This window comes from Rhodococcus sp. IEGM 1379, from assembly GCF_030056815.1.
Lineage (GTDB): Bacteria > Actinomycetota > Actinomycetes > Mycobacteriales > Mycobacteriaceae > Rhodococcus_F.
This window is the reverse complement of record NZ_JASHKR010000007.1, coordinates 113,230-166,571: the sequence shown is the minus strand read 5'-3', so window position 1 is coordinate 166,571 and position 53,342 is coordinate 113,230. Positions and strand designations below refer to the sequence as shown.

At 60.4% G+C, this 53,342-nt stretch carries 51 protein-coding genes, 4 tRNA genes and 2 pseudogenes (1 of these 57 running past the window's edge); 35 read left to right on the top strand and 22 right to left on the bottom strand.

Going from position 1 to position 53,342, the window contains the following annotated elements:
* From QM600_RS07100 to QM600_RS07080, 5 genes are all read left to right on the top strand, one after another.
* Positions 1–489 (top strand): amidohydrolase family protein (locus QM600_RS07100; protein ID WP_283260749.1); only part of this gene is annotated, 489 nt, incomplete at its 5' end.
* 5 nt (positions 490–494) lie between these two features.
* Positions 495–1,169 (top strand): urease accessory protein UreF, encoded by a 675-nt coding sequence (locus QM600_RS07095; RefSeq protein ID WP_283260748.1) that lies wholly within the window; start codon positions 495–497, stop codon positions 1,167–1,169.
* Positions 1,162–1,923: an urease accessory protein UreG gene (ureG, locus tag QM600_RS07090; protein WP_283260747.1), complete on the top strand. Its 762-nt coding sequence runs from the start codon at positions 1,162–1,164 to the stop codon at positions 1,921–1,923. Before QM600_RS07095 ends, ureG begins: the two co-directional genes overlap by 8 nt.
* A complete protein-coding gene (locus QM600_RS07085; protein ID WP_283260746.1) occupies positions 1,923–2,678 on the top strand; it encodes an urease accessory protein UreD in 756 nt (251 codons plus the stop codon). Before ureG ends, QM600_RS07085 begins: the two co-directional genes overlap by 1 nt.
* Before the next feature lie 100 nt (positions 2,679–2,778).
* Positions 2,779–3,525: an SDR family oxidoreductase gene (locus QM600_RS07080; RefSeq protein ID WP_283260745.1), complete on the top strand. Its 747-nt coding sequence runs from the start codon at positions 2,779–2,781 to the stop codon at positions 3,523–3,525.
* A 57-nt stretch (positions 3,526–3,582) separates the two neighbouring features.
* On the opposite strand, the gene phoU is transcribed toward QM600_RS07080, so the two are convergent.
* The 5 genes from phoU to QM600_RS07055 form a co-directional block, all read right to left on the bottom strand.
* Positions 3,583–4,278 carry a phosphate signaling complex protein PhoU gene (phoU, locus tag QM600_RS07075; protein ID WP_283260744.1) on the bottom strand — a complete coding sequence of 232 codons (696 nt, stop codon included), beginning with the start codon at positions 4,276–4,278 and terminating at the stop codon, positions 3,583–3,585.
* Between the two features lie 73 nt (positions 4,279–4,351).
* Positions 4,352–6,280 carry an LCP family protein gene (locus QM600_RS07070; protein ID WP_283260743.1) on the bottom strand — a complete coding sequence of 643 codons (1,929 nt, stop codon included), beginning with the start codon at positions 6,278–6,280 and terminating at the stop codon, positions 4,352–4,354.
* 157 nt (positions 6,281–6,437) lie between these two features.
* Complete coding sequence (gene dusB / locus QM600_RS07065) at positions 6,438–7,580, bottom strand: tRNA dihydrouridine synthase DusB (RefSeq protein ID WP_094271266.1); 1,143 nt, start codon at positions 7,578–7,580, stop codon at positions 6,438–6,440.
* Positions 7,581–7,661: 81 nt separating this feature from the next.
* Positions 7,662–8,621 (bottom strand): acyl-ACP desaturase, encoded by a 960-nt coding sequence (locus QM600_RS07060; RefSeq protein ID WP_283260742.1) that lies wholly within the window; start codon positions 8,619–8,621, stop codon positions 7,662–7,664.
* Positions 8,622–8,835: 214 nt separating this feature from the next.
* A complete protein-coding gene (locus QM600_RS07055) occupies positions 8,836–9,714 on the bottom strand; it encodes a LysR family transcriptional regulator (protein ID WP_502942902.1) in 879 nt (292 codons plus the stop codon).
* A gap of 98 nt (positions 9,715–9,812) precedes the next feature.
* Here QM600_RS07055 and QM600_RS07050 point away from each other — a divergent pair, with 98 nt between their 5' ends.
* A complete protein-coding gene (locus tag QM600_RS07050) occupies positions 9,813–11,072 on the top strand; it encodes an MFS transporter (RefSeq protein ID WP_283260741.1) in 1,260 nt (419 codons plus the stop codon).
* Between the two features lie 2 nt (positions 11,073–11,074).
* On the opposite strand, the gene QM600_RS07045 is transcribed toward QM600_RS07050, so the two are convergent.
* Entirely contained in the window at positions 11,075–11,674 is a 600-nt protein-coding gene (locus QM600_RS07045) for a DUF937 domain-containing protein (protein ID WP_283260740.1), read from the bottom strand.
* Positions 11,675–11,774: 100 nt separating this feature from the next.
* Positions 11,775–12,221 (bottom strand): hypothetical protein, encoded by a 447-nt coding sequence (locus QM600_RS07040; RefSeq protein ID WP_283260739.1) that lies wholly within the window; start codon positions 12,219–12,221, stop codon positions 11,775–11,777.
* A gap of 100 nt (positions 12,222–12,321) precedes the next feature.
* On the opposite strand from QM600_RS07040, the gene QM600_RS07035 reads away from it, so the two are divergent.
* Together QM600_RS07035 and QM600_RS07030 are read left to right on the top strand one after the other, a co-directional pair.
* Positions 12,322–12,714, top strand: a complete 393-nt coding sequence (locus QM600_RS07035; protein WP_283260738.1) for an MmcQ/YjbR family DNA-binding protein — start codon at positions 12,322–12,324, stop codon at positions 12,712–12,714.
* 34 nt (positions 12,715–12,748) lie between these two features.
* Entirely contained in the window at positions 12,749–13,348 is a 600-nt protein-coding gene (locus QM600_RS07030) for a hypothetical protein (RefSeq protein ID WP_283260737.1), read from the top strand.
* A 13-nt stretch (positions 13,349–13,361) separates the two neighbouring features.
* Here QM600_RS07030 and QM600_RS07025 read toward each other — a convergent pair whose 3' ends face one another.
* Positions 13,362–14,450, bottom strand: coding sequence for an NAD(P)-dependent alcohol dehydrogenase (locus tag QM600_RS07025; RefSeq protein ID WP_283260736.1), 1,089 nt, complete (start codon positions 14,448–14,450; stop codon positions 13,362–13,364).
* A 23-nt stretch (positions 14,451–14,473) separates the two neighbouring features.
* Positions 14,474–14,947 (bottom strand): DUF4334 domain-containing protein, encoded by a 474-nt coding sequence (locus QM600_RS07020; RefSeq protein ID WP_283260735.1) that lies wholly within the window; start codon positions 14,945–14,947, stop codon positions 14,474–14,476.
* 111 nt (positions 14,948–15,058) lie between these two features.
* Here QM600_RS07020 and QM600_RS07015 point away from each other — a divergent pair, with 111 nt between their 5' ends.
* The 3 genes from QM600_RS07015 to QM600_RS07005 all read left to right on the top strand — a co-directional run bounded on the left by QM600_RS07015 (position 15,059) and on the right by QM600_RS07005 (position 16,545).
* Positions 15,059–15,616: a TetR/AcrR family transcriptional regulator gene (locus QM600_RS07015; RefSeq protein ID WP_283260734.1), complete on the top strand. Its 558-nt coding sequence runs from the start codon at positions 15,059–15,061 to the stop codon at positions 15,614–15,616.
* 105 nt (positions 15,617–15,721) lie between these two features.
* Positions 15,722–16,069, top strand: a complete 348-nt coding sequence (locus QM600_RS07010) for a hypothetical protein (RefSeq protein WP_283260733.1) — start codon at positions 15,722–15,724, stop codon at positions 16,067–16,069.
* Positions 16,069–16,545: a CPBP family intramembrane glutamic endopeptidase gene (locus QM600_RS07005; protein WP_283260762.1), complete on the top strand. Its 477-nt coding sequence runs from the start codon at positions 16,069–16,071 to the stop codon at positions 16,543–16,545. Before QM600_RS07010 ends, QM600_RS07005 begins: the two co-directional genes overlap by 1 nt.
* Before the next feature lie 117 nt (positions 16,546–16,662).
* Here the strand turns inward: QM600_RS07005 and QM600_RS07000 are convergent.
* The 3 genes and pseudogenes from QM600_RS07000 to QM600_RS06990 all read right to left on the bottom strand — a co-directional run bounded on the left by QM600_RS07000 (position 16,663) and on the right by QM600_RS06990 (position 18,272).
* Positions 16,663–16,738 (bottom strand) — tRNA-Lys (locus QM600_RS07000).
* Positions 16,739–16,750: 12 nt separating this feature from the next.
* Positions 16,751–17,821: pseudogene (locus QM600_RS06995) on the bottom strand (MFS transporter).
* Complete coding sequence (locus tag QM600_RS06990; protein ID WP_283260732.1) at positions 17,805–18,272, bottom strand: MarR family winged helix-turn-helix transcriptional regulator; 468 nt, start codon at positions 18,270–18,272, stop codon at positions 17,805–17,807. The pseudogene QM600_RS06995 and the gene QM600_RS06990 overlap by 17 nt, the downstream one beginning before the upstream one ends.
* Before the next feature lie 421 nt (positions 18,273–18,693).
* Between QM600_RS06990 and QM600_RS06985 the strand changes: the two genes are divergently transcribed.
* The 7 genes from QM600_RS06985 (at position 18,694) to QM600_RS06955 (ending at position 24,059) form a co-directional block, all read left to right on the top strand.
* Positions 18,694–19,347 carry a TetR family transcriptional regulator gene (locus QM600_RS06985; RefSeq protein ID WP_283260731.1) on the top strand — a complete coding sequence of 218 codons (654 nt, stop codon included), beginning with the start codon at positions 18,694–18,696 and terminating at the stop codon, positions 19,345–19,347.
* 112 nt (positions 19,348–19,459) lie between these two features.
* Positions 19,460–19,532: transfer RNA gene (locus QM600_RS06980), tRNA-Glu, on the top strand.
* Between the two features lie 145 nt (positions 19,533–19,677).
* Positions 19,678–19,751 (top strand) — tRNA-Asp (locus QM600_RS06975).
* A 69-nt stretch (positions 19,752–19,820) separates the two neighbouring features.
* A tRNA-Phe gene (locus QM600_RS06970) sits at positions 19,821–19,897 on the top strand.
* Between the two features lie 303 nt (positions 19,898–20,200).
* Entirely contained in the window at positions 20,201–21,790 is a 1,590-nt protein-coding gene (locus QM600_RS06965) for an ABC transporter substrate-binding protein (protein ID WP_283260730.1), read from the top strand.
* 122 nt (positions 21,791–21,912) lie between these two features.
* Complete coding sequence (gene ftsW / locus QM600_RS06960; protein ID WP_283260729.1) at positions 21,913–23,349, top strand: putative lipid II flippase FtsW; 1,437 nt, start codon at positions 21,913–21,915, stop codon at positions 23,347–23,349.
* A 77-nt stretch (positions 23,350–23,426) separates the two neighbouring features.
* On the top strand, positions 23,427–24,059 hold the full coding sequence (locus QM600_RS06955; RefSeq protein ID WP_283260728.1) for a TetR family transcriptional regulator: 633 nt from the start codon (positions 23,427–23,429) through the stop codon (positions 24,057–24,059).
* Positions 24,060–24,063: 4 nt separating this feature from the next.
* Here the strand turns inward: QM600_RS06955 and QM600_RS06950 are convergent, their stop codons facing one another.
* A complete protein-coding gene (locus QM600_RS06950; RefSeq protein ID WP_283260727.1) occupies positions 24,064–24,822 on the bottom strand; it encodes an SDR family NAD(P)-dependent oxidoreductase in 759 nt (252 codons plus the stop codon).
* 139 nt (positions 24,823–24,961) lie between these two features.
* On the opposite strand from QM600_RS06950, the gene QM600_RS06945 reads away from it, so the two are divergent.
* Positions 24,962–25,699 (top strand): VIT1/CCC1 transporter family protein, encoded by a 738-nt coding sequence (locus tag QM600_RS06945; protein WP_283260726.1) that lies wholly within the window; start codon positions 24,962–24,964, stop codon positions 25,697–25,699.
* Between the two features lie 10 nt (positions 25,700–25,709).
* On the opposite strand, the gene QM600_RS06940 is transcribed toward QM600_RS06945, so the two are convergent.
* From QM600_RS06940 to QM600_RS06930, 3 genes are all read right to left on the bottom strand, one after another.
* The gene (locus QM600_RS06940) at positions 25,710–26,600 is read right to left on the bottom strand and encodes a universal stress protein (RefSeq protein WP_283260725.1); all 891 of its coding nucleotides are present in this window, start codon (positions 26,598–26,600) and stop codon (positions 25,710–25,712) included.
* Positions 26,601–26,648: 48 nt separating this feature from the next.
* The gene (locus QM600_RS06935; protein WP_283260724.1) at positions 26,649–28,184 is read right to left on the bottom strand and encodes a CYTH and CHAD domain-containing protein; all 1,536 of its coding nucleotides are present in this window, start codon (positions 28,182–28,184) and stop codon (positions 26,649–26,651) included.
* Between the two features lie 88 nt (positions 28,185–28,272).
* Positions 28,273–29,172 carry a pseudouridine synthase gene (locus QM600_RS06930; RefSeq protein WP_283260723.1) on the bottom strand — a complete coding sequence of 300 codons (900 nt, stop codon included), beginning with the start codon at positions 29,170–29,172 and terminating at the stop codon, positions 28,273–28,275.
* Between the two features lie 120 nt (positions 29,173–29,292).
* Here QM600_RS06930 and QM600_RS06925 point away from each other — a divergent pair, with 120 nt between their 5' ends.
* From QM600_RS06925 to puuE, 3 genes are read left to right on the top strand one after another with little or no spacing between them, the layout of a single operon-like run.
* Complete coding sequence (locus QM600_RS06925) at positions 29,293–30,537, top strand: DUF6986 family protein (protein ID WP_283260722.1); 1,245 nt, start codon at positions 29,293–29,295, stop codon at positions 30,535–30,537.
* Positions 30,538–30,541: 4 nt separating this feature from the next.
* On the top strand, positions 30,542–31,528 hold the full coding sequence (gene alc / locus QM600_RS06920) for an allantoicase (protein WP_283260721.1): 987 nt from the start codon (positions 30,542–30,544) through the stop codon (positions 31,526–31,528).
* A gap of 16 nt (positions 31,529–31,544) precedes the next feature.
* Positions 31,545–32,459: an allantoinase PuuE gene (gene puuE / locus QM600_RS06915; RefSeq protein ID WP_283260720.1), complete on the top strand. Its 915-nt coding sequence runs from the start codon at positions 31,545–31,547 to the stop codon at positions 32,457–32,459.
* Here the strand turns inward: puuE and QM600_RS06910 are convergent.
* Positions 32,456–33,219: pseudogene (locus QM600_RS06910) on the bottom strand (methyltransferase domain-containing protein). The gene puuE and the pseudogene QM600_RS06910 sit on opposite strands and share 4 nt — an antisense overlap.
* 64 nt (positions 33,220–33,283) lie before the next feature.
* Between QM600_RS06910 and QM600_RS06905 the strand changes: the two are divergent.
* The 3 genes from QM600_RS06905 to QM600_RS06895 all read left to right on the top strand — a co-directional run bounded on the left by QM600_RS06905 (position 33,284) and on the right by QM600_RS06895 (position 35,558).
* Complete coding sequence (locus QM600_RS06905; RefSeq protein ID WP_206040933.1) at positions 33,284–33,589, top strand: DUF6412 domain-containing protein; 306 nt, start codon at positions 33,284–33,286, stop codon at positions 33,587–33,589.
* Positions 33,590–33,701: 112 nt separating this feature from the next.
* Entirely contained in the window at positions 33,702–34,634 is a 933-nt protein-coding gene (gene yidC / locus QM600_RS06900) for a membrane protein insertase YidC (RefSeq protein ID WP_283260719.1), read from the top strand.
* A gap of 51 nt (positions 34,635–34,685) precedes the next feature.
* Positions 34,686–35,558, top strand: a complete 873-nt coding sequence (locus tag QM600_RS06895) for an oxidoreductase (protein WP_283260718.1) — start codon at positions 34,686–34,688, stop codon at positions 35,556–35,558.
* Between the two features lie 73 nt (positions 35,559–35,631).
* Here the strand turns inward: QM600_RS06895 and QM600_RS06890 are convergent, their stop codons facing one another.
* Genes QM600_RS06890 through QM600_RS06880 form a run of 3 tightly spaced genes read right to left on the bottom strand, consistent with a single transcriptional unit; the run spans position 35,632 to position 37,531 of the window.
* A complete protein-coding gene (locus QM600_RS06890) occupies positions 35,632–36,645 on the bottom strand; it encodes an NADP-dependent oxidoreductase (protein WP_283260717.1) in 1,014 nt (337 codons plus the stop codon).
* Complete coding sequence (locus tag QM600_RS06885) at positions 36,645–37,073, bottom strand: organic hydroperoxide resistance protein (RefSeq protein ID WP_243618871.1); 429 nt, start codon at positions 37,071–37,073, stop codon at positions 36,645–36,647. Before QM600_RS06885 ends, QM600_RS06890 begins: the two co-directional genes overlap by 1 nt.
* Entirely contained in the window at positions 37,070–37,531 is a 462-nt protein-coding gene (locus tag QM600_RS06880) for a MarR family winged helix-turn-helix transcriptional regulator (protein WP_283260716.1), read from the bottom strand. Before QM600_RS06880 ends, QM600_RS06885 begins: the two co-directional genes overlap by 4 nt.
* A 158-nt stretch (positions 37,532–37,689) precedes the next feature.
* Here QM600_RS06880 and QM600_RS06875 point away from each other — a divergent pair, with 158 nt between their 5' ends.
* Complete coding sequence (locus QM600_RS06875) at positions 37,690–38,598, top strand: ABC transporter permease family protein (RefSeq protein WP_283260715.1); 909 nt, start codon at positions 37,690–37,692, stop codon at positions 38,596–38,598.
* A gap of 6 nt (positions 38,599–38,604) precedes the next feature.
* Here the strand turns inward: QM600_RS06875 and QM600_RS06870 are convergent, their stop codons facing one another.
* Positions 38,605–39,624 carry a helix-turn-helix domain-containing protein gene (locus QM600_RS06870; RefSeq protein WP_283260714.1) on the bottom strand — a complete coding sequence of 340 codons (1,020 nt, stop codon included), beginning with the start codon at positions 39,622–39,624 and terminating at the stop codon, positions 38,605–38,607.
* Positions 39,625–39,862: 238 nt separating this feature from the next.
* Between QM600_RS06870 and QM600_RS06865 the strand changes: the two genes are divergently transcribed.
* Positions 39,863–42,514 (top strand): helix-turn-helix transcriptional regulator, encoded by a 2,652-nt coding sequence (locus tag QM600_RS06865; protein WP_283260713.1) that lies wholly within the window; start codon positions 39,863–39,865, stop codon positions 42,512–42,514.
* 43 nt (positions 42,515–42,557) lie between these two features.
* On the opposite strand, the gene QM600_RS06860 is transcribed toward QM600_RS06865, so the two are convergent.
* A complete protein-coding gene (locus tag QM600_RS06860) occupies positions 42,558–43,313 on the bottom strand; it encodes a MerR family transcriptional regulator (RefSeq protein WP_283260712.1) in 756 nt (251 codons plus the stop codon).
* Between the two features lie 281 nt (positions 43,314–43,594).
* Here QM600_RS06860 and QM600_RS06855 point away from each other — a divergent pair, with 281 nt between their 5' ends.
* The 8 genes from QM600_RS06855 to QM600_RS06820 all read left to right on the top strand — a co-directional run.
* Positions 43,595–47,050, top strand: coding sequence for an indolepyruvate ferredoxin oxidoreductase family protein (locus QM600_RS06855; protein ID WP_283260711.1), 3,456 nt, complete (start codon positions 43,595–43,597; stop codon positions 47,048–47,050).
* A gap of 106 nt (positions 47,051–47,156) precedes the next feature.
* Positions 47,157–47,957 (top strand): MerR family transcriptional regulator, encoded by an 801-nt coding sequence (locus tag QM600_RS06850; RefSeq protein WP_283260710.1) that lies wholly within the window; start codon positions 47,157–47,159, stop codon positions 47,955–47,957.
* Positions 47,957–48,568, top strand: coding sequence for a hypothetical protein (locus QM600_RS06845; RefSeq protein ID WP_283260709.1), 612 nt, complete (start codon positions 47,957–47,959; stop codon positions 48,566–48,568). The genes QM600_RS06850 and QM600_RS06845 overlap by 1 nt, the downstream gene beginning before the upstream one ends.
* A gap of 43 nt (positions 48,569–48,611) precedes the next feature.
* Complete coding sequence (locus QM600_RS06840; protein ID WP_283260708.1) at positions 48,612–48,890, top strand: TMEM175 family protein; 279 nt, start codon at positions 48,612–48,614, stop codon at positions 48,888–48,890.
* Between the two features lie 217 nt (positions 48,891–49,107).
* Positions 49,108–49,557, top strand: a complete 450-nt coding sequence (locus tag QM600_RS06835) for a helix-turn-helix transcriptional regulator (RefSeq protein WP_283260707.1) — start codon at positions 49,108–49,110, stop codon at positions 49,555–49,557.
* Positions 49,558–49,642: 85 nt separating this feature from the next.
* Positions 49,643–52,060: an ATP-binding cassette domain-containing protein gene (locus tag QM600_RS06830; protein WP_502942898.1), complete on the top strand. Its 2,418-nt coding sequence runs from the start codon at positions 49,643–49,645 to the stop codon at positions 52,058–52,060.
* Positions 52,061–52,140: 80 nt separating this feature from the next.
* Complete coding sequence (locus tag QM600_RS06825; RefSeq protein WP_283260706.1) at positions 52,141–52,695, top strand: Rv2253 family sensor-like surface protein; 555 nt, start codon at positions 52,141–52,143, stop codon at positions 52,693–52,695.
* A gap of 159 nt (positions 52,696–52,854) precedes the next feature.
* Positions 52,855–53,342: the 5' end (the start) of an ATP-dependent Clp protease ATP-binding subunit gene (locus QM600_RS06820; protein ID WP_283260705.1), read on the top strand. The gene runs 1,936 nt beyond the window's last position; 488 of the gene's 2,424 nt are visible here — the first part of the coding sequence; the start codon lies at positions 52,855–52,857; its stop codon lies beyond the right edge, outside the window.

Below are 53,342 nucleotides of genomic sequence, written 5' to 3'. Positions count from 1 at the left end.
AAGTACACGATCTGCCCGGCGGTGGCGCATGGTATCGACCATGAGGTCGGCTCGATCGAGGCCGGGAAGATGGCAGACCTGGTGCTGTGGGATCCGGCATTCTTCGGAGTTCGTCCGGCCGCAGTGATCAAGGGTGGTGCGATTGTTGCTGCGCCACTGGGTGATCCCAATGCCGCGATCCCGACGCCGCAGCCGGTGTTCATTCGGCCGGCCATCGCGGCGGCGCCGGGTTCGGCTCCGCACCTGTCCACGACCTTCGTCTCGCCGATGGCCATCGAGGATGGATTGGCAGATCGGCTTGGCCTCAAACGAACTCTCACCGGAGTCCGGCCCACCAGGCACCTCACCAAAGCCGACATGCCGAACAACACGGCACTGCCCTCCATCGACGTCGATCCGGAGACGTTTGCCATCAAGGTCGACGGTGATCTGATCCGGCCCAATCCCGTCGACGTAGTGCCGATGGCCCAGCGCTACACGCTGTTCTGACGCCGGTGTCCGCCGAGATCGCGTCGATGCTGCTGGCAGACGGGCGATTACCGACAGGCGGGCATGCACACTCGTCGGGGCTGGAACCGGCATTGGCGGCTGGTCTGCGCCAAAGTCAGGTTCCGGATTTCATCCGGGGCCGCCTTGAAACGGTTGGTGTCGTCGAAGCTGCGGCAACAGTCGTCACGAGGCGCTGGGCGGTCAGCGGCGGAAGCGGAAGCGAACTCGAAGCCATTTCGAACGAACTGCTTGCCCGCACGCCCAGCGCGCCATTGCGCGAGGCCTCGATTCAACTCGGCCGGGGGCTCGCCAGATTGGCTTCGAGGTTGTGGCCGCAGCATCATGCGGTGCAACTGCTGATGGCGCTGCCCGGTCATCCGATGCGGCCGTTGGCGCTGGGAGTCTTCACTGCCGTCGCCGGCATGGACGATACGGCGGCAGCCCGATCATGCCTGTACGACGACGCTCAAACTGTGGCGTCGGCGGCATTGAAGTTGCTGCCGGTGGATCCGGCAGAACCGGTCGAGTGGCTGCTGCAGGTTGCCCCGACCATCGAGAGAATTGCTCGGGCCGCAGTCGAAGTGGACTGCGCCGCAGACATACCTGCAACTACCGGACCGTTGGTCGAACAATGGTCACTCGAACACAACGCCCGATCCAGGAGGATTTTCCGTGCTTGACAATCTGAACACCCCCGCGCCGAACACCGTAACTGCAGCCCGAGGATTGCGACTCGGTGTTGCCGGTCCCGTCGGGACGGGTAAGAGCACGCTGATCGCCACCATCTGCCGTGAATTGGCAGCTGAATTCGAGATCGCGGTCGTCACTAATGACATCTACACGGACGAGGACGCGCGGTTGCTCCGTGCGGCAAACGTGCTACCCATCGAGCGCATTGTCGCCGTCGAGACCGGCGCCTGCCCGCACACTGCAATTCGAGATGACGTCACGCCCAATCTCATTGCGGTGGAAGATCTCGAGCGTGAATTTCACCCTCTCGACATGGTGATCGTGGAGAGCGGTGGCGACAATCTGACGGCTACTTTCAGCCCGGCTCTGGTCGATGCTCAGATCTTTGTCATCGATGTTGCCGGCGGCGGTGACGTCGCACGCAAGGGCGGCCCCGGTATCGAGCGTGCGGATCTTTTGGTGGTCAACAAGATCGACCTCGCTCCGTATGTCGATGTCGACGCAGTCTTGATGGTCGCGGATGCGACCGCCGCACGTGACGGCCTTCCAGTCTTGGCGCTCAGTCAGAAGGATCACGCAACCATCGATCAGCTCAGCGCCTGGATCCGTCAGGTCATCGCCGCTCATCGCGCCGGTAGCCATGTTCCCCAGGATCCGGGACCGATGGCGCCGCACTTCCACGCAGACGAAGAAGATCATGAGCACGGACATGGTCACGGGCACAGTCACTCTCACAGTCACTGATGAATACGTCTGCGCCGGTGTCTGGGGCAACCAGGATAGTCGTCGAACGAACCGGGGATACCGCTACCGCCGCGGAGTTGATCTCCGGAGACTTCCTGGCCCCACGATTTGTGAGCTCCCACGGGCGGCATGTGCGAATTGCCTTGGTAGGGCACAGTGCAACGCTGTTGGCCGGTGACGACCTTCGGATCGAATTCGACGTGGCGCCGGGCACTTTCCTCGAGGTGATCGAACCGTCGGGCACCGTGGCGTACAACGCGCGCGGCGGTCATGCGTCGTGGACGGCAACTGCCCGGGTGGGCGCGGGCGGCGCATTGGTGTGGCGGGCGGCGCCATTCGTGGTGGCGGGCGGCGCGAATGTCAGTAGGCGCATTGATATTTCACTCGAAACTGACGCGATTGCTCTGCTCGACGAAATGGTTGTGCTGGGTCGTACGGGGGAGATCGGTGGCGCCTTACGTTCGGATCAACGGATCACCGTCGACGGGACGCCGTTGTTGGTGGAGACCTTGGATCTACGAAGTGTTTCTGGCCGCAGCCTTCCCGGTGTCCTCGGTGGGCACCGGGTACTCGGCACCACCATGTTACTGGGGATGAAGACCGCAGAGACTGTCGACAGGCACGTCACGCCTTTGTCCGGTCCGGGGATGTTGGCCCGCGCGCTTACAGATCATGCCCATGAGGCGACCGCTGCCTTGGAGGAGATCTGCGCGGACTGGTATGCGACGGTAGCCAGGCGCTACAGCGTGGTCTGAACAGCGTGGTCTGACCGCTTGTCACATTCCGGGTAGTTACCTCGTCTGTCTCATGTCGCGACTGACGCGAACAAGGCAGAATGTGTCAACGGAGGCAATGATGCGGATTGCAGTTCTAGGCGGAACAGGCTTGATGGGCAAACTCGTTGTCACTCAGGCAAGGGAATCAGGCCACGATGTGGTGATTGCTGCCCGCTCGACCGGCGTCGACATCAGTACCGGGATGGGTGTGGACGCGGCGTTCGATGGTGTCGACGCAGTAGTCGACCTCAGCGATCACGTCACCAACAGTGCAAAGAAGGCTGTGGCGTTCTTCGAATCGGCGGCAGAGAATATTGCCGGGGCCGAACGCAAGGCCGGGGTGAAACACCATGTGCTGCTCTCGATCGTCAATTGCGACGATCCTCGACTGAAATCCTTTGGGTACTACCAAGGCAAGGCAGCGCAAGAACGCGCTGTGGAAGCGTCGGGAATCCCGTTCACGATTCTGCGATCGACACAATGGTTCGAGTTCGGTGAAAAGACCGTATCCCTCATGGGTTTCGGTCCACTGGCGTTGGTACCGCGGATGCTCTCGCGACCGGTCGCAGCCAAGACTGTCGCCCGAACGCTGCTGAATTGCGTCGAGCAAGGTCCGTCGGGGCGCGCGGCAGATCTTGCCGGACCCGAGGACCTGGAGATTCCGGCGATGACACGCACGATCTTGCGACGCCGTGGTCAGCGAAAGTTGTTGATTCCGATATCGATACCCGGTGCCGGAAAAGCCATGCGCGGTGGAGCTTTGCTCCCCGGACCGGGGTCGACGTCCGCGGGTCCCACGTTGGAAGAGTGGTTGAGCGCACGCTGATAGGAAAGGCGGCCGTGCACGGTGCACGGCCGCCTTCAACTCACGTTTGTGGAGTGTTTACAGATTCGGGTACGAGGTCAGCTTGTCGACCTTTTCGATCTTCTCGGGTTCTTCCGGCAGCTTCCCGGTTACGAGGAAGATCACTCGTCGGCCGACCTCGACTGCGTGGTCGGCGAAGCGCTCGTAGAAGCGGCCGAGCAACGTGATGTCGATGGCAGCGGCAACGCCGTGCTTCCATTCACGATCCATGAGGACGGTGAACAGGTGGCTGTGGAGATCATCCATCGCCTCGTCGTCTTCGACCAGACGTGCCGCGCGCTCGGGATCGCGAGATTCGAGAACTTCCTTGGCAGCTGCGCCGATGGACACGGCGATACGCCCCATTTCGGCGAAGTAGCCGTTGACTTCTTCCGGAAGCACATGGTTGGGGTGACGACGACGCGCGATTTTCGCGACGTGCAGGGCGAGGGCGCCCATGCGGTCGATGTCGGCGACGATCTGGATTCCGCTGACGACCGATCGAAGATCACCGGCAACGGGAGCCTGCAAGGCGAGCAGCGCGAAGGCACGCTCCTCGCACAGTGTGCTGAGTTCGGTGATCTTGTCGTGCTCTCCGATCACCTGCTCGGCAAGGGTGAGGTCAGCTTGGAGCAGCGACTGGGTGGCGCGCTCCATGGCGGTACCTGCCAGTCCTGCCATCTCGCCGAGCATGTCAGCAAGCTCGGTCATCTGTTCGTTGTAAGCCACGCGCATGAGGTCAGAGCCTACGTGCCCCGAAAGACCAAGTCACCAGCGACAGGTGAACGCAAGATGAATGATCTGCTCGTCAGATGCAGGCGGTGTCGCCGGCATTGACTGCGGCGATGTCGGGAGACAACGATGTCGAGGCACTGGTGTCCACGGATTTCGGTTCGGCCGAGAGCGTTGTGCCAGGATCGGCCGGCGCGACGACTGTTCCGGAGAAATCGCTACCGATCACAAGCTCGACCATCTCGCCCATGCTCGGTGTGACCACGAGGACAGCACCGGGAACTGCGGAGGCCACTGTCGCGGCTTCGGCTTCGTAGCCGGGCGCGTATCGCACCACAGTCTGTGTGGACTTGACGTTGGTCAGGCCGGTGGCCGCAGCGGCGTTACCGACATTGGCGACATGGAAGCCTTGGGTCTCGAGGTCTTGGGCGACGGTTGCAGCTCGGCCGGAAATTCCTGATGCATTCGAGACGTCGATGGAAACGTTGTATGCACTCATTGCTTCGACCGTCGTTGCATCGGGCAGTGGTGCGCTCGACGTCGACGGTGCCGCGCTGCTCGACGTCGGTGCGTCGTCTTCGGGCCGCTCTTCACCGGGCAAGGGTTCGTCGTCGATGATTGCCTGGAACAGGGCTTTGATCTCGTCGGTCCGGGGGATCTCGTTGCCCCAGTCGTTGGTGCCGTCGGTGGGGACGGTCAGGAACGTGACTGATCCGGCGTCGACGTTCTGCAACGATCGACCCAGCGTGACCAGTGACTTCGTATCGATGTTCTCGACAAACGTGTCGCTGGTGAAGGCGTTGATGAAACCGTTGAGCTTGCCGGGATTGAGGAGAACCTGGTTGGACAGCGCCGACCGGAGGAGAGCGGACAGGAATTTCTGCTGTCTCGTGATGCGTCCGTAGTCGCCGTTGCCCTCGGCTTCGACGTGGCGGGCGCGGACGTAGTTGAGTGCGGTCCGGCCGTCGAGCAATTGGTTGCCGCTGGTCGGCAGGACAGTGCCGAGAATGCCGTCTTCGATGGGGACCGGTGAACAGATATTGACGCCGCCGACGGTATCGACCATGCGCTCGAATCCGGCGAAGTCCATGCCGACGAAGTGGCCGATCTTGAGCCCGGACATCTTCTGGATGACCTTGACCAGGCAGTTGGGTCCGCCGAGTGCATACGTTGCATTCAGTTTTTCACCGCTCGCGGCGGGGAAGTATTCGCTGGTGTAAGTGCCGGTGTCATTGTCCCAGGCCTTGCACATCGGGCGGTCGACGTCGAGGTCGCGGGGGAACGAGACGGCGACAACGCGGCTTCGATCGGCTGGGATGTTGACCAGCATCACGGTGTCGGCTCGGGCGCCTTCGGCGTCGTCGACCGTTCCGGCGCCGATCGTGCCACTGGCTCCGGCGCGTGTGTCGGTACCGACGATCAAATAGGTTTCGTCGCCGAGTTGGCCCAGTGCGTCGACGATGTCGTCTGAGTTGGTATCGAGTGCTGCGATCTGTTCGAACTTGCCGTCGGTCGCGTGCTGGTAGCCCCAGACGACGCCCGTCAAGGTCAAAGACATCACGGCCATGAACGCGACGGCTGATCTGTTGATCACTTTGAGGCGCTTACGACGCTTGATCTTGTTCAGCGCGAGCCTGCTACCGCCGGTTGCGTTGACGACTCGAGGAGCGGCAGACGTGGGCGGTTCGCTGGAAATCCATTCAGCTGCAGCCGGTGCTATCGGGGGTGGTGGAACGGGTCCACTGTGGAGATTCGAATCGGTCGGTGCGTCGCCTACTCGGGCGACGAGTTCCGCAACCGAAATGCTGTCTTCGGTGTTGGGGGAGTCGCGTCGACCGAACAGGCCTGCGATTCGGCGTTCTGTTCCCGACCCTTTCGGCTCGGATTCAGGTACCGGTTTCGGGCGCTCCGCACGGCGGTTGCGGTATCGCTGATCTGCGAGTGGCCGTTCCCACGGTGCCCGGCTTTCGGGCGAAGGCGGACCCGAGTCGTGATCATCACCCACCGATGCAACCTGTCCCGTCGTCGACTGCCGATTCGGACAGTTCGTTCTGTTTTTCGCTGTACTGCAACACCTTTTGGCGAAGCTGGAGCCATATTACTGGTGAATCCTGAGTTATCCACTCAGAAAGCCGACGAATCGACCGAATTCACATTGAGAGTTATCCGCCCGAGTGCATCATGTCGGCGCCGACCGGCACCACATCGTCCTCGGGATCGTCGAGCCAACCGTCGGGCAAAGCCACCTGACCAGGGGAGCCCTGGCGCCCGCGGGGGCCTTCGGCGTCCTTGGGGAACGGCACGTCGTGATCGAGCTGACCGAGAAGATCGTCGAGTTCGGTCAATGTGCTGACCAGTGCCATCGACACCCGCAGATCCGATCCGACCGGGAAGCCGCGCATGTACCAGGAAACGTGCTTACGAAGCTCACGCAGTCCCTTCATCTCACCGTGGTGCGCGGCCAGAAGCTGCGCGTGGCGGGCGATGATCTTGGTGACCTCACCGAGCGTCGGAGGTGTGGCGATGGTCTGGCCGTTGAGCGCAGCGCTGAGTTCGGCGAACAACCACGGGCGTCCGAGGCATCCACGGCCCACGACGACGCCGTCGCATCCGGTTTCGTCCATCATCCGGGCCGCGTCGGAAGCGTCGAAAATATCGCCGTTGCCAAGGATCGGAACGTCTGTGACGTGTTCTTTGAGGCGGGCGATCTCGTTCCAGTCCGCAGTTCCGGAGTATCGCTGCGACGCGGTGCGGGCGTGGAGAGCAATCGCGGCAGCACCTTCAGCTGCAGCGATGCGCCCGGCGTCGAGGTGCGTGTGGTGGTCGGCGTCGATACCGACGCGCATCTTCACCGTGACCGGGATCTTGGTGCCTTCGGTGGCGCGGACTGCAGCCGCGACGATCTGCCCGAACAGACGGCGCTTGTACGGCAGCGCTGAGCCGCCGCCCTTACGTGTCACTTTGGGGACCGGGCAGCCGAAGTTCATATCGATGTGATCGGCCATGTTCTCGTCGACGATCATCTTGGCCGCGGCGTACGTCGTGTCCGGATCGACGGTATACAGCTGCAGGGAACGTGGAGTTTCGGTGGGGCCGAAGGTGGTCATGTGCAAGGTGGCCGGCTGGCGCTCGACGAGAGCGCGTGCCGTGACCATCTCGCAGACGTAGAGACCGGAAGTACTGCCGGCCCGTTCCAGCTCGAGTTCACGGCAGAGCGTGCGGAAGGCGACGTTGGTGACGCCTGCCATAGGTGCGAGGACCACGGGGCTGTGTAGCTCGAGTGAACCGATACGAAGGGATGACATGACTACCTCTGAACAAATATTTCTGACAATTGAAAGTGCCCGGTACCGAATCCGGTACCGGGCACAGAATAGCTGGTGAAATTAAGAAGCCTGCTGTTCGCGCTTTGCTGCCTCGCGGGCGAGCATGCGATCGCGCTGCTCCTCGAACTTGGTTGCCTGACCATCGAGTTTCTCGAGGTATGCCGCCAACTCCTCACGCGTGTTCTCGCCTTCGGCGCTGAAATCGTTGCGTTCGAAGATGTTCCACTTGCGCAGGACGGGCCAGATAACTTCGTCGATGTGCTGGCGAAGATCGTAGATTCCGTGCTTGGCCATGAGGACCCCGTTGCGACGGAAGTTCGGCATGCCGCTGCCCGGCATCTGGAAGTTCTGCACGATGTTCGACACGGACTTGAGCGTCTGGTCGGGCGCGAGGTCGAGTGCTGCGGCACAGATGTTGCGGTAGAAGATCATGTGCAGGTTCTCGTCGGCAGCGATGCGCTGAAGCATCTTGTCTGCGACTGGTTCGTTGCAGGCCTTGCCGGTGTTGCGGTGGCTGACGCGCGTCGCGAGTTCCTGGAACGTCACGTAGGCGACGGAGTGCAGCACGCCGGCTCCGTCGTCCGGTACGGCCGGGTTGTAGCCGGTGACCATATGTTCCATGCGGAGGCGTTCGAGTTCGACGGGGTCGACGGCACGGGTCACGACGAGGTAGTCGCGCATCACGATGCCGTGACGGTTTTCCTCGGCGGTCCAACGGCCGACCCAGGTGCCCCAAGCGCCGTCCTGTGAAAAGTTCTCGGCGATCTCACGGTGGTACGACGGCAGGTTGTCCTCGGTGAGGAGATTGGTGATCATCGCGGCGCGAGCCACTTCACCGAGCTGCGACTGTTCGAGGCTCCAGTCTTCGCCGCCCATGGCTGCGAAGTTGCGACCTTCGTCCCACGGGACGTAGTCGTGGGGATGCCATTCCTTTGCCATGGAGATGTGGCGGTTGACGTTCTCTTCCGCAACCGGCTGCAGTTCCTGTAGCAGTTCGAGCTGCGTCAGATTCCTCGTCATTGATTGCCTCCGTGTTGAGTGAATGCTCGACTTCGCCCCAGCCTACGGCACCGTAGGTTTGAAGAGAATGGCATGAATTTCCCCCCGGATCGAATGTTACCGACCCGTAGCTAGATGCTGATTGATCAGTTTCGTTGATCGACCGTATTGCCTGATCCGTTCCGGCCACATGTGATTTAAATCATACCTACTGGTGAGGTTGTGTGTGTGAATTTCAGGACCAAATATTTTCGCGCACGAAGTCACGGAATTCGAGTGCAGGCCGGGGCAATGCCCGGTCGTCAGCCCAGATGAGGCCGATTTTGCGCTGGGCGCCTGCGATAGGGACATAGACAATTCCCTCCGCCCAGATGGGCGGATCCTGGATCGGCATGACCGCGACTCCCAATGATGCCGAGACCAGACCGCCGACGGTGGCGAGTTCGCTGCTCTCGAATACGAATTCGGGAGTGAAACCAGCAGCGGCGCACATTTCGTCGAGAATTCTTCGCATACCGAAGTCGGATTGCATGGCGATGAACTGTTCGCCCGAAGCCTGCGAGAGTTCGACGCGCGGCAGTTCGGCAAACCGATGCCCGGCGGGTACGGCAAGAGCGAGTTGCTGCTGCGCAATCTGTGTCCAGGCGAGCTGCGGGTTGTCCGGTTGTGGGGAGACGATGGCGAGGTCGGTCTCGCCGGCACAGACGCGATCGGTCAGGAACTGTGCGCGGTCCTGGTGAAGTTCGAACCGCACACCGGGATGTGCGCCCCGATAGCTCCGCAGCATCCGCGGAATCAGCCAGGTTCCGAAGGAATGGAGAAAGTCGAGCCGAACGGTGCCGATGTCGGGACTGCGGAGCGTGTCGATCCGACGCTGCGCATCGTGGAGATTCTTCAGTGCGCTACCGGCATGTTCGTAGAGAATTCGGCCGTAGTGGTTGAGTGTGAGTCGGCGCCCGTGGCGGTCGAACAGCGGCACTCCGATCTGTTGTTCGAGTCGTGCGAGTTTGCGGGACAGTGTGGGCTGCGACAGATGGGTGAGGTCCGACGTGGCGGTGACCTGCTGGGTTTCGGCGAGTACGACAAACCATTCGAGATCTTCGGTCAGCATCACACCCTGAATCTATATGCGTCTGAGGCATATAGAAGCAGACATTCATGCATTTTCTTTTGTTGTCGCGAGGCGGGAGGATTTGCGACGGAGGTAATTCGATGAGTGTTTCGGCAGAAGTCGCCGCGAATGTCGTGCCGCACCGGCGTGGCTCGGTCGGATGCCGGGCCGTCACTCTTGCACTGTTCGCTGCCGGGTTGACGACGTTTGTGTCGATGTACTCGGCGCAGGCGCTACTGCCGGCATTTGCGGAAGTATTTACGGTCTCGCCGGCGGTGTCGGCGCTCTCCGTTTCGGTGACCACGGGAATGGTGGCGTTGGCGATCATTCCGGCCAGTGCTCTGTCCGCGCGGTACGGTCGAACCCGAGTCATCATCTTCTCGGCCGTCGCCTCATGCGTGATCGGCCTACTCTTGCCTCTCAGTCCGACGATCGAGATTCTCCTGGCAGGTCGGGCGCTCCAAGGTGCTGCACTGGCCGGCATTCCCGCAGTTGCGATGGCCTACCTGGCAGAAGAGATCGATCCGAAGGATTTGGGCGCTGCGATGGGTCGATACGTCGCGGGCACCACGATCGGCGGATTGATCGGCAGGCTGATCCCGTCGGCGGTGATCGATGTGAGTTCGTGGCACTGGGCTTTGTTCGCGGTCGTAGTGCTTTCCACGGTGTTTGCGCTCATCATGATTCGCACCTTGCCGGCATCGCAGTTCTTCCGGCCTCAGTCGGTCTCTCGGAGAAGGTTGGTCGCGAATCTTCGTGTTCACCTTGAAGATTCATCGTTACGGACGCTCTTCATGTTGGGTTTCATCATGATGGGCGCATTTGTGTCGGTCTACAATTTTCTCGGATTTCGTTTTTCCAGTGCACCTTTCGGTCTTTCCGAGGCTGTTGTGGGCTTGGTGTTCCTGTTCTACCTCGCCGGAACATTTACCTCGTCGGTAGCCGGCATCGCCGCGGACAGGTTGGGGCGGAAATGGGTGCTGCTGGGCTCCGTGTCGGTGACGGCATTGGGCCTGGGACTTACGATTCCCGACACTCTTGCTTTGGCTCTGGTGGGAATGCTGCTCTTCACCGGCGGATTCTTTGCTGCACACTCCGTGGCCAGTGGATGGGTGGGAAGGCTTGCCCAGGTTCATCGGGCGGAGGCGTCGGCGCTCTATCTGTTTGCCTACTACGGGGGCTCGTCGGTGGCCGGTGTCGTGGCCGGAGTCGCCTACGCTGCGGGCGGGTGGAATGGGGTCAGCATCTTTGTCGGTTGCTTGATGCTCGTGGCAATGGCGTTGTCGCTGAAGATGTTCAGATCCGCGCCGGTCGGCTCAAGTCAGTGCGGCGACTCCGGTTCGGGAGCCGCCGCACTGTGAGATTACTTCTTGCCGCCGCCGAGAAGCCCACCCAGCAGATCGCCGATACCGCCTCCGCCGGAGCCTCCCAGGAGGCCTCCCAGTGCGCCGCCGATGCCGCCGCCGGAATTGCCGCCGCCGGAATTGCCGCCGCCGAGCAATCCGCCCAGCAGATCGCCGATGCCGCCGCCACCGCCGGTTGAAGCCTGCGTCTGCGTTGCGTTGCCGCCGGTGAACTGCTTGGCGAGGTAAGCCAGGACGATCGGTGCCAGGATCGGGAGTAGTTGCTTCACCAGATCGTTGCCACCGCCAACTCCGCCGAGAGTGCTGGCGACCTGATCAGTGTTGTTGCCGAAAATATTCGCCACAATTTTCTGCCCGTCTTCGGTGTCGACTTTGCTGATGTCGATGCCGTCGTCGAGAATTGTGGTGTTCGCATGCGACTGCAATGCGCTCTCGAGTGAAGCTGCTCCGGCCTCGTCTTGTGCGTTGGCGCCGAGACCGCCGACAAGCGTCGGAAGTGCTGATTTCACTGCAGTTTCCGCAGTTGCACGATCTACGCCCAGTTGCTGCGCAATCTGGTCGATCGGGATCTGTGACAGAAGGTCGTCAAGCGAAGCCATTGATGCCTACCTCTTCTGGGGTGTTTCCTTGGTCAGCACCCGGTTGATGCAGACACTAGTCAATGTTCGGCTCTCGAGTAACCCTGAGGTTGCTCTGTGGTCAGGATCCGGCTTTCTCGCGAGGAACCAGGCAGGCGAGAAGCGCGAGAATCAGACCGCCGGCGGTCAAAATGAATCCTGTCTGATTGGTCAGGACTGTGGAGTAGTTTTCCCTGATGACGTTGCCGAATTGGTCGTTCACGCGGTAATAGAACGTGCCCAGCGTCCCCAAACCGACAACGATTCCCAGCCAGGCCGCGATGCGTGAGCCGAACAGCGCGGCAACGAGAATCAGCACTGCGGCAGCAAGGAGCAGGATCATCATCGATCGATAGAACGTCACGGATTGTTCGCCGATCTGCTCGATCACCCAGCCCACCGGAAACCCGTCTCTCAAATCCTCCAGGCGGACGTTGATGGGTTTGACGCCGGCCAATATCGACATGAACGAGCCGACTGCAATGGCAATGCCGCAGATCAGCAGCACCACATGAACAAACGTACGCATGCCACTCTCCCGAAGGATTGAGGTCGTCTAACGCGGTCAACGGGAGCCTAACGCGATTACGGGTGGGATGCGCCGAGAACTACGTGCACAATCGTCTGTCATGACGGACAACATGGTTCGGCTCGAGGAGATCTCGTTGAGTCTTCCCGAGGCTCAGCGCGTCGACATCGAGGCGTGGGACGGACATCCCACATTTCGGGTGCGGGGCAAGAACTTCGTGTTCTGCAATGTCGAAGCGACGTCTCTGACGGTGAAGCTGAGCAAAGAAGAGGCCGAAGCTGTTGTGGCTACGGAGTCCTTTGTCAGCCCGGCGAGCTACGGGTTGGGGAGGCACGGCTGGGTCGTTCTGGACATCGGTGCCGACGTCCCCGAAGAACTGTGGGATCAACTCGAAGAATGGATCTACACCTCCTACACACTGGTGGCACCCAAGCGGCTTGCCCGAATTGTGCTCGATGCGGATACCCGCGGCAGACAACAGTTAGATTCGTGACAACAACAGCGCCGAACCAAAACGAGGATTTGTCATGACGACACCGGAAACATCACCGGCTACAACTGCACCCGGAATGCCGCCGTGGGCGAAGAAGGCCATCGGAATCGCTGTCGCGGCGGTAGTGCTGGTCATCACCTATTTGATTCTCGCCGCGCTCCTTCCACGCTGGTGGTCTCAGCGGATTGCGTCGCTCGCCGACGGCAGTTTCAGTGGCGGCATTGCGTGGGGCGTGATGTTCGGGCTCGTGTGCACGTTGGTTCCGCTGCTCTTCTTCCGTGCGATTTGGCAGGTACGCAAGCGCAAGCACGCTCGTGTAATGCAGATCAGCGCTTTGGTGCTCGGCGTGATTTTCGCTTTGCCCAACCTGCTGACACTGAGCATCGTGCTCGGCAACAGTAGTGCCGCGCATGCCGGCGAACGTGTCCTCGACGTCGACGGCCCCGGCTTCCGCGGTGCCTCGGTGCTGGGCGCTGTAATCGGTGTGGCTCTGTTCCTCGGGATCATTTTTCTCGGGTACATGTACAACAAGCGCGGCAAGGAACTCGAGAAGATGCGCGGCGCCGGCAAGAAGGGCGACGGCAAGAAAGCTGAGCCCGAGGTCAATGTCGAGAGTCCGAATCTCGAAAAGTGAACCGGCGCTTGGTTCACCACAAGAGGACGGGTTTGATCACCTTTCCCGAGGCTTGATCGGCGAGGGCTTGGTTGATGTCGGCGAATGCATAGGGCGTTACCAGGCGATCGATCGGGAAGCTGCCCGCGTTGAAGAGTTCGACGAGTCGGGGAATGAAAGTCGTGACGTCCGAGTCGCCTTCGACGCACCCGCGAACGGTCTTCCCGTTCAGCATGATGTCGGCCATATTCAGAGTGACTTCGCGTGCGCCGAGCCCGACCACGGCCAGCGTTCCACGTGCACGCAGTGATGCGACACCCTGATTGATGACTGTGCCGATCCCGGTGGTGTCCAGTGAATGTGTGGAACCGCCGTCGGTGGCAGCACGCACGGCATCGACGACGTTGTCGATTGCCGGATCGACCGTGGCCGCGCCGAACTCTTCCGCGAGTTTTCGACGTTCCGCCACCGGGTCGACTGCGACGACGGTGCTGACCCCCGCTGTTCGTGCGGCCAGGAGGGCAGCGAACCCGACGCTGCCGACTCCGAAGACGACAAACGTCGAATCAGGTTCGGGCCGAAGCATATTGAGTACAGCGCCGGCACCTGTCTGGAATCCGCAACCCAGTGGCGCTACGACGGTCAGGTCGATCGACGGATCGACCACGACCGTGTTGTCAGCCGTCGCGATCGCGTATTGCGCGAAGCTGGACTGCCCGAAGTAGGCGGCTCTGATTGGCGCGCCGTTCTGATGGACCGGGGAGGAACCGTCAGTGCGAACGCCCGAGCTGTTGAGTTGTTGGGAGCGTTCGCAATACGCTCGGTGTCCGTCGACGCATTGGCGGCATGCACCGCAACTGCGAACGCTCAGGAGTACGTGATCGCCCTCGGTGATGTGTGTGATCTCGGATCCCACAGCCTCGACGATTCCCGCACCTTCATGCCCGAACAGGCAGGCGCCAACCTTTTCCGGCAGCAGGGATTTGGTGAAGAGATCTGTGTGGCACAGTCCTGTTGCGACAATGCGTACCAATATCTCGTCAGCGCGGGGATCGTCGATCTGGACGGTTTCGAGTGCGAACGGTGATTCCGGACCGCGAGACAGTGCAGCTGTCATCTGCATAACGAATTCTTCTTCGGCGCGAATCAAGCTCGCTCGAGCAGGAAGTAGTAGTGCTGACCGTTGTCGAACACCAACTTCGACTTGCCGTTCATGATCCCCATCAGAGTCTGCTCGTCGACCTTCTTGAAATGGTCGAAGATCGATACTCCGTCGTAGACCATCGTTGCTGTCACTTCGCCGCGGAATTCGATGTTCCACAGGCTCGCTTCTCCGTTGCCACCCTTGATGTCGGAGTAGAGGTTGCCGTCTTCGTCGCGGCAGATCAAAGGCTTGGCGTCGTTGAGCGAGTTGAAGGTCTTTCCGTACCAGCGGGTCGCGGCCAGTGCGTCGTGTAGCCGGTGGCCGGTAGCGAAGTCGTCGCCCTTCCATTCTCCGAGGATGTCGGCCGCGGCGACGGTGTCGAGCGCTGCCCAGATTTCGTCGAGTTCCGCAGGTGAAACACCACTTTCGGCTGCTCGGAGCTGAGTGAATGCGGTGCGGGCCTCGTCGAGATTCATGGGGATCCTTGCGGTCGGAGTTTAAGTTTGCGAACCAAACTGTTCGCCAACTCCGGACGCTACGCCGAACCAGATGGTTCGGCAACGGTCAATTCGTTCTAGGCTGTTCACATGCGTTCAGCCGGGGAAGCGACCAGGGTCCGCATTCTTGCGGCCGCGAAGGAAGAATTTGCCAAGTACGGCCTGGCGGGCGCTCGGATAAATCGGATTGCCGCCGACGCTCACGCCAGCAAAGATCGCCTGTACGCGTATTTCGCGAGCAAGGAAGAGTTGTTTGCCGCTGTCACTGCGCAGTGGACGGTCGAGACCTCTACCGAGACAGCCCTTCGCGGCGACGACCTGCCCGGATATGTCGGTCGGCTTTTCGACAACTATCTGGCGCACCCCGAGAATGCGCGTTTGCAAGAGTGGGCGGATCTCGAAGCGCCGGACGTCATGAGCGAGAACGACTTACGAAGCAAGACACTGCGACCGAAGATTGCAGAGATTCGCAAAGGCCAGGCGGAGGGGCACATAGATCCCGCTTGGAATGCGCCGGAACTATTATTCGTGATCACAGAGATAGCCCGAACTCTGGCGCTTCCGTACGGAGGGAAGACATCTCGATCGCCCGCTCAGCGTAGGCAGACGGCTGTCGAATCAGTCCGGCGATTGATCACGAGTTCCTGACTGCGCTGACGCACCTGTTTCGGGAGATTCCTGAGCGCGCCGACGATGCCATTTTGGTGGAAACTGCGATTATTGAGGTCCAGAAACTACACAAAAGGGCAAGCTGTGAGCGGTCGGTCCGGTACACATGAGATTCCGACAGGTGAAACAGAGACCCCGAATGATCGTTTCGGCCGCCTGATCGAGCGTCGCGACGATGCAGACTTCCCGTTCTACAACGATGTGCCCGCCGCACTCACGGTGAAGCAGTGGATCCTCGCAGTGTCGTCCGTTGTTGTCGGCTTCTTGGCGTTCGTTCTCACTCCGCAGCCCAACAACTTCGTGGCGCTGATCCCGCGGATTCTGTTCGTGACCATCCCGCTCGTCGTATTGGCCGTGGTGACCAAGGATCACTGGCGCGCACTGTTCCGGAAGGTGCGCGGTCACGATGTGCTGGTGATGATGTGCTGGTGATGATCGGTTTCGCGGTTCTCAATATCGCGGCGACGTTCGTGCTGGCTCTGATCGTCCAGTCGATCTTCGGTACGGCTGCAAATGATGTTCTCGAAGGTGCCGGAGAAGCGGGTGGCTTGGGCACGCTGGCGTTCTACGTCGGAACCTTCTTCCAGTTGATCGGTGAGGACGTTTTCACGATCATCCCGTTCCTCGCAGTGATGTACTTCCTGTTCGCGAAGGCGAAGTTCTCACGCCAGAATGCGATCCTGCCGGCCTGGCTGATCAGTTCGCTGTGGTTCGCTGCCGCGCACCTGCCGACCTACGACTGGAACTTCGCTCAGGCCTTCGTCGTCATCGGTGGCGCTCGAATTATCCTGACATTGGCCTACATTCGCACGAAGAACCTGTGGGTCTCCTCCGGTGCGCACATCATCAACGACTGGACTCTGTTCACCGTAGCTAGAGCAGGAAACGCGGCGTTCCTCGCGTTCTGACGTCTGCAGTTTCGCTCGCGACACGTAATAAAAAGGCGGGAGTGACCACTCTGTGGCCACTCCCGCCGATCCGAACATGTGCATCCCACAATGTGAACAGGCAGAGCCTGTTCAATATGGTGCCCCCAGTAGGACTCGAACCTACGACCTGCGGATTAAAAGTCCGTAGCTCTACCAACTGAGCTATAGGGGCGCGGCGCAGAGTCTAACCAGACCGCAGAGAGCGTGAAAACACCACCCCCATTAGAAGGGTGATTCCGATGATCATGATGACTTCTCCGGTGCGGTGTAAACCGGAGTCGTTGATGGTCCCACGCATGGTCAGTTCGATGACGACGGCCGCGAGGTTGGCTCCGATGCACTGGATAGTCCGGTAAAGGCCGATAGCCGTCCCGACGTCGCGGAGGTGGTCACGGAGTTGACGAGATTCTGGTTGCCCATGTTGTTGGAGCCGTTCGGGATGCCGAGGATCGCGGCGACGACAAGAAGGACAACGAGGGGAGTGCTGCTCGATTCCACGAACGTGACGAGAAGTCCGCCGACGGCCAGTGCTGCGGTTCCGATCAGCAGGGTGGTTCGCGCGCCGTAGCGGCCGTAGGTCCGGGATGCGGTCATCGTGGAGACGATTCCTACGGCGGCGATGGGAAGCATGAAGAGGCCGGCGTTTGTGGGCGAGAGGCCGCAGGCGACCTGTAGCCCTGGGGGAGTCCGAAGAAGATGCAGTAGAACGGCGTGTAGGTCAGGAGAGTGCGGCTGAGGGTCATGCTCAATGCATGGTTGGCCGCGACTGCGCGGACGTCGATGAACGGTGTGGCCGTTCGACGCTCCCACAGTGTGAACAGAATTGCGGATACTGCGACGACGGATTGTGCACAGATAGTGAGTGTTGCTATTGCGGAACGTGTTTGAGCGTTGTGCTGATCGGCATACCGGCGGACGACGGTCATGGCGTTGGGATACTGCGTCGCCGTTCCGATTCCGAGGAGTATTCGTGCGGCGATGAGCCAGCCCAACGACTGGGCGAGTGATCCGTGGATCGCGCCGGCGGCGATCAGACCGAGGCCGGCGAGGTAGGTGCGCTTGGCTCCGAGGATTGAGGACGCCCGGCAGTCGGAGCGGTAACAGCCGTGGCGATATAGAGCGCGGAGATCACCCACGCTGTGCCATTCAGTGGCTGCAGGAATCGTGCGCCGGATCCCAGCGCGAGATTCAGTCGAAGGGGGACGGACGCTCGTGGTGGCGATGCCCGTCTGTGTCCGTCACGGTTTCGAGGCAGTTCGAGGATGGGCTGATGGGGATTGTGGGGAAGTGGAGTGGCCGAGTCTGCGCAGGATTCTTCCGGCGATAAGGAGAAGATCGCGCTCGGCGTCGGTGCACTCGGCATCCATCGCGTCAGTAAGCCACTGTGTCAGTTGCAGCCGGTCGTCGCGGAGTGTCGATGTCCCCAATTCGGTGAGGTCGATGAGGTTGGCGCGGCCGTCCGACGGGTCTGATCGACGGGTCACCATCCTCTGTTGCTCGAGGGTCATGATCGTTTTGGCGATCGATTGGGGCGTGACACGCTCGAGTTGCGCAAGATCTTTTGCGGTCATCGGTCCGCTCCGGTTGAGATGTCCGAGGGCCTGGATATGGGTGGGGCTGAGGCCGCGTTCGCTGCGTTCGGTGCGTAGGCGTCGTGTGAACACTCCGAGGTCTTCCCACAGGACGTGGATCTCGTCTTGGGTCATCTTTAGCTCCTCAGCCGCCTCTAAATTAGGCAGCCTAACTGTGTAATTGATCCAAAAATCCCTGATTTTGGGACCTTTGTCCGGAATAAATAGTACCTTTGGTTGTTCAAGTAGGTAGGCCTGCGTTGAGATCCATGCAATGTGAGTGATCCATTGTCGGCTTTGGGGAACAAAAAAGCTCGGATGCGCACCCCCTGCGCCGCACCCGAGCGAGCCAAACAATACCACTCGGTGTGTTATGTGAACCGGCAGTCTTTTCGGTGTCATCTGACTGACTGACACGCACTAGTACTTTTGGTGGGTGTCGCGTGATGCCTTACGGGACGTATGTCGAGAAGATATTGTGAACTTTCGGGGGGATTGTGGGTGCCGCAGGCGGCACCTTTCGGAGACCGACTCGTCGAGAGGTATGACACCGCCAATGGCACGTCAACAAGAGCGTGCGCGGCGTACCCGCGCCTCCCTGGTCGAAGCGGCTGCAAGTGAGTTCGCCAAGCGCGGCTACGCGGCCGCCTCGGTCAATGCGATTCTTGACGGCTCTCAAGCCACCAAGGGCGCCATGTACTTCCATTTCCAGTCGAAGGAAGAGCTGGCGAGGGCGATCCTTACCGGCGCAATCGAGCTATTCACCGATGTCACTGATCAATGGGCGAAGCGCACTGACCTTGACCCATTCCAGCTTCTGCACGGTCTGGTGCGTGACATCGCGACGCTGTTCCGCACCAATGTGGTCGTGCGGGCGGAGTTCAGGCTGATCATCGAGCCTGAGTTCTATGCCGATGTTCAGTCCGGTGCCGGTCAGGTGTGGGGGCGCTCGGCGCATCAGTTCGCGGCACTGGCGCAGGAGTCCGGACTCTTCCGTGAAGGCGTGGATACCGAGAAGTTCACGCGCGTCCTTGCTGCAAGTCTTGCCGGCCAGCGCTACATGGCGGACCTGACTTCGCAGAACGGTGATCTCGGGGACTGGTTCGAAGAGTCTCTCGAAGTAGTGCTCGAAGCGATGGCCAGTGCGGAATGGCTCGAGCAGTTTCATCGCGAGGGATGGGCTCCGGTTGAGTCCTACGTGCAGCAATAGTGCGATTTCTATTATCTGACCTGGCGATTTGGGTTTTTCCAGCTACGTGTCCTAAGCTATCCAAGCTCCCAACGGAATGCCGTTGGGGAACTAGTTCGGAGTGATCCGACGGGCCCCCTTCGTCTAGCGGCCTAGGACGCCGCCCTTTCAAGGCGGTAGCGCGGGTTCGAATCCCGTAGGGGGTACGTTTTGCGAAAGCGAAACGATGCAGTATGGTTTGACCGGCAAGACCCGCACGACAAGCTTTGAGTTGCAGAAATGCCCAGCTAGGACAGTGGTTTGGGAGCAGCGAGAAGATGTAGTACGGTTTCACAGCAAGGAAAAAAGCAAGGCCCTGTAGCGCAGTTGGTTAGCGCGCCGCCCTGTCACGGCGGAGGTCGCGGGTTCGAGTCCCGTCAGGGTCGCAAAGCGTTGTTCTCAGTCATCTGACTGAGAACAACGCAATGCGTAGGCATTCGGTTCGGGTGCTGTCCGGCCAGGTAGCTCAGTTGGTACGAGCGTCCGCCTGAAAAGCGGAAGGTCGCCGGTTCGATCCCGGCCCTGGCCACCAAAACTCGATATATCAAGCTTCAGTTTCGACGTTCTCAGAACGCGGATCTGGAGCTTTTTTTATTGCGTTGAATTGATTCTTCTTCAGGTCGGTCGGTCTGATTCATTCTCGGAAGATTCCGGTCAGCGGGAACGTGCCGTGCGTCACTTATCTTCGGTCAGCAGTATTGGCCACTGCGTCCCATTCCATGGCGGCGCGTGGTCCGGCTGTCTCTCGATGGCCGGCCCTTCTTTACTGCACAAGAGGGAAGTGAAGGTCGACGTGTCGAACTCGAGATCCAGACGCATCGGGAAAATCAGCCGTGTGGCGGTTGCGTTGTCAGCTGCGGGCGTATTGCTCGTGGGCTGCGCCAGCACCGACAACGACACCAGTTCTGCAGGCGGTGACTCCACGGCCTCAGCTGCATTGACCGGGATGGTCAACCCGCAGGCTGACCCCGGCCCCGCCGTGGCCGGCGGAACACTGACTTATGGTGTGCAGGTCCTGGCGGCAACTCTGGATCCGACGAAGACAGCAGCACGTGGCGGTTCGGGCGGCGAGGCACTGGCTGCCGTGTACGACGTTTTGGTGAGCTACGACACGACGAGCGGCGATTTTCAGCCGAAGCTCGCCAAGTCGCTCGAAACCAATGACGGTGGCACGACGTGGACCTTGAAGCTCCGCGACGGAGTGAAGTTCAGTGACGGGACCCCGGTCGATGCAAATGCAGTAGTTGCGAGCATCAATCGGTACAACGCGGGTAAGGGCAACGGAGCGGAACTGTGGGTCGCTTCCGTCACATCGATGGACGCGGTCGACGCCTCCACCGCTGTTTTCCACCTCAATGCACCGTGGATGCGTTTCCCCTCGATGCTGGCTCTCGGCCACGGAATGATCGTCGCTCCCTCATCGCAGCAGGGTGACAAGTTCACCGCTATCGGTGCCGGACCGTTCACCGAAGATCTGTTCACCCCGAGCGTCGAGCGAGTGTTCAAGGCCAACCCCGCGTTCTACGGTGGCGCTCCGAAGCTCGAGAAGTTGCGCATGGTGGCGCTCAACGGGCCGCAGGCCAACCTCGAATCCCTGAACAGCGGTCAGTTGGACGTTGCATACATTCGTGGTCTCACATCAGCTATCAATTCTGCGAAGTCTGCCGGATACCCCGGATACATGGACGTACTCAACGCCGGTAGCGCCGAAATCATCAACAACCGCGAGGGTCGCCCGGGTTCGGATGTTCGGGTCCGCCAGGCCATCGGCTACGCACTGGATCCAGAACTGATCGATCAGCGCGCCGAGAACGGTGAAGGACTGCCCGGATCCGAGCTCTTCGGTCCGACGTCGCAGTGGCACATGGACACCCCGGGCATCGCATACGATCCGGCTAAGGCCAAGGAACTTCTGACGCAGGCCAAGGCTGACGGATACAACGGAAAGCTCAACTACATCGTTCTCAGTGAGCCCAAGGACCACGCGATCGGTCTGGCCGTGCAGTCACTTCTGCAGGCAGTCGGCTTCGAGGTCAACTTGATTCTCGCCAACAACGCCGGTGACATCGTTCAGAACGTCTACGTCAAGAACGATTTCGACCTCGCGCACGCCGGCATCGGCCTCTATGAGTCGATTCCGGACCTCGGACTGTTCTCGACCACCAACAGCACCTCGAAGTCCAACACCGCGGGTTACGCCAATCCCGCGATGGACCAGTTGATCGCAGAACTGCAGCAGGCCAAGGACAACGCTTCCGCGTTGGCAGTGATCAGCAAGATCCAGACCTTGTGGAACGAGACGGTGCCGTCGGCGCCGGTCGGTGGTCTGTCCTCGTTCTGGGCATGGCAGAAGAACGTGCACGGTGTGGTTCCGACCGCGACCGGCATCATGCTGTTCGACCAGGCATGGATGGGCGCGAAGTAACTTGTCCGCCAACTCGACGAGCCCCGTCCGACGCGAGTCGGGCGGGGTTCGTGCTGTGCTGGGTGTGGCCCGTGAGACCAGTGTTACCCACGAGTTGGAAGTCGTGGGACGATACTAAAGTGGTGACGGATCGGAGCGACGACAAAGGCAAAGCGCGCGGGGGCGAGCCGATGACCTTCCGTGCCCGCGCAGCGATGTGGACCAATCGTCCGCTGTTCGACTTCAACATGATGGTCGGCTTGGTCGTCCTGATCGTGGCCTTCGGTTTGTTGATGGTGCTCTCGTCGTCGAGCGTCGAATCGTATGTGCTCTCCGGTACGTCGTATGCCCGGTTCTGGCCGCAGTGCATGTTCGCGGCGATCGGCCTGGTGTTGTTCGTAGCTGTTGTGCGAGTACCCACGGAACTGATGCGTAAATACTCGCCGTGGCTGTTGATCGCGTGTCTCGTCCTACTCGTGCTGGTTTTGATTCCGGGTATCGGATCGGAACAGATGGGTGCCCGAAGCTGGTTCGTCGTCGCCGGAATCTCATTTCAGCCGTCGGAACTTGCCAAACTTGCGTTGGCCATTTGGTCGGCGGCGACGGTGGCGTCGTTCATGAATGCCCGACTCGATGTCAATCGAGCCTTGCCGGTCATCGGTGGCACCACACTTCTTGTTCTCGTTCTTGTCGTGTTGGAGAAGGACCTCGGTACCACCATCACGATCGGCATCATCTTCATGTCGGTTCTGTGGTTCGGATTGTTCCGGATCAAGACGTTCGTCATTCTCACATTGGGTTCCGGCGTCGCCTTCCTCGTTCTCGGGCTTACCGCCGGTTACCGCTCGGATCGAATCAAGGCTTATCTGAATCCTGATCTGGATCCGCAGGGCCTGAATTTCCAAAGCACTCAAGCCAAGTACGCATTGGCGAACGGCGGAATTTTCGGACGGGGCCTCGGGCAGTCCGACGCCAAATGGAGCTATCTTCCTCAGGCACACAACGACTTCATCTTCGCGGTTATCGGTGAAGAGCTCGGGCTGATCGGTGCGCTGATCGTGGTGGCACTTTTTGTCGCAGTCCTTTTGGTCGGTCTGAGAATCGCGAAGCGTTCGACCGATCCGTTCCTCAAAGTCATGACGGCGACCGCAACGACGTTGATCGTGATGCAGGCCTTCATCAACATTGCGTACGTTGTGGGACTGATCCCGGTGACGGGTTTGCAGCTGCCTCTCATCTCGGCCGGTGGAACGTCGATGATCACGACGCTGTTGATGTTCGGCTTGATCGCACACGCAGCGTTCCGTGAACCGGAGGCCGTAGCGTCGCTCGAAAGTAGTGGCCGCGGATGGATTCCGTTTGTCTTCGGTAAGCCGCGCTTCGGCGAGGCGAAGAAGCTGACGCCGAAGCCGCGGGAACGGCAGCAGGCTCGGCGGGCACCTGCCCGGGATCGGCAGCGGGATCGGCAGCGGGCACCGCAGCGAGCGCAACAGCCGGATCGACGGCGTTCCGTACGACGTGACGGCGACGACGATCCGCGATATCGCAGCGGTGGAACCCGTCCTCGACGTGCTTCCTGATCTGTCCAGTACGCGTCGGGATCTCTGGTGGGCGGCTACATTGGACACTGAAATTGGCGTCAGAGAAGGTTGTGGGCATGTCAGATGGCGATAAGCCAGATCAGTCTGTAGTGGAAAGAAGCTCGGTTACGGGGCGTCGTACGACGCCTTCGCAGCGTGCGCGTTTCAGCAGAATCATCGACGCGGCAATGGAATCCGCATCCGAAGGCGGCTATGACGCAGTTCAGATGAGATCTGTTGCCGAGCGTGCGGGAGTCGCGATCGGGACGGTATACCGTTATTTCCCCTCCAAGAACCACATGCTCATCGTGGCGTTGTTGTGGATGTTGGAGGGGTTGCGCGACAGATTTCAGGATTTCACGGTTCCGGGTGAGACGCCGTCAGATCGAATTCTATTCGTGTTGAGGAAGAACACCGAGGTTTTCGAGACCAATCATCAACTCTATGAAGCTTTGGTCCGCGCGTACATGTTTGCGGACGCGTCGGCTACGCCGGAACTGAATGCACTGGGCAACGTGGTGACGGAGATGTTCGCCAAGGCAATCGGCGTCGACGAAGTGTCGCAACAGCAGATGGACGCGGTCAAGGTGATCGACGACGTCTGGATGTCCTCTCTGGTCTCGTGGGTGGCGGGTCGGATGAACACCGAAGAAGTGATGGCGCACTTGGAACTGGCAGTGCGCTTGGTATTTCGTAAGTTGGGCGGCTAGCGCCTCACACCGTGTATCCGCCGTCGACGTTCAGTTTCTGGCCACTGATGAAACCCGCTGCGTCGCTGGCGAGGAAGCAGACGGCTTCGGCGATGTCGACGGCTGATCCGAATCGTTTGAGCGGGATCCGGCTCATGGTGACGTCGAGTGCGTGTGGGTCGAGATCGGCTGATGCAATGAGTCTTTCGGCCATGCCATCGGTGAGCATCCCGGGGCCGACAGCGTTGAAGCGCACGCCGTACCGTCCTTCTTCAGCAGCAAATCCCCGGATGAGTTGTTCGACAGCACCTTTGGTGCCGGCGGAGAGTCCGTCGCGGACCGGGAAGCGGTCGGTAGCCGCTGTGGTGACGGCAACGGCAGAGCCGGAGGTTGCGCGCAGTGCTGGTAGCGCGGTGTGTACGAGGGTGAAAAATGCTGCGGCTTCTTGGTTTAACTGTTCACTGAAGACCGCCGGTGTCACGCGCGAGAGGTGCGTCATCGGGACGTGAGGACCGGCCGCGTGGACGAGTGTTGTCAGAGATCCGAGGTCGTTGATCGCGGCGCTCGCGGCGTCGGTGATGGAGGATTCGCGATCGAGATTCATTTGGTACGAGTGTGCCGAGACCCCGAATGAGCGGATCTTCTCGCTCAACTGTGTTGCTGCGGCGGCGTTGTTTCGGTAGGTGAAGGCCACGTCGTGTCCGCGTGCGGCGAGCATGAGGGCGATTGCCGAACCGATGCCGCCGGTTCCGCCGCTGATCAGTGCGGTGCGCGTTGTAGTCATGTCTACTCCTGGCTGTGCGGGGCTGAACTACTCGATGCAATTAACCTAGCAAGTGCTTGGTTGGTTTGGTGGCGTGGGTCTCCTGAGGGCAGCCTCAGATTGCTACCGCAGACTGCGGCGGAACCCTAGTCTGAGTGGTATGTCCGATAGCGTGCAGGTCACCGGTGAAGTTCCCAGCGAGGGATCCGAACCGCATACTCCCAGCTTGAACAATCGTTTGAACTGGCTCCGGGCGGGTGTTCTGGGAGCAAATGACGGCATCGTGTCCACCGCCGGCCTGGTGGTCGGTGTTGCGGCGGCAACAACGGAACGTTCGGCGATCTTCACCGCCGGGTTTGCGGGATTGGTTGCGGGTGCGGTGTCCATGGCGCTCGGCGAGTACGTCTCGGTCAGCGCGCAACGCGATACCGAGCGTGCACTGCTCAAGAAGGAAAAGCGAGAACTTCTAGAGACGCCTGAGGAGGAATTTGCCGAACTCGTCGGGATTTACGAGGACAAGGGATTGAGTCCGGAGACGGCTCGGAAAGTTGCCGAGGAACTTACCGAACACGACGCCTTCGCAGCACACGTCGAAGTCGAATTGGGCATCGATCCGAATGATCTGACCAACCCCTGGAATGCTGCAATCTCGTCGGCGATCTCGTTCACCATCGGTGCGGCAATTCCGTTGATCGCAATTCTCTTGCCGGCAACCGGAGTTCGCGTGCCGATAGCCTTCTTCGCTGTGCTGATCGCCCTGGCCTTGACCGGCACGATCAGCGCGACGCTCGGCGGTGCACGTAAGTCCCGAGCAGTTATGCGAGTGGTTCTCGGTGGAGCCTTGGCGATGGCGGTGACGTACGGGGTCGGTCAGCTGGTCGGTACGGGCCTGGGCTGATGCTGCAGGGTTAGCCGCGAGCGATCATCACCGGACAAGGTGCGTGGTGCAAGAGGTTCTGACTCGTGGAACCCATCACGGCACCGGCCACGGCGCTCCGGCCGTGACTGCCGACAACCAGAAGTTGGGCGTCGTCGGCATATTTCAGCATGACGGGCGCGGCAGCGCCGGGTTCGCTGATGCGAGTGACCGCAACATCCGGGTACTGATCCGACATGCCGGCAAGGTTTTCGGCCAACAATGCGGACTCTTCCTGTTCGACGGCTTCCCAATCGATAAGGATGCCGGCGCCTCCGTCACGGAAGGTCGACGCACCTTGCCACGTGTGAACGGCAAAGAGAGGTGCCTCGAACTGATCCGCATACTGGAATGCGTATTCGACGGCCTTCTTGCTCAATGTACTTCCGTCGACGCCGACGACCACCGGGCGTTGGTCGGGCCCGGGATGCTGGGTAGTCCCACGCCAGACCGTCACGGGGCAGGGGGCTTGGTTGGCAACCTTCAGTGCGGTGGAACCGAGCAGACGTGAACGCAGGGCGCCGGAACCTGTCGAACCCATCACGATCAGCCGTGCGGTCGCGGCGCACTCGAGGATGTGCGTCATCGGTGGCCCCGGTGCGATCTCGGATTCGATGACAAGGGAAGGGAACTCGTCTGCGAGTAGATCCGTGACGACGCCGGTGATGGCTTCGCCGTCTTCTCTGACCTGATTGAGGAATTGTGACTGCAGCATGACGGCGGCCGGGCTGTAGATCGGGCCCTCCTGCGGCAAAGCGTGCGCCAGAATCAGTCGTGCATTGACTGCCTGTGCAATTGACGCAGCCCATCTGGCAGCCGCGGTCGAGGCTTCGGATCCGTCGATACCGACAACGATGTCCTGGTGTCCGGCAAGTGTGGTCATGTCTACTCCCTCAATAAGTTCGAGATTTGTCGACTGCCGTGGTGGAGGCTACCGCCACAGCGCTTCGGATGACTTCGCAGCTTCCTTCCATGTCTTCTTCAACAATGTCGCCTGCTTGTCGGCGATGTCGAGTTCGTGTCGGTACACAATTCCGAGACTGAAACTGGTGAGCGAGGTGTGCTCGTGCTCCGACGCCATCTCCAGCAAATGGTGCTGCGCCACAACGGAATCCTGGTGTTCGCCGAGAACGTCCTGAAAGTGGGTGAAGTGCTCGAGTGCACGTTTGGCGTGACGCTTACTCGACGGCTCCATCACTTCGATCGCATATTTCATTCGCTTGGCACCCTTGCGTGCTCGGTGCATTCTTTCGTCGCGTTCCGCGCGCGAGTGTGCCTTGGCCACGTCGTCGACGCGTCCACCGACCTTGTGTGACAGGTGGCGCAAGGTACGAGCCAACTCTTTCCCCGAAACCTTCTTGTCCGCGCGGCGGCCGACGGTATCGAATTCCAGATCGCCGATGTAGGCGTCCAATTGCTCGAGTAGCGACAGATAACGCTCGGAGTCCAGTGCGCCGAGTGCATTATCCAGTGCGGTTTCTCCTCGGGCCGAGAAGTATTCATCGATTCGGGCGCGCACGGCTTCTTGTTCCGGAATGTCGATTTCATCGAGGCGGTCGACGAGACGCTGCCACTGCACCTCGACGTCGCGGGCGTCGCCGAATTTGCCGCCCAGCCACCGAAGATCGGCGATGAGACTGTCGATGCGCGGTGAATCTCCTGCGTACGATTGCAGTGCGCTGCGGATTCTGCGCGCCGCGACACGGAAGTCGTGAACAGCTTCTTCATTGCGTCGGCGGGTTCCGAGATCGGCGCCGGTGAGAGCGCGAATCTGTTCGATAATGTAATTGCGCAGCAAGATTCGTGAGCTCGGCGACTTGGTTGCGGTTCCTGCCGCTGCGGAGTACGGGGTAACGGAGGTGCCTAGTGCTCGCTTGAGTTTGGACGGACTTGCCGACCGTTCGAGTCCGGCCTCGAACAGGACTGCTTCGATGGCGTCGGCCAGGGGTTGACCGCCGGCGCCCTGCTCGACCTCTACCTCTTGCCAGCTTGATTCTCCGGAACCGTCTGCCTTGCAGGCAATTACGGTATCGGATACCACTTCGGCCAGCAGCGTGCCGTCGGCATCGGCCAGGCGGGTGCGCTCGCGGTCGGTGATAATCAAGGCTATGGGGATCAGTTCGTGTCCGCGGATGATTGCTCGCACCAGACTCGACAGTGCTGCCGGCACTTCGGTTCCGTCGCCCGGAGGAAGTTGAATCTCGGTTCGAGCGTCCCCTTCTCCGGGGAGCTTCATGTGCCAGCCCGCGTCATCGCCACCTTCACGCTTGCGCAGCGTTATCTTCTCGGCGAGCAATCGATAGTCGACCGTGTCGTAGTACGTGGCGGAGAGCTGAATCGAGTCGTGGACCGGAGAGCCCACGACTCCCGGCAGGTTGTCGAGTGCCGGAACTTCCTGCTCTGCAGGTGCTTCGTACTTACGCTCGACTTCCGACACGGCTCCGGGTACGGCAGCGGTCTTGCTCATCTGTTCTCCTTCTGCGGTGCAATGCGGTGCGGCGTGTCTGCGCCTCCATCCTTCCGGTAACGGAGGCGAAGGGGAAGAGTTGCAGGTCTCAGGTCGGCCACGAGAGTGTCAGTTTGCTTTCGAATCGGCGATTCTCGCCACTGATGGGGTCCTTGAACTCGAGCACTTTCGACAGTAGCCGTAGCGGATTCGAATAGTCTTCTGCGGCAACATCGTAGAAAGTGGGATAGAAGTTGTCGCCGTGGATAGGCAAGCCGACAGACGTCATGTGTAGGCGCAACTGGTGCGTCTTGCCGGTATGCGGAATGAGCCGGTAACGCGCGTACTCGCCGTGCGTCTCGACGAGTTCGATCCGGGATTCACTGTTGGGATCGCCCTCGATCTCTTGGGCTTTCAGGATTCCACGTTCTTTCACGATCCGGCTCCGAACAACGGCGGGTGTCACGGCATCGGCGTCGTAGCGCGCGATGGCTTCGTATTCCTTGGATACGAGACGATCGGCGAACATCGTCTGGTATCCGCGTCTGGCTTGCTGATGGACGGTGAAAAGCAGTAGCCCTGCCGTCACACGGTCGAGTCGGTGCGCCGGACTGAGTTCGGGCAGGTCGAGGTCTCGGCGCAGGCGAACCAGAGCGGATTCGGCGATGTAGCGTCCGCGAGGCGTGCTCGCCAGAAAGTGAGGCTTGTCGACGACGAGGATGTTGTCGTCGCGGTGCAGAATGTCGATTTCGAAGGGCACCCGGGTTTCGACGGGCGGATCGCGATACAGATAGACGAAGCGGCGGGGTGTAAACGCCGTCTGCTCGTCGATGCCGACGCCCTTTTCGTCCACGACCTCGCGGGCGGCGACCTTCTCACGTAGCCGCTCCGCGTCCTGTGGGAACCGCTCGAGCAGATATTCCAGCGTGGTTTCCCACAGCCCGAAGTCGGGCTGACGGATGCGACTGGGGTTGAGGCCGTCGCGGACAGGTAGGGGAGATCGAGACACATCTTCGACGGTAGCCGCACGGGACGGGCAATCGGGCCATCCGCGACACGGCGGGCACAAATTATTGGAATATATGCTTGTGAGGTCCACCACCGGTGTGTTTTCTGCGAAGATTGTCTGATGGCTGAGCATCGTCTTTCCGCTACCGTCCACGACAGACTGGCACAGTTGCTTGACCCGATCGATGCGAGACTCGACAGGCAGTACCCGGGCAATCGTGACGAGATTCAACCCGTACATACGGTGTATGTCAGTGCTGCCGAGGTGGGCGCAGGTACGCCTCGGTTGTGGGGTGAGCAGGCAATTCGGTTGCTCGACGCTCATGCCCATGTCTTTGCCGGTCTTGATACGGAAAACGCGCTCGGTGATGTTCGGCTTTTGTTGGGCCGCAACCCCGTCCAAGACTTACGTATCGATTTCGAGGACGGTTACGGGCGGCGGGAGGATCAAGAGGAGGACGCGGCAGCGCGTAACGCCGGTCGGACATTGGCAGCGGTCGGCCGAGGCGCGGCCGGTCCGAGTTGGTGCGGCATCAGGTTCAAGGGGTTGCCCGCGAGTGAGCGTCGACGCTCCATTCGCACTCTCGAACTGGTTCTCGATGCGGCTGGCGGAGTGCCGCCGGGATTTGTATTCACAGTCCCCAAACTGCGTGCTGTCGAGCAGGTTACAGCAACAGTATTGTTGTGCGAGGAGTTGGAGAAGGCGCACGGTTTGGAATCCGGATCGCTTCGGTTCGAGTTGCAGATCGAGAGTCCGCAGGCGGTGATCGCTGCAGACGGAACCATCGTGGTCGCGTCGGCAATCCATCGCGCGGCGGGGCGTCTGACCGGATTACATTATGGCACTTACGATTACAGTGCATCTTGCGGAATTGCGCCACAGTTTCAGTCCCTCGAACATCCCGTCGCAGACCACGCGAAGGCGGTCATGCTCGCGGCAGCTGCCCAGACCGGGGTGTGGGTATGCGACGGTTCCACTCAGGTCGCCCCGGTGGGAACCTCCGACGCAATTCACGACGCTGTGAAACGTCACCACCGTTTGGTCATGCGCTCGCTCGAACGTGGGTACTACCAGGGCTGGGACATGCATCCGGGGCACCTGGTGACGCGGTGGCTTGCGACTTTCGCCTTTTATCGCTCGGCTTTGACCGCTGCAGCGCCCCGAATCCAGGCGTACCTCGACAGCCAAGGTGGGAGTGTGATGGACGAACCGGCAACGGCGCAGGCGCTGTCCGCTGTGGTTCTGCGAGGTTTGGAGGCGGGAGCATTCACCGAGGCCGACGTGCTAGCCCTCGCACCCGCTGTCGACGCAGCGGTGCTACGAAATTTGGTGAGACGTACCACCGTCAACACAGGAGCGAACTGAACTGATGAGTGCCACTGATTTCACCCTGTTCCCCGACCTGGCTCTGCGGACTCTCGGCGGCGCCGTGGTCTGGGCAAACGACGAAGCATTTGCCGAACGTGAGGCCTTGATCCGACCGGGAAAGGCGGGGTACCAACCTGCGACGTTCGGACACAAAGGCCAGGTCTACGACGGGTGGGAAACCCGCCGACGTCGCGTGGCCGGGCACGACGAGGCGATCGTGCGACTCGGTGTTCCCGGCGTGGTTCGCGGCGTTGTAGTCGATACGGCATGGTTCAAGGGCAATTTCCCGCCTGAGATATCGGTGGAGGCGATCACAGTCGACGGCTACCCGGACCCTGAAGAGTTGGCGGCCTCCGGGGATTGGCAGACGATTGTCGAGCGTTCGGCGGTGACCGGTGATTCGGAGAATCCGTTTGCGGTGAGCTCGGATCAGCGGTGGACACATGTCAAGCTCGCCATCTACCCGGACGGCGGCGTTGCGCGATTCCGTGTTCACGGTGAAGCGCGGCCGGACGTGCGTTTTCTCGACGTCGGCCCTTTGGATCTTGCTGCGCTGGAAAATGGTGGACGAGTTACCGACTGCTCCAATATGTTCTACAGTTCGCCGCAGAACATCTTGTTCCCGGGTCGCGCCGCATCTATGGGTGACGGCTGGGAAACCGCGCGTCGTCGCGATGACGGAAACGACTGGGTGCAGGTGCAACTCGCAGGCGAAGGCACATTGAGTTTTGTCGAAATCGACACGTCGTATTTCCTCGGAAACAGTCCCGGTGCCGGTGCGCTGACCGGGCGTACGTCGAGCGGAGAATGGGTTGAACTGCTACCGCGCAACATATTTCGACCCGATACTCGGCATCGTTTCCTGATCGAGAGTGACGTTCCGGTCACGGATGTGCGGTTGGATATCTTCCCGGACGGCGGGCTGGCGAGACTGCGTGTTTTCGGTATTTTGACGGCGGCGGCTCGCGCTGCGATTTCCGGCCAGTGACGGTAAAGGTGTTGCCATGACGAGCTATCCGCGTGACATGGTGGGGTACGGCAAGAATCCTCCCCACCCGCAGTGGCCGGGCGGCGCACGCATAGCCGTTCAGTTTGTCCTCAACTACGAAGAGGGTGGGGAACGGAATGTTCTCGACGGGGATGACGCGTCGGAGACATTCCTGTCGGAAATGACTCCGGCAGAGTCGTTTCCGAATCGACATATGAGTATGGAATCGATCTACGAGTACGGATCGCGGGCCGGATTATGGAGAGTCCTCGGCATTTTCGAAAGGCGCCGGCTCCCGCTCACGATTTTTGCTGTCGCGCGCGCTCTGGAGCGTAATCCCGAAGCAGTCAGCGCTTTTCGTGACCTGGGCCATGAGATCGCATGTCACGGACTGCGATGGACGTCGTATCAATTGGTCAGCGTCGAACGTGAGCGCGCGGACATGGCCGAGGCCGTCTCGATACTGCGCGACCTCACCGGATCCGCGCCGCTCGGTTGGTACACCGGACGCGATTCACCGAACACCCGTGAGTTGGTGGTCGAGCACGGCGGGTTTGTCTACGACTCGGATTCCTACGCCGATGATCTCCCGTACTGGGTCGACGTGCCGCGGGGTGGCGAGACAGTCAAGCATCTGGTTGTTCCGTACACCCTCGATACCAATGACATGCGGTTCGCTTCTCCGGCAGGATTTCCCAGTGGCGATCAATTCTTCGCCCATCTACGGGATGCGTTTGACGTCCTGTATTCCGAAGGGGTTGCGGGGGCGCCGAAGATGCTCTCGGTCGGATTGCATTGCCGCATAGTCGGACGGCCCGCCCGCGCGGCGGCCCTCGAACGCTTCCTCGATCACGTGCAATCACAGGAGAACGTGTGGATCACGCGTCGGATCGACATTGCGCAGCACTGGAAGTCGGTGCATCCTGCTTAGCAGGCCTTTCGAGCCTCGATCAGGAACCGACTCGAGTAGGCGACAAAGGGTCCGTCGCGTCGTATCTGTCGGTCGAGTTCGCGAAGCTGGTCGAGGTACTGCTCAACAGTGAAGCCTGGAACCATCCAGATCACCTTTCGCAAGAAGTAGATGACAGCACCGAGGTCGAAGAATTCCAGGCGAAGTCGCTCGAATCGGAGATCGATCACCTCGAGACCGGCGTCGCGGACATCTGCACTTTCGTCCTCGTAGTGCCGACCGCGTCGGGCCTTCGGTTGGGGTCCGAGAAAGTGCTCGACCAGTTCGAAAACGCTTGCGTGACCGACGTGCTGGGCGAGGTACGTCCCGCCGGGTTCGAGGACCCGAGATATTTCGTTCCACCACACCGTGGCGGGATGACGGCACGTCACCAGATCAAAGGCTGCATCGGCAAAAGGGAGTGGCGGTTCATCCGGGCTCGCGACAACGACGACTCCGCGCGGGCGAAGTAGGGCAGTTGCTTTGGCAACATTGGGTGGCCAGGATTCGGTGGCAGCCATCACCGGCGGAAGCGTCGTTGCAGCGGAGAGCACTTCGCCGCCACCTGTGTGAATATCCAGCGCCGTAGTGGCTGCGCTCAGCCTTTCACCCATGAGTTGCTGATATCCCCATGACGGACGCTGCTCGGTGGAGCGTCCTTCGAGCCAAGAGGAATCCCAACCCCGTCTACGGAGACGAACTGCGCTTCTTCTACCAACTCTTCGAAAGTTCGAGGCGTCATCGCTGGATTGTCTCAGGCACGGTTTGGGCTCGTGAGCTGTGAACAACCGTGTATGTTCGGTTTCATGAATCAGCAGGGAGCGAGCACAGTGACGCGGTCACTGCTGCTTCTTCTGCTTCCGTTCATCGCGTTGCTTGCCGCTCCACCGCTCAGTTCCTCGGGCAGTGCTGCCGTACTGGGAACCGCGATCGCGGTGTTTGTCGTCGCGGCGTTGTCGGCGTCGCCGATGTACGAAGCACTCCAACTGCGCGCGGTGTCGTCCCAGGGTCCGTCCGGCGACGAACGCTGTTTGCGTGGTGCATTCCGTCGGCAGAGCAGCCCGGACGCACCGGGACGTCCCCAACCTCGAGCACCGGGAATTGGTCGCTAGATCGACCGTAGCGCGGGTGTGAACTCGTCGTAGGTCGGTCTGTATGGCTCTGTCCACGACCATTCCCGCGTTCGGATTCTCCGAGCGTCCCTCTTGGTGAGGTTCATTCATCATGCTCGATTTTATCTATTACCCCGTGTCCGCAATTCTGTGGTTCTGGCACAAGGTCTTTTCTTTCGTTTCCGGATCGCCGGACAACGGCATCGTGTGGGCGCTGTCGGTGGTATTTCTGGTGTTCACGCTCAGGGCGATTTTGTTCAAACCTTTTGTCAAGCAGGTTCGCACTCAACTGGTGATGCAGAAGCTGCAACCTCAGATCAAGGTGTTGCAGAAGAAGTACGCCGGTGACCGGCAGAAACTTGCCGTGGAGATGAGCAAGTTGCAGAAGGAGCACAACTACAGCCCATTGCTCGGGTGTCTGCCGATGCTTGTTCAGGCACCTGTTTTCATCGGGCTTTATCACGTACTCCGCTCGTTCAATCGGACCGGAGCGGCCTCCCACATCCCATTTCTGAGCCCGACCGAACCAATGTCGATCGCGGACAATGCGAATACGGCCAACTACTTCTTCAGTGCTTCCGACGTGCAGTCATTTCTCGACGCGAAGTTGTTCGGGGCGCCACTGTCGGCCATGATTTCGAGCCCGGCCGCCCAGTTGGAGGCATTCGGCGACGTCACCAGAATGTCCATCATTCTGGTCGCTGTTCCGCTGATGATCTTTGCGGCCGTAGCGACACATTTCACGTCGAGAGCATCGGTCGCGCGGCAGGTCGACTCCGGAACTGCCAACCCGCAAACGGCAATCATGAACAAACTCGCACTGTGGGTTTTCCCGGTCGGCGTGATCGCGTTCGGTTCCTTCGCGCCGGTCGCAATTCTGATCTACTTCGTCAGCAACAACTGCTGGACGTTGGCTCAACAGCATTTTGTGTACGGCAAAATTGCGGCGGAGAAGCGAGAAGCAGAGGTGGAACCCGCGCCGAAGCCGGCACCCACGGCGCCGGCGCCGGGTGCCAAGCCGATCAAAGCCAAACGGAAACAGTGATCAGAAGTTCAGCCATTCCTACCGCTGGGTAACGCACGTACGCTGGATTTCATGACCAAGTGGACTGCAGATGACGTTGTCGATCAGACCGGACGAAAATTTGTCGTGACGGGCGCGAACAGTGGGTTGGGGGAGGTGGTCGCGCGAGCGTTGGGTAAGGCCGGCGCAGAGGTCGTGCTGGCGTGTCGGAACACATCGAAAGCGGATGTAGTTGCTGCTGAAATCGGTTCGAACGCTGTGGTACGCAAACTTGATCTCGCGGATCTGTCGTCGGTACGCGCGTTTGCCGATGCAACCGATGCCGTTGACGTTCTGGTGAACAACGCCGGGGTGATGGCGGTGCCGTTCAACCGGACGGTCGACGGGTTCGAAATGCAGATCGGTACAAACCATCTCGGCCACTTCGCGCTGACGGGACTGTTGAAGGACAAGTTGACCGACCGTGTCGTCACGATGTCCAGCATGATGCATCAGTTGGGCACTATCGATCTCGACGATCTCAATTTCGAGCACCGCAAGTACAACCGGTGGCGCGCCTACGGGCAGTCCAAGCTCGCGAATCTTCTATTCACGTATGAACTTCAGCGTCGACTGGCGGCTTCGGGTTCGACGCTCAAAGCATTGGCGTCGCACCCCGGTTACGCGTCGACGAACCTGCAGGGGCACACCGAGACGATCCAGGACAAGCTGACGGGTATCGGCAACCTGATCGCGCAGTCAGCGCAGATGGGTGCTTTACCGGAGTTGTGGGCGGCTACGGCGCCCGACGCGTTCGGTGGCAGTTACATCGGTCCTGATGGTCCGTTCGAGCAGCGGGGCTATCCGAAAGTTGTTGGCTCGAACAAGAAGTCACACGACAAGAAGACCGCAGCCGGGTTGTGGACTTTGTCCGAGAAGTTGACCGGAGTGTCGTTCGGAATCTGATCCACGACGACGATGGCCGAGAATCCCAGTGATTCGCGGCCATCGTCGGTCATGAAAGATGTATCTGTGAAAGCTACAGCGTGACAACCATCTTGCCGGTGTTCGCGCCGCGCATCAGGTCGATGAAGGCCTGCGGAGCGTTCTCCAGGCCTTCGACGATCGTCTCGTCCCACTCGATCTTGTTGTCGGCAAGCCAGCCTGCCATGTGGGTGCGGAATTCGGGTCCGAGGTGGCGGTAGCCGCCGACCAGGAAACCGCGCAGTGTGAGACCCTTGCCGATTACTGCGGCCAAGTTGTGCGGAGCCGTGGGCTTCTCGGTGGTGTTGTACTGAGCAATGGCTCCGCACAGGGCAATTCGGCCACCCGGGTTCATGGAGTCGATCGCTGCCTCGAGGTGGTCGCCGCCGACGTTGTCGAAGTAGACGTCGATGCCCTCAGGTGCGGCCGCTGCGAGGAGTTCGGTGACCGAGCCGTCGTGGTAGTTGAACGCCGCATCGAAGCCGAGCTCGAGCAGACGTGCAACCTTGGCCGGTGAACCCGCGCTACCGATAACGCGCTTGGCGCCCAACAGCTTTGCGATCTGGCCGACCAGTGAACCCACGGCTCCGGCTGCGCCGGAAACGAAAACGGTATCGCCTTCCTTGAACTCGGCGACAGCGGTGAGGCCGGCGTAGGCGGTCAGGCCGGTCATGCCGAGCGCACCCAGGTACGCCGTAGCGGGGGCGATGGACGTATCAGCAGGCCCAGCCGTCGCAGCGTCGACGATGGCATATTCGCGCCATCCGAGACCGTGGACGACGACGTCGCCGACGGCCCGGTCAGCGGACTTGGATGCAATAACTTCGCCGACGGCGCCGCCGTCGAGCGGAGCTCCGATCTGGAACGGCGGCAGGTACGACTTCACGTCGTTCATGCGTCCACGCATGTACGGGTCAACCGAAATTGCGATGTTACGCACCAGGATCTGGCCGTCTTCGAGTTCGGGGAGCTGAGCCTCTTCCATCGAGAAGTTCTCGGCGGTGGGCCAACCGTTGGGGCGGGACGCGAGTCGGATTTCGCGGCTGACAGTGGGGTTGGTAGTGCTCATTAGTCGTCTTCCTTGGTTACTTCGAGGGTGACCTCGATATTGCCGCGAGTTGCGTTGGAGTACGGGCACACCTGGTGTGCCTTCTCCGTCAGCTCAACGGCCTGGTCATGGGACAAGTGTGGGAGTGAAACTTCAAGCGTCACAGCGAGACCGAAGCCTCCGGCTCCGTTGGGGCCGATGCCGACGCGGGCGCCTACAGCAGAGTCTGCGACGTTTGCCTTCTCGGCGCGGGCGACCATCTGCAGTGCGGAGTGGAAGCAGGCTGCGTACCCGGCTGCAAAAAGCTGCTCGGGGTTGGTGCCGTCGCCGCTGCCGCCCATTTCCTTGGGGATCGCCAAATCGAGATCTAGGCGTCCGTCGGAGGTGCGAGCATGACCGTTGCGGCCTTCGCCGGTGGCGAGCGCTTCTGCGGTGTACACGATGTTCATGGCTTCTTCTTTCCGTCGGAGTGTGCGTTCGATGATTGAAGTGTTTTGCCGAGCCGGACCAGAACCTCGCGGAGTTCGCCGAGTTCGCCGAGGCTCAAGCCGGTAGCGACTGCGAGCCTGGCCGGGATGTCTTCGGCCTTGGAACGCAGCGTTGCGCCGGCCTCGGTCAGGTGGATTTCGACGCGACGCTCGTCGGTGGAGAGGCGTCGACGCTCGATCAGTCCTGAACCTTCGAGTCGCTTGAGAAGCGGCGAGAGGGTGCCGGTGTCGAGGTCGAGTGCTTCGCAAATGTCGCGGACTCCCCGGCCGTCGCGTTCCCAGAGTGTCAGCAGGACGAGGTACTGGGGGTAGGTGATTCCCAGGTCGTCGAGCATGGCTCGGTAAGCGGCGGTGGTGGCCCGCGACGCCGAGTAGAGGGCGAAGCACACCTGGTGGTCGAGGGCGAGCGGGTTGGTCACAAGGGAAACTATAGCGCAATGCTTAGTTGTGCACAACCTAGTTGCGTAAAATTGACTTGCCGGTCCTTGGGGGCGTGCAGTAATCAGACAAATTTCAGGGCAAGGTGGGGCAGAGTAGACATGATGACGGACGATGTCGGACCTCACCTTGGTTTATCGTGCTGATCGGCCTGATTGCAGCGTTGGTTGCCTGCGTGGGCTACGGCGTCGCGTCGGTGATGCAGGCCTACGGTGCGCGGAAGTCTGCCGCTGCCGCGGAACTTCGCGGGGACGATCGCCATGTGACGGCGTCGGGTGGTCCGACGATGCGATCGACGTTTGCCGCCGTACTGACGGTGTCCTTCATCGTCGGAACGCTTCTCGGCGTAGTGGGTTTTGCCGGCAGCGCCGTGTCTGCGCGACTTATTCCACTTTTCCTGTCGCAGACCGTCATCAGTGCCAACTTGGTCATCACTGCGGTGTTGGGCACCGTGGTGCTCGGAATTCAACTTCACCGACGCGACTGGTTCGCTATCAGTGCCGTGATCCTGTCGCTGCTATTTCTCGGGGTCTCGGCCGGTGATGCCGGCGGAGGCAGTTCGAATGCCGCAGTGCACTGGGGAGTACTCGCCGGATCGACTGCGGTACTGCTGATCGGCGTGGGCCTGATCCGATGGCTCGGGTCCCGTGCTGCCGTCGTTTCCGGGTTGATCTCCGGAGTCCTGTTCGGTGGTCTGGCTATCGCAGTCCGCGTTGTCGAAGGGATCGACCCTTTCGATGTTGCTGTGCTGCTGCGAGATCCGGCGGCCTGGGCGATCGCGGTTACCGGTCTCGGTGGCTTCTATCTTCACACCGTTGCGTTGCAACTCGGTTCGGTGAACGGTGCGACGGCGGCTCTTGTCGTCGGCGAAACCGTGGTGCCGGGGATCGTGGGTGTGATGATTCTCGGTGACGCGTCACGGCCCGGCCTGGAATGGTTGGCGGTCGTGGGATTTGTGGGTGCCATCGCCGGCGCCGTCGCGGTCGCAGTATTCGGTGCGGCCAGCCGTGATCCGGACGAGAAAGACTCCGTGGAGATCACGGTCTAGCGAAAGTTACGGACCGAGCGTCGTCAGGTGGCGGTGCAGGCGGTCGATCGAAGGATCCCCGATCGTGCGTCGGCCTTCTGCTCGTGCGCGACTCGGGGTGATGCCGTAGAAAGAGTCGAATGCCCGCACGAATTGCGTCTTGGACGTGAATCCCCAACGGTGCGAGACATCTTCGATCGAGAGATTCTCAGGTTCCGGTGCTGTTAGCTCTCGGTACGCGCGTTCGAGGCGCTTACGGCGGATTACCTGCGCGATTCCTCCGTCATGCTGGAATGCACGGTAGAGCTGAGCGCGTGATACCGAGAGCGTGGCGCAGATCGTCACGGGACTGAGCCAACTTTCGCCGAGGTGTTCGACGATGTGGGTTAGAGCGCGAGCTCGAAGATTCGGATCGGTTCGGGGTGAGAATTCGGGTTGGAGCGCACCGGGATCGGTACTCAAACTCGCCTTCAACAGTGCGGCGATAACGTCTTCGTACTGCGCCGCAGCAGTCTTATCCAGGTGGGGTAGTGCGAGAGAGACCGACTGAAGGCATTGTGTGAGAACCATTGCCGACGCACCACGCAGAACGGTGCCGTGCAGTGAACGACCGTGTGACGCGGCTTCGACCAGGGTGCGGGGTGCAAGCAGAGTGATCGTGCGACCAGCACGGTCGGGGTCCGTCAGTGCGCGTGCGCGAAGCGGTTTCCCCAAGTCGAGAAATGAGACGTCGCTGGGCTGAACGCTGAAGTCCGTACCGTCGGCGTTCCCGATCATCTCCCCGCCTATCCACGCCTGAACGATGTACTGATCCTCGAGTTCGCTTTCCGCGATCAGTCGACGGTTTCTGAAGTAGTCCTGGCTGTTGAATGTGGTTTCCCCGATCAACGACGTGCCGACGGTCGATCCGGTCATCGCGCCTTGGAGTGGGACGTCCCGACTCGTCCGCTCGGTGACGTAGAAGGGTCGGGTAGCAGCGCGCCAGTAGTCGTCACTATCTGTGGCGTCCACAAATTTGGTTGATACACGAATGCTGAGATCATTCATCGGCACTCGGGCATCCTAAGCAAATTTCTCCAGGTCAGAGCGGATTTCCACAAAATAGTCGCGAGACGTGACCGAGGACACAGGTTGAGACAAAACGGGCATCTTTTGGAGACGGCATGTTCTCGCGCTGCCGTCGGACTGTGTCTATTGTGCTATTCATGCGCGGATCTGTAGGGACTTCTTACCTTGACCAGGGATCTTTTTCCGGCCGGCCCGTGATGTCGTTGCGACGTACATCGTGATTGACGGATCGAAGTCGATACACGTCGGACGGAATTCCCGCTTTCCCGGCCTGGGCGGGAACAACACCACCACCACCCACCGCTCTCTTCGCCGCAGGCTGGTAGGAACATCGACGACGCCGCGCGCGCGACTCATCGAACGGATGCAGGCGCCCGCCGGATTGACGGTGCTCGATGCGCCACAGGGTTTCGGAAAAACCGAACTTGCAGGATTGTGGTTGTCCGCGATGGGGACCATGCCGACCCGTCCGGTGGTGTGGGTGCCGGCGCCGACGGAGCGGATGGATCGGATCGACTACTGGAATAACGCGCTCGCCGTAATTCAGGATTCCTGCGTGGCGTTGGGTGGGCCGGCAGAGCATGAAGATCCCGAACGCGCAGTCCGCGAATACCTTGTCTCGTCGAGCATCCCGTTTGTTGTTGTGTTCAACCGAATCGATTTGGTGGACGGAGGCGGCCTCGGAAGCCAGCTCGCTTCCTTGCTGGCGGAAGTATCGGGTTTGAAAGTGGTTGTGACGCTACAGGATCGATCGATCAGTGATATTTTTAACTGCGTCGCTATCGGCGAATATCTGTCCGTAGACGATTTGCGGTACACACTCGAAGAGTCGGTTGCGTTGTTCTCGAGCGCCGGAATCGCACTGTCCTCCAGTATTGTTCATTCGATCTGTGAGCAACTCGCAGGCGTACCTGCGTTGATGAAGCTGGCATCGAATGTCGTGAACGCGCTGCCGGTGCGATTGCGTAGTCACGAGAGAATTCAGCAACGTATTGATCAGGCGCTGTACGTGTACATGAAGCGGCGGATCCTCCGAGGATCGAAACCGACTGAGCTATGGGACTTTGCGCTGACACTGTCCGCTGCACGGACCGTGACCCCCGAGATAGCTCGGTTGGTCACAGGGAACGACGACGCGGCGACTCTGGTCGGCGGACTCGAATCCGTCGGCCTTCTCTTCCGGACGGCAGATGAGAGTCCGGCGCGGTGGTATTTTGCGCCGGCAGTTCGAGAAGCGCTGATGAGGATCGGCGACGATATCGGAGGTGATTCTCCCACTCGATTGGTTCAGCTCTCCGAGCACTGCCGTGAATCGGCCGACATTGCCGGTGCGGTGCGCTATGCACTCGATGCACAAGCATGGTCGACGGTGGCCGAGATCCTCGCTAAACATTGGGCAGATCTCCTGGTAGATCATGGCGGATTGGCCCGAAAAGCCTTGTGGTCCATGCCTGATCACATCGTGTCGTCACATCCAGCCATGCAGATCGGGCGGGACCTGCTGGAGCGCCGATTGCGTACACAGTCGACAGGCAACAGTACATTTCCCTCGGACGCGCCGAAATTGCGGGCTCTGGGCGGCGGTTCGGACGCACTAGCACTCCTGAACAGCGGAACCGTTCAGATCGTGATCCTGCGGGCCTCCGGTGAGTACCTACGCTCTGCCGGGATCGCTCGTAAGCTTTCTCACGTGGCCGCTGGATTGAGCGGCGAGCAGAAGAAGGATTTCGGGGTTCAGTTACCGGCACTGCAACTGATCTGGGGTGTTTCACACCAACTGATCGGCAATTTCGACGAGGCGCAAGAAGCGTTAGCGATTGCGTACCGCGGTGCGCTCGAATACGGCCCGTCCTTTGTAGCACGACATGCGGCCGGCAATTTAGCACTCAATGCAGCTATGCGCGGCGACCTTTCGGAGACATCCCGCTGGCTCGACGAAGAATGCACCCATCCAGATGTTCAAGGATGGTTAGGGCCTGCGTCCCATATCGGCGCTGCGATCGCCCGGGTATGGGTTGCCCTGGACGCGTTGGATTTTCGAGGCGCCGCTTCGGCGATCGAGATTCTCGACAGCATCTCGCCGGCGGGGGATCTCTGGGCATTCGCAGCGTATGCCCGGGCACGCTGGGCGCTGGCAACCCGAGATGATTTCGGGGGAATCGTCACTCTTCAGCGGGCTGTCGCTACCAACGGACCGTCCGGCATCTGCCCCGGTTCGATCGGTACTGCGATGCTCGCCGCAGCACGAGTAGACCTGTTGCTTGCAGCGGGTGAAGGGGAGAAGGCGCTTGACGAGGTCAGTGCCTTCGACAGCCCCCCGCCGATAGTTGCCGTATCGGCGGCACGCGCACAGTTGTTGACCGGAAATCCCGAACAGACACTACGCCTGTGCCGTGAAATCGACTGGAGTGAAAACCATTTCGGCAGGGTTCGTGTCGAAGCTTATTTGATCGAAGCAATGGCACATCAGAGCTTGGGGAGGCAACCGGAGGCGTCCGCGTCGTGGGCGTCCGCTCGCGCCTCGATCGCTGCTTTTGGCGCAATGTCGGCGTTTGCCACGGTTCCACGGGACCTGATCGTGCGACTCCAAGTTCAGGATCCTGAAGGAAGTGCGCTGGTTGCAGAATTTCTGGATTCCGAAGTATCCGAGATATACCCGTCCGCTATCGAACGTGTCACGCTCACAATTCGCGAAGCAGATGTATTGCGGGAACTGGCCGACAATCTCTCCCGCGCGGACATCGCGCAAAAGTTGTTCGTCTCTCGCAATACTCTGAAGAGCCACATCCGAAGTCTCTATCAAAAGCTCGGGGTTCATTCTCGCGACGAAGCGATTGCCGCTGCGCACCGACTTTCCCTTCTGAGTTGACCGTTGTCGTGGCGTTGCTGGCCTGATGGTTGGTAGGGGAGTTTCAGCGTAAATGGTTCTCGGCGTAGACCTCCATCGCATCGCGGATCAACTTCGCTGTCCCGCCGCCGTGAGCGTCGTAGTTCGCTCTGAACCGTGGATCCTCGACATACATCCGGCCTAGCCCGATGAACGCGTCGGCGCTGGGTGTTCTTCCCTGCCAACCGATTTTGATCCAGTCGAACTGGCGTTGCATGATCTCTTGCACGGCGGGACTGGTGGGTTCGAGACCCCGGATTGCAGCGTCACCGAAGGCTTTGGCAATGACTTGTTGGGTGCTGTGGTGCGACTTCTTGTCCTGCTCGGTCATCGAGCGCCACCACGTGTCGCCGCTGCTGTACGCGTCCTTTCCCCAACGTTCGATCACCTCGTCCTTATATTGGTTGTTGTCGAAACCGTCGAAAATTTCCTCGGGCATGAGTGCCTGACCTCCTTGTGTCTTTTTCAATGTTGTTGTCACGGATTCGATCTGGCGTTCGATGCGAGATCTCTCTTGCTCGAGTAGTTCGAGGTGAGTACGCAGCGCGCTTGTCGTATCTCTTTCACCGGCAAGGATTTCCGCGATTGCCGGTAGTCCCAGTCCGAGTTCTCGTAGAAGCAGGATCCGTTGCAGGCGGATCAGTGAATGCTCGTTGTAGAAGCGGTACCCGTTGGCGCCGGTTCGGCTGGGTTCGAGAAGTCTGAGTTCGCCGTAGTGGCGAAGGGTTCTGCTGGTGGTTGTCGCGGCCTTCGCGAGTTCTTGGATGGACCATTCGTTCACTTCGCTGCCTTCCTTTCTCGTCCTGTTTCCTGGGTTCAGTATGTAAGTTGACGTTGCGTCAAGGTCAAGCCGAATTCAGGATCGATTTTTGTTGTGGCCACGAATGCGTCTCCAACTGACAGATTCGATGAACTAAGCGACGTGATCCAGCTCACAAATGAGCGAAATGAATAGTTCTAGCCCTCACTGTTGACGCTTTTTCATACCTAGATAACGATCATCTGAACAGATCGAAATATGTGGTGTGTTCAGGTGCACTTCAGATGGGAACGGTGGTCACGATGACTGAACTGGTGTCGGGCGTAGCCCAAGCCAAGCCCTACGACCTCGATGATCGGTACCGGTCGGGATCGGGCCCGGTGTTGCTCACCGGTGTTCAGGCAATTGCACGCGGGTTTGTCGAGCAGCACGTCCGCGACATCCGTGCGGGTAAGCGCATCGCTACCTTCGTCTCCGGATATCAGGGCAGCCCGTTGGGTGGCGTCGACAAGATGCTCCACGGGATGCCCAAGGTGCTGGCCGAACACGACATCACGTTTGTTCCCGGATTCAACGAGGAACTCGCTGCGACCGCGGTGTGGGGAAGTCAGACCGACCTACCGGTGGGCACAGCAACACACGACGGTGTCACTGGAATTTGGTACGGCAAGGGGCCCGGTGTCGACCGCGCGACCGACGCCATCCGCCACGCAAACATGTACGGCGTCAACCCCAAAGGCGGAGTGGTGCTGCTGGTCGGTGACGACCCGGCATCCAAGTCGTCGACGGTTCCCGCAGTGAGTGAACGCTCTCTTGCCGCGATGGGAGTGCCGGTTCTGTTTCCCCGCAATGCCGAAGAGATCATCACGATGGGCATGCATGCAGTTGCGCTCTCCCGTGTTTCGGGTTGTGTTGTGGCACTGAAGATTGTCGCGGACGTCGCAGACGGAGCCTGGACTGTGGACGGCAGCATCGCGGACTTCGACATCGTGGTCCCGGAGGTTCAGTTCGAGGGCAAGCCGTTTGTGTACAAGCAGCGTCAGATGGCCGCTCCGCCGGACAGTGTGATCGCCGAAGCCGATTTGTACGGCCCGCGTTGGGATCTGGTTCATGCGTACGGCGCCGCCAACAACCTCGATGTCATCGAGGTTGATCCCTCCGGTGCAAAGATCGGTATCGCGGCCACTGGAACAACTTTCGACTCCGTGCGTCAGGCTCTCGCCGACCTGGGCGTCGACGATGAAGCTTTGCACCGCGCCGGAATTCGTTTGTTCCGTATCGGCATGCCGTACCCGGTCGTCGGAGACACAGTGCGCGAGTTCGCCGCCGGACTCGAACAGATCATCGTGGTCGAAGACAAAACTGCGTTCATCGAGGCGCAGATCCGCGAAATCCTGTACGGCGTCGACGACGCTCCCCGGATTATCGGCAAGCGCGATGGTCAAGGTCGCCTTCTCATGCCTGCGAGCGGCGAACTTACCGCCGGCCGGCTGCTGGCCCCGCTGCGCCGAGTGCTGAAGCCGCACGTCGAACTCAAGCGCACCCTTCCCGCTCCGTTGTCATTGAATGTTCTCTCCGCCAAGCGGACCCCGTACTTCTGCAGTGGGTGCCCCCACAACCGATCCACTGCGATCCCCGAGGGCTCCATCGGCGGCGGCGGAATCGGTTGCCATACCCTGGTCACCATGTCCGGACGTGAGGACAGTGCAGTCACCGGACTGACCCAGATGGGCGGCGAGGGTAGTCAGTGGATCGGTCAGGCCCCGTTCACCGATGTGCCGCACCTGTTTCAGAACGTCGGCGACGGAACCTTCTTCCACTCGGGCCAATTGGCGGTGCAGGCGTGCATCGCTGCCGGTGTGAACATCACGTACAAGTTGCTCTACAACGAGGTAGTGGCAATGACCGGCGCGCAGGACGCGGAAGGTGCGCTCTCCGTTGCCCAGCTCAGTCACAAGCTGACCACCGAAGGTGTCAAAGCGATCATCATCTGCGCCGACGATCCTGCGCGGCACAGCAAACGGGCTTTGGCCAAGGGGACTAAGCTCTGGCATCGTGATCGTCTCGACGAGGCGCAGAAGGAACTCCGCGAGATCAAAGGCGTCACGGTCCTGATCTACGACCAGCACTGTGCAGCCGACGCGCGTCGTCAGCGTAAGCGCGGCACTCTGCCTACGCGCAACACTCGAGTTGTCATCAACGAAGCGGTGTGTGAAGGCTGTGGCGACTGCGGCGTCAAGTCCAACTGCCTGTCGGTTCAGCCGGTGGACACGGAATTCGGCCGCAAGACGAAGATCGATCAGACGTCCTGCAACACCGACTACACGTGCCTCGACGGCGATTGCCCGTCCTTCGTGACCGTGGAGTTGGTCCCCGGCAAGAAGGAGCCCAAGGCAGTTCGCCCGCAGCCGCCCGTTGTTCTCGACCCGGAGTTCGGTCCGCTCACAGCCACGCAGAACGTATTTCTCGCGGGTATCGGCGGCACGGGCATCGTGACCGTCAACCAGGTATTGGCAACGGCGGCACTGCGCGCCGGGCTCGAGGTCGAAAGTTTGGACCAGATCGGACTGAGTCAGAAGGCCGGACCCGTTGTCTCCCATCTACGTTTCAGCGAGGGAGCACTCGAGCCGTCCAACCGCCTCACGCCGGGCAGTGCCAACTGCATCGTTGCGTTCGATCTACTGACCGCGACGGACAACAAGAACCTCGAATACGGAAACCACGAATCGACCATCTCCATCGCGTCGACGTCGCAGACTCCCACGGGCGACATGGTGTACGACAAGGGTGTTCGCTACCCCGACGAGACATCCCTTCTGGCTCGTCTGGACAAGGTATCGCGGACCCTGCGGTCCTTCGACGCATTGGCCGCGGCGCAAGAGTTGTTCGGTAACACCGCTGCTGCCAACTTCCTGTTGATCGGCGCGGCCTACCAGAGCGGTGGACTACGTCTGCCGGCCGAGTCGATCGAAGAAGCAATCGGAATCAATGGTGTTGCGGTCGAGTCGAATATCGCAGCGTTCCGCTGGGGCCGCGTCGCAATCGCCGACCCCGCTGCATTCGAAGCCGTCATCACGCCGGCCAAGTCCGTTCGGGCACCGGTTGTCGTACCGGCACATGTATTCGCCGGAACGAACCTCACCGGCGAAACACTTCGATTGGCGGAACTGCGTGCAGCGCAGTTGGTCGAGTTCCAGTCCGTCAAGGTTGCGAAGCGTTACATCGACCAAGTTCAAGCCGTCTGGACCTCTGAGCGCTCTGCAACCGAGCGAACCGACTTCAGCGAAGCCGTCGCCCGCAGTCTGTTCAAGTTCACGGCATACAAGGACGAGTACGAAGTTGCTCGCATGCTTGTCGACCCTGCCTTTATCGAGGACGTCAAGTCGCAGGTGCCGGCGGGGGAGAACCTGACCTACAAGCTCCACCCGCCGATTCTCAAGGTGCTGGGACGCAAAAAGAAGATCGGTCTTGGGCCCAAGTCGCATGTGGCACTGAAGGTTCTGGCGAAGGGTAAGAAGCTTCGCGGTACCAAGCTCGATCCCTTCGGCTACATGCATGTTCGTAAGATCGAGCGCGAACTGCTGGCTCAGTACGAGGGCCTGATCGGTGAACTCTCGCGGACACTCGCTGTCGACGGGTACGACCGTGCAGTGGAAATCGCTGGGCTGCCCGACATGGTTCGCGGCTACGAGGACGTCAAGCTCGGAAACATCGAGCTGTACAAGGAACGTCTGCGTGAACTCGGTATCACCGCCTAGTTCGATGTAAGGAACGACTGTGCCCCAGCGACTGTCTTCGCTGGGGCACAGCTCTGTTCGAAGTCATTCTTGACCTTGACGCAGCGTCATGGTTCAGACTGTCGGCATGCGTATAGGTCAGCTTGCCGATGCTGCACAGACCACACCGAGAACCGTGCGGCACTACCATCGCCTTGGGCTACTGCGAGAAGCGGATCGACGTGCGAACGGGTACCGCGAGTACACAATGGACGACGTCGTACGCCTGGTCCGAATCCGGTGGCTGGCTGAGCGCGGAGTGCCGCTGGGCTCGATAGCGGCACTGTTTTCCGCCGATGAGTTGGACGAAGGTATGAGCGACACCGTTGCCGACCTTCGTGCATTGATCGGGTCGGTGGAAGCTGAACAGGCGAAGTTGGCGCGCCGTCACGGCGGACTCACTGCGATGCTCGCCGATGCGGAGAACGGCCGACCCATTTCCAGGTTGCCCGCAGAGGTCGCGCGTGCTCTCACGCATGCAATCGACACTGCCCAGTCAACCGCAGTTCGCGTTGCGCTCGAACGTGAACGAGACCTCCTCGAAGTGCTGGCAATGACCGGCACCCTTCCCGAACAGTTTCTGTTGTCCTACGCGTCGGTAATTGCGGACGACAAGGCGCGACTATTGTATCTCGCGTTCCTTTCCGATTGGTCGAATCTGGAAGGGCGCGAATTGGATTCGGCCGAGAAAGAAATCGAAGGACTTTCGCGAAGGCTTCTCGACCAATTCGATGAACAGGCGATTTCAGACCTGGAGGCTGATACTGCCGACTTCGGATCACAGATGCCGGTCTTGCTGGAAGATGTCATTCCGGACCCGGCGCAACGTGAAGTTGTGATGCGGGTCCAGCGGCGTCTCATTGCACGAATGTCAGGGCAGGGAGAATAATGAAGAAGTTCCCGTTGTGGCGTCCGGTCCGGTCGGAACTCCTTGCCTACCAGTCGTTGTGGTTCTGGGTGTGTGGGCGAGACAAAGGTGTCGAGTCCGGTGGTATCCCCATTCGGGCCAGCGGTGGATCGCTGGTTCTCCCAGTAGCTTTCGGTATTGCCACTGTTGTCGAAATTGCAGTTCTGCATCTCCTGATTCCGTGGATGTGGCTCAGCGCGATTCTCGCAGTGCTATCGGTGTGGTCGCTACTGGCATTGTTGGGTTACCTCGCTGTTCATCGTGTGCACCCGCATTTTGTGACCGATTCTCGTTTTGTGGTGCGGCAATCGGGCAAGGTTGTCGTCTCGATCGATCGCACACTCATTTCGTCGGCCCGCTGTAGTCGCCGATACGGCGATACGGCGCCAGCTTTGGAAGGTGGTCGACTGGTGCTGCCGAATCTGGACGGTACCAACATCGATGTTGTTCTGAAGCAACCGATTCCCGCTCGATTGCCGTCGATGATTCCGCGCTATCGCCGCAGTGGATCCGTCGACAGGCTCAGCTTGTACGTCGACGAACCCGCGGATCTGGTGACAGCGTTGTCGAACGTCGTGAATACCGAGAAGTAGTCACACACCTGCGGGTTTCGTTTGTGGCGCTTATGCTTCCGCGATGGCAGGGACTGCAGAACGGACACGCTACTTCGATCGGTATGTCACCTTCATCGACGCAATTGCAGCAATCGCGATCACCCTGCTGGTGCTCCCGCTGGTCGAATTAACCAACGATCACGACGGTACGACGGCCGAACTACTTCGGGACCATACGGCTCAGTTCTATGCCTTCGGGCTCAGCTTTGTGGTCATCTTTCGGTTCTGGTGGTCGCAGCATCGGTTACTTCGCTTCGTGATCGACGGCGACGCGGTCGGGGCTTGGCGCTGTGGGCGTTGACAATCGTTTTCCTGCCGTTCCCCACAGCCTTGGTGGCCACCGCGTCCGTAGACGACAACGAGGGCGCTGTATATCGGGACGATGGCGGTCAGTGCGGGATGTCTCGCAGTTATGGCTACCCGCTGCTGTTGCTCCTGGTTTCGACGCCACTCGAGAGGCTCTGGAAACGATTGGCTTCGGGTGCACAACGCGATTGAGACGTGGCACGATCGATCAGGTGACCAGCACAACCGCCGAAGCGCAACGACTGCTCGATCTCGCGCTCCTGCGCCGCGTTCGCGACCGGATCGACCGGGAGTACTCGAAGCCGCTGGATGTCGAGGCGCTCGCTCGCGGGGTGAATATGTCGGCCGGTCACCTCAGTCGCCAATTCCGGCTCGCCTACGGGGAGCCGCCATACGCCTATCTGATGACGCGGCGCATCGAGCGTGCGATGGCGCTGCTGCGTCGCGGCGACCTCAGCGTTACCGAGGTCTGTTTCGAGGTCGGATGCAGCTCGCTCGGTACCTTCAGCAGTCGCTTCACCGAGTTGGTCGGAGTTCCTCCCAGCGTCTATCGACGGGATGCTGCGCAAGCGACTGTGGGATTGCCGTCGTGCGTCTCGAAACAGGTGACAAGACCGATCAGGAATCGAGAAGCGCCGACGCCCGAATCGCAACTATCGTGACTGCATCCGAGAATTACGCTGAGCTATCCAGCCGTCACGGCTAAAAATCTGCATAGACCGACACGACTGACAGATGGAGACAAGAGTGAGCACTGCCGCGAGGACGGCCACGAACACGGCCAAGCGAGGAAAGGTGGACGCGTCGACCACGCAGCATCTTGCCGACAGCCACGACCTCATCCGCGTGCAGGGCGCGCGAGTGAACAACCTCCAGGAAATCAGTGTCGAAATCCCGAAGCGTCGGTTGACAGTGTTCACCGGCGTTTCGGGTTCGGGAAAGAGTTCACTGGTCTTCAGTACGATCGCCGCGGAGTCGCAGCGGATGATCAACGAGACGTACAGCGCGTTTGTCCAGGGCTTCATGCCGACTTTGGCTCGGCCCGACGTCGATGTCCTCGACGGGCTGACGACGGCGATCATCGTCGACCAGCAGCGGATGGGCGTCGACCCCCGTTCGACGGTTGGAACCGCTACCGACGCCAACGCGATGCTCCGCATCCTCTTCAGTCGGTTCGGAAAGCCGCACATCGGCTCGTCCCAGGCGTTCTCGTTCAATGTCGCGTCGGCCTCCGGCGCCGGTGCGATCACCATCGAGCGTGCCGGCCGTGAGACCAAGGAGCGTCGGAGCTTCAGCATCACCGGCGGCATGTGTCCGCGATGTGAGGGCCGCGGCTCGGTCAGCGATTTCGACCTGACGGCGTTGTACGACGACAGCAAGTCGCTCAACGAGGGCGCCCTCACTATCCCCGGCTACAGCATGGACGGATGGTACGGCCGTATCTACCGCGGCTGCGGTTACTTCGATCCCGACAAGCCGATCCGCAAGTACACCAAGAAAGAACTGAACGATCTCCTCTACAAGGAGCCGACCAAGATCAAGGTCGAAGGCATCAACCTGACGTACGCCGGCTTGATCCCGCAGATCCAGAAGTCGTTCCTGTCCAAGGACGTTGACGCTATGCAGCCGCATATCCGCGCGTTTGTGGAGCGGGCGATCACCTTCGCCACCTGTCCGGAGTGCGACGGTACACGTCTCAGCGAGGCCGCCAGGTCGTCGAAAATCAAGGGCATCAGCATTGCCGACGCCTGTGCGATGCAGATCAGCGACCTCGCCGTGTGGGTCGGCGGGGTGAAGGAACCGTCGGTGGCACCGCTGCTGGATACACTCTCGGATACTCTCAATTCCTTCGTGGAAATCGGGTTGGGATACCTGAGCCTGGACCGGCCTTCCGGGACGCTGTCGGGCGGTGAAGCGCAGCGCACCAAGATGATTCGACATCTTGGATCCTCGCTCACGGACATCACCTATGTCTTCGACGAGCCCACTACCGGCCTTCATCCCCACGACATCCAACGGATGAATGACCTCCTGCTGCGTCTACGTGACAAGGGCAACACGGTGCTCGTTGTCGAGCACAAGCCGGAGACGATTGTGATTGCCGATCACATTGTCGATCTTGGCCCCGGCGCCGGTAGTGGCGGTGGCACAGTCTGTTTCGAGGGGAGTGTCGAAGGGCTGCGGGCCAGTGACACCATCACTGGTCGACATTTCGACGACCGGGCCGCGATCAAGGAAAGCGTGCGTGAATCCAACGGCGCGATGGAGATTCGCGGCGCCACGTCGCACAACTTGCAGAACGTCGATGTCGATGTGCCATTTGGTGTTTTGGTTGTGGTGACCGGTGTGGCGGGGTCTGGCAAGAGTTCACTGATCCACGGTTCGCTGTCGAAACGCGATGGTGTGGTTGCCATCGATCAGGGAGCTATCAGGGGCTCGCGGCGCAGCAACCCGGCGACGTACACCGGATTGCTGGACCCGATTCGTAAGGCATTCGCGAAGGCCAATGCGGTGAAGCCCGCGCTGTTCAGTGCCAACTCCGAGGGCGCCTGCCCGACGTGCAACGGAAATGGCGTTATCTACAGCGACCTCGCGATGATGGCCGGGGTCGCGACCATCTGCGAGGAGTGCGAAGGCAAGCGATTCCAAGCAGATGTTCTGGAGTACAAGTTCGGTGGGAAGGACATCAGCGAGGTGCTCGCGATGTCGGTGGCCGAGGCCGAGGCGTTTTTCGGTGACGGCGACGCAAAGCTATTGCCGGCTCACAAAATTCTCGTTCGACTCGTCGACGTCGGGCTCGGGTACCTCCGCATCGGCCAGCCGCTCACGACACTGTCCGGCGGCGAGCGGCAGCGAATCAAGCTGGCCACCCACCTCGGCGAGAAGGGCGGCGTCTACGTCCTCGACGAGCCCACGACGGGACTTCACCTCGCTGACGTCGAACAGCTTCTCGGCCTGCTCGACAAACTTGTCGACTCCGGTAAGTCGGTCATCGTGATCGAGCATCATCAGGCAGTCATGGCGCACGCCGACTGGATCATCGACCTAGGCCCCGGCGCCGGCCATGACGGTGGCCAGATCGTTTTCGAGGGAACGCCTGCCGATCTCGTCGCCGACGGTTCCACCCTCACCGGCAAGCATCTCGCGGCGTACGTCGGAGCCTGAGCGAGACCGTTCGTGTGGGCCGCCTGGGGCGATTTGAGCGATTTTTCGAATGCCGGGCGGTCCACGTGATTCACTGCTTTATGAGAAAAGCACTGCTGATTGCGAGAAAAGCACTGCCTGTTGCACTGATGGCTGTCGGTTTGGTTGCCGGGATCGTGCCGGTGGGAGTGGCGGGAGCGGCGCAGCCGTCCTGGTCGGGCGATTACTCACTCAAACGCTTCGCCGCGTCGAAGCACGGTACGAGTCTGGCGGCGAGTCAGTCGGAGCCTGACTTCGCTGACACGTACACCTTCGCTACGGATTGTTCTGGCGGTCCCTGCGTGGCGACCGTGATCGGTGGTCCGCCGCCCGACAATCCAACTCTTCCCCAGCCAGCGACATACACGTGGGACGGGACCAGTTGGGTTCATCTTTACGACTGGCGATGGGACTGCTACATGGGCGCGGGCGTGGAGAAGGTGTGGCAGGACGCTCATTCGGAGGCGTACTACACGCCACAACCCGACGGCACCCTGATCGGCTCGTGGACCACCTGGATCACGGAGGAAGGACCGTGCCAAGGCACGGTGACCATGGATGTTGCTGCTTATCCCGTCCGTCCACATCCTCCGGCTTTCGGTAGCAGCGGCAGCTGACGGGTGTCGTCAGTCCGGCTCACGCCGCTGGAAATGACGCGCCGGGAATAGCAGGTCGACGTCTAGCGCTGAAAGTAATCCGAGCACGCGGGAATTGATTCCGACTCAGGCATGTTACTTGAGTGAGTAACGCTCAACTTTCTGCAAGGAGGCTTCGGAATGCCAGCATTCTTCGGGCCCGAGGGTCCCGGTCGTATCGATATTTCCCGGCTCATGAGCAGGGCCACTCAGCAACTTATGGCTGAAGCTGCACGCGCAGCATCTGCTCGCGGTGATTCGGATCTCGATGCACTGCACGTTCTCCGCGTCATGGCGGAGCAGGATCCGGTCCGCACGCTCATGCAGCGCGCCGGGGCTGACCCGAAAGCCGTAGTCGACGCCGTCGACCTGCGGCTCCCACAAGGCCGTGAGCAGGTCGGATTCACCGCACCCGCGCTCAGTAGTGCCGTCAAAACTGCTTTACTCGAGGCGCATCAACTGGCCCGAGCCCTCGGATCGACGTACATCGATCCCGAACACCTGTTCATTGCACTCGCCGGCGATCTCGATCACGCGCCCGGTCGTCTGCTCGCGTCTGCCGGCGTTACGCCGGAGAAGCTGCAGAATGCCGTTCGTAATCCGGATGTGCCTGCAGAAGAAGGGGAGTC

Excerpts from the sequence above, each read along its gene's own strand:
- yidC (WP_283260719.1), top strand. The coding sequence starts at position 33,702 with ATGCTCGATTTTATCTATTACCCCGTGTCCGCAATTCTGTGGTTCTGG.
- QM600_RS07050 (WP_283260741.1), top strand. The coding sequence starts at position 9,813 with ATGAGTGTTTCGGCAGAAGTCGCCGCGAATGTCGTGCCGCACCGGCGT.
- QM600_RS06890 (WP_283260717.1), bottom strand. The coding sequence starts at position 36,645 with ATGAGCACTACCAACCCCACTGTCAGCCGCGAAATCCGACTCGCGTCC.
- QM600_RS07045 (WP_283260740.1), bottom strand. The coding sequence starts at position 11,674 with ATGGCTTCGCTTGACGACCTTCTGTCACAGATCCCGATCGACCAGATT.
- QM600_RS06945 (WP_283260726.1), top strand. The coding sequence starts at position 24,962 with ATGTCCGATAGCGTGCAGGTCACCGGTGAAGTTCCCAGCGAGGGATCC.
- QM600_RS06940 (WP_283260725.1), bottom strand. The coding sequence starts at position 26,600 with ATGACCACACTTGCCGGACACCAGGACATCGTTGTCGGTATCGACGGA.
- QM600_RS06870 (WP_283260714.1), bottom strand. The coding sequence starts at position 39,624 with ATGAATGATCTCAGCATTCGTGTATCAACCAAATTTGTGGACGCCACA.
- QM600_RS06925 (WP_283260722.1), top strand. The coding sequence starts at position 29,293 with ATGGCTGAGCATCGTCTTTCCGCTACCGTCCACGACAGACTGGCACAG.
- QM600_RS07020 (WP_283260735.1), bottom strand. The coding sequence starts at position 14,947 with ATGAATCTCGACGAGGCCCGCACCGCATTCACTCAGCTCCGAGCAGCC.
- QM600_RS06845 (WP_283260709.1), top strand. The coding sequence starts at position 47,957 with ATGAAGAAGTTCCCGTTGTGGCGTCCGGTCCGGTCGGAACTCCTTGCC.
- QM600_RS06985 (WP_283260731.1), top strand. The coding sequence starts at position 18,694 with ATGGCACGTCAACAAGAGCGTGCGCGGCGTACCCGCGCCTCCCTGGTC.
- QM600_RS06840 (WP_283260708.1), top strand. The coding sequence starts at position 48,612 with ATGGCAGGGACTGCAGAACGGACACGCTACTTCGATCGGTATGTCACC.
- QM600_RS06950 (WP_283260727.1), bottom strand. The coding sequence starts at position 24,822 with ATGACTACAACGCGCACCGCACTGATCAGCGGCGGAACCGGCGGCATC.
- QM600_RS06885 (WP_243618871.1), bottom strand. The coding sequence starts at position 37,073 with ATGAACATCGTGTACACCGCAGAAGCGCTCGCCACCGGCGAAGGCCGC.
- QM600_RS06990 (WP_283260732.1), bottom strand. The coding sequence starts at position 18,272 with ATGACCCAAGACGAGATCCACGTCCTGTGGGAAGACCTCGGAGTGTTC.
- QM600_RS06895 (WP_283260718.1), top strand. The coding sequence starts at position 34,686 with ATGACCAAGTGGACTGCAGATGACGTTGTCGATCAGACCGGACGAAAA.
- QM600_RS07080 (WP_283260745.1), top strand. The coding sequence starts at position 2,779 with ATGCGGATTGCAGTTCTAGGCGGAACAGGCTTGATGGGCAAACTCGTT.
- QM600_RS06935 (WP_283260724.1), bottom strand. The coding sequence starts at position 28,184 with ATGAGCAAGACCGCTGCCGTACCCGGAGCCGTGTCGGAAGTCGAGCGT.
- puuE (WP_283260720.1), top strand. The coding sequence starts at position 31,545 with ATGACGAGCTATCCGCGTGACATGGTGGGGTACGGCAAGAATCCTCCC.
- QM600_RS06955 (WP_283260728.1), top strand. The coding sequence starts at position 23,427 with ATGTCAGATGGCGATAAGCCAGATCAGTCTGTAGTGGAAAGAAGCTCG.
- phoU (WP_283260744.1), bottom strand. The coding sequence starts at position 4,278 with ATGCGCGTGGCTTACAACGAACAGATGACCGAGCTTGCTGACATGCTC.
- QM600_RS07025 (WP_283260736.1), bottom strand. The coding sequence starts at position 14,450 with ATGCAGATGACAGCTGCACTGTCTCGCGGTCCGGAATCACCGTTCGCA.
- QM600_RS06855 (WP_283260711.1), top strand. The coding sequence starts at position 43,595 with ATGACTGAACTGGTGTCGGGCGTAGCCCAAGCCAAGCCCTACGACCTC.
- QM600_RS06905 (WP_206040933.1), top strand. The coding sequence starts at position 33,284 with ATGAATCAGCAGGGAGCGAGCACAGTGACGCGGTCACTGCTGCTTCTT.
- QM600_RS07035 (WP_283260738.1), top strand. The coding sequence starts at position 12,322 with ATGACGGACAACATGGTTCGGCTCGAGGAGATCTCGTTGAGTCTTCCC.
- dusB (WP_094271266.1), bottom strand. The coding sequence starts at position 7,580 with ATGTCATCCCTTCGTATCGGTTCACTCGAGCTACACAGCCCCGTGGTC.
- QM600_RS07060 (WP_283260742.1), bottom strand. The coding sequence starts at position 8,621 with ATGACGAGGAATCTGACGCAGCTCGAACTGCTACAGGAACTGCAGCCG.
- QM600_RS07040 (WP_283260739.1), bottom strand. The coding sequence starts at position 12,221 with ATGCGTACGTTTGTTCATGTGGTGCTGCTGATCTGCGGCATTGCCATT.
- QM600_RS07085 (WP_283260746.1), top strand. The coding sequence starts at position 1,923 with ATGAATACGTCTGCGCCGGTGTCTGGGGCAACCAGGATAGTCGTCGAA.
- QM600_RS07005 (WP_283260762.1), top strand. The coding sequence starts at position 16,069 with ATGATCGGTTTCGCGGTTCTCAATATCGCGGCGACGTTCGTGCTGGCT.
- QM600_RS07015 (WP_283260734.1), top strand. The coding sequence starts at position 15,059 with ATGCGTTCAGCCGGGGAAGCGACCAGGGTCCGCATTCTTGCGGCCGCG.
- alc (WP_283260721.1), top strand. The coding sequence starts at position 30,542 with ATGAGTGCCACTGATTTCACCCTGTTCCCCGACCTGGCTCTGCGGACT.
- QM600_RS06825 (WP_283260706.1), top strand. The coding sequence starts at position 52,141 with ATGAGAAAAGCACTGCTGATTGCGAGAAAAGCACTGCCTGTTGCACTG.
- QM600_RS07030 (WP_283260737.1), top strand. The coding sequence starts at position 12,749 with ATGACGACACCGGAAACATCACCGGCTACAACTGCACCCGGAATGCCG.
- QM600_RS06850 (WP_283260710.1), top strand. The coding sequence starts at position 47,157 with ATGCGTATAGGTCAGCTTGCCGATGCTGCACAGACCACACCGAGAACC.